This is a genomic window from Pseudomonas sp. UC 17F4, from assembly GCF_900101695.1.
Taxonomy (GTDB): domain Bacteria; phylum Pseudomonadota; class Gammaproteobacteria; order Pseudomonadales; family Pseudomonadaceae; genus Aquipseudomonas.
In genome coordinates this window covers 3,093,806-3,150,504 of record NZ_FNKV01000001.1, presented here as the reverse complement: position 1 = coordinate 3,150,504, position 56,699 = coordinate 3,093,806, and the positions used below count along the sequence as shown (strand labels likewise).

General features: G+C 64.5%; 53 protein-coding genes (2 of these 53 running past the window's edge). 26 read left to right on the top strand and 27 right to left on the bottom strand.

Annotation, left to right across the window (positions count from 1 at the left end):
* Positions 1–386, bottom strand: the 5' end (the start) of a protein-coding gene (locus BLR26_RS14580) for a sigma-54 interaction domain-containing protein (protein ID WP_093381715.1). 688 nt of this gene lie to the left of the window's left edge; the window shows 386 of its 1,074 coding nt (coding positions 1–386); its start codon is at positions 384–386; its stop codon lies off the left edge, out of view.
* A 274-nt stretch (positions 387–660) separates the two neighbouring features.
* On the opposite strand from BLR26_RS14580, the gene BLR26_RS14575 reads away from it, so the two are divergent.
* The 3 genes from BLR26_RS14575 to BLR26_RS14565 are packed head-to-tail and all read left to right on the top strand — an operon-like array spanning position 661 to position 4,656.
* A complete protein-coding gene (locus BLR26_RS14575) occupies positions 661–1,884 on the top strand; it encodes a lipase family protein (protein WP_093381712.1) in 1,224 nt (407 codons plus the stop codon).
* 11 nt (positions 1,885–1,895) lie between these two features.
* Positions 1,896–3,092 carry an LLM class flavin-dependent oxidoreductase gene (locus BLR26_RS14570; RefSeq protein WP_093381709.1) on the top strand — a complete coding sequence of 399 codons (1,197 nt, stop codon included), beginning with the start codon at positions 1,896–1,898 and terminating at the stop codon, positions 3,090–3,092.
* A 4-nt stretch (positions 3,093–3,096) separates the two neighbouring features.
* Positions 3,097–4,656, top strand: coding sequence for an ABC transporter substrate-binding protein (locus tag BLR26_RS14565; protein WP_093381706.1), 1,560 nt, complete (start codon positions 3,097–3,099; stop codon positions 4,654–4,656).
* On the opposite strand, the gene hpaA is transcribed toward BLR26_RS14565, so the two are convergent.
* The gene (gene hpaA, locus BLR26_RS14560) at positions 4,653–5,555 is read right to left on the bottom strand and encodes a 4-hydroxyphenylacetate catabolism regulatory protein HpaA (protein WP_045194037.1); all 903 of its coding nucleotides are present in this window, start codon (positions 5,553–5,555) and stop codon (positions 4,653–4,655) included. The two genes, BLR26_RS14565 and hpaA, sit on opposite strands and share 4 nt — an antisense overlap.
* 143 nt (positions 5,556–5,698) lie before the next feature.
* Between hpaA and BLR26_RS14555 the strand changes: the two genes are divergently transcribed.
* The 8 genes from BLR26_RS14555 (at position 5,699) to hpaI (ending at position 13,070) form a co-directional block, all read left to right on the top strand.
* A complete protein-coding gene (locus BLR26_RS14555; RefSeq protein WP_093381703.1) occupies positions 5,699–6,370 on the top strand; it encodes a fumarylacetoacetate hydrolase family protein in 672 nt (223 codons plus the stop codon).
* Complete coding sequence (locus BLR26_RS14550; RefSeq protein WP_045194039.1) at positions 6,370–7,143, top strand: fumarylacetoacetate hydrolase family protein; 774 nt, start codon at positions 6,370–6,372, stop codon at positions 7,141–7,143. The genes BLR26_RS14555 and BLR26_RS14550 overlap by 1 nt, the downstream gene beginning before the upstream one ends.
* Before the next feature lie 5 nt (positions 7,144–7,148).
* Complete coding sequence (gene hpaE, locus BLR26_RS14545; RefSeq protein WP_093387496.1) at positions 7,149–8,609, top strand: 5-carboxymethyl-2-hydroxymuconate semialdehyde dehydrogenase; 1,461 nt, start codon at positions 7,149–7,151, stop codon at positions 8,607–8,609.
* Between the two features lie 120 nt (positions 8,610–8,729).
* Complete coding sequence (hpaD, locus tag BLR26_RS14540; RefSeq protein WP_045194040.1) at positions 8,730–9,587, top strand: 3,4-dihydroxyphenylacetate 2,3-dioxygenase; 858 nt, start codon at positions 8,730–8,732, stop codon at positions 9,585–9,587.
* A gap of 105 nt (positions 9,588–9,692) precedes the next feature.
* On the top strand, positions 9,693–10,085 hold the full coding sequence (locus BLR26_RS14535) for a tautomerase family protein (RefSeq protein ID WP_045194041.1): 393 nt from the start codon (positions 9,693–9,695) through the stop codon (positions 10,083–10,085).
* 51 nt (positions 10,086–10,136) lie between these two features.
* On the top strand, positions 10,137–11,441 hold the full coding sequence (locus tag BLR26_RS14530) for an MFS transporter (RefSeq protein ID WP_093381700.1): 1,305 nt from the start codon (positions 10,137–10,139) through the stop codon (positions 11,439–11,441).
* 11 nt (positions 11,442–11,452) lie between these two features.
* Complete coding sequence (gene hpaH / locus BLR26_RS14525) at positions 11,453–12,256, top strand: 2-oxo-hept-4-ene-1,7-dioate hydratase (protein ID WP_093381696.1); 804 nt, start codon at positions 11,453–11,455, stop codon at positions 12,254–12,256.
* A 10-nt stretch (positions 12,257–12,266) separates the two neighbouring features.
* Positions 12,267–13,070: a 4-hydroxy-2-oxoheptanedioate aldolase gene (gene hpaI, locus BLR26_RS14520; RefSeq protein ID WP_093381693.1), complete on the top strand. Its 804-nt coding sequence runs from the start codon at positions 12,267–12,269 to the stop codon at positions 13,068–13,070.
* 72 nt (positions 13,071–13,142) lie between these two features.
* Here hpaI and hpaR read toward each other — a convergent pair whose 3' ends face one another.
* A complete protein-coding gene (hpaR, locus tag BLR26_RS14515; RefSeq protein ID WP_093381688.1) occupies positions 13,143–13,565 on the bottom strand; it encodes a homoprotocatechuate degradation operon regulator HpaR in 423 nt (140 codons plus the stop codon).
* Positions 13,566–13,729: 164 nt separating this feature from the next.
* Here hpaR and BLR26_RS14510 point away from each other — a divergent pair, with 164 nt between their 5' ends.
* Positions 13,730–15,028, top strand: coding sequence for an NAD(P)/FAD-dependent oxidoreductase (locus BLR26_RS14510; RefSeq protein ID WP_093381685.1), 1,299 nt, complete (start codon positions 13,730–13,732; stop codon positions 15,026–15,028).
* A gap of 34 nt (positions 15,029–15,062) precedes the next feature.
* Complete coding sequence (locus BLR26_RS14505) at positions 15,063–15,428, top strand: cupin domain-containing protein (protein ID WP_093381683.1); 366 nt, start codon at positions 15,063–15,065, stop codon at positions 15,426–15,428.
* A gap of 57 nt (positions 15,429–15,485) precedes the next feature.
* Here BLR26_RS14505 and BLR26_RS14500 read toward each other — a convergent pair whose 3' ends face one another.
* From BLR26_RS14500 to BLR26_RS14475, 6 genes are all read right to left on the bottom strand, one after another.
* Positions 15,486–16,070, bottom strand: coding sequence for a TetR/AcrR family transcriptional regulator (locus BLR26_RS14500; RefSeq protein ID WP_093381681.1), 585 nt, complete (start codon positions 16,068–16,070; stop codon positions 15,486–15,488).
* 27 nt (positions 16,071–16,097) lie between these two features.
* Positions 16,098–17,321, bottom strand: coding sequence for a multidrug effflux MFS transporter (locus BLR26_RS14495; RefSeq protein ID WP_093381678.1), 1,224 nt, complete (start codon positions 17,319–17,321; stop codon positions 16,098–16,100).
* A 131-nt stretch (positions 17,322–17,452) separates the two neighbouring features.
* Positions 17,453–18,397: a transcriptional regulator FeaR gene (feaR, locus tag BLR26_RS14490; protein ID WP_093381675.1), complete on the bottom strand. Its 945-nt coding sequence runs from the start codon at positions 18,395–18,397 to the stop codon at positions 17,453–17,455.
* Positions 18,398–18,514: 117 nt separating this feature from the next.
* Positions 18,515–19,099 (bottom strand): DUF3156 family protein, encoded by a 585-nt coding sequence (locus tag BLR26_RS14485; RefSeq protein ID WP_093381672.1) that lies wholly within the window; start codon positions 19,097–19,099, stop codon positions 18,515–18,517.
* Positions 19,059–20,561, bottom strand: a complete 1,503-nt coding sequence (locus tag BLR26_RS14480; protein ID WP_045194052.1) for an APC family permease — start codon at positions 20,559–20,561, stop codon at positions 19,059–19,061. The genes BLR26_RS14485 and BLR26_RS14480 overlap by 41 nt, the downstream gene beginning before the upstream one ends.
* Positions 20,562–20,666: 105 nt before the next feature.
* The gene (locus tag BLR26_RS14475; protein WP_045194053.1) at positions 20,667–21,116 is read right to left on the bottom strand and encodes a winged helix-turn-helix transcriptional regulator; all 450 of its coding nucleotides are present in this window, start codon (positions 21,114–21,116) and stop codon (positions 20,667–20,669) included.
* Positions 21,117–21,207: 91 nt separating this feature from the next.
* Here BLR26_RS14475 and BLR26_RS14470 point away from each other — a divergent pair, with 91 nt between their 5' ends.
* Positions 21,208–22,416, top strand: coding sequence for an MFS transporter (locus tag BLR26_RS14470; RefSeq protein WP_093381669.1), 1,209 nt, complete (start codon positions 21,208–21,210; stop codon positions 22,414–22,416).
* Here the strand turns inward: BLR26_RS14470 and BLR26_RS14465 are convergent.
* The 7 genes from BLR26_RS14465 to BLR26_RS14435 form a co-directional block, all read right to left on the bottom strand.
* The gene (locus tag BLR26_RS14465; protein WP_093381666.1) at positions 22,380–23,345 is read right to left on the bottom strand and encodes a Csu type fimbrial protein; all 966 of its coding nucleotides are present in this window, start codon (positions 23,343–23,345) and stop codon (positions 22,380–22,382) included. The genes BLR26_RS14470 and BLR26_RS14465 overlap by 37 nt on opposite strands.
* Positions 23,342–25,669, bottom strand: a complete 2,328-nt coding sequence (locus BLR26_RS14460; RefSeq protein WP_256326772.1) for a fimbria/pilus outer membrane usher protein — start codon at positions 25,667–25,669, stop codon at positions 23,342–23,344. The genes BLR26_RS14465 and BLR26_RS14460 overlap by 4 nt, the downstream gene beginning before the upstream one ends.
* Before the next feature lie 65 nt (positions 25,670–25,734).
* Positions 25,735–26,526 (bottom strand): fimbrial biogenesis chaperone, encoded by a 792-nt coding sequence (locus BLR26_RS14455; RefSeq protein ID WP_093381660.1) that lies wholly within the window; start codon positions 26,524–26,526, stop codon positions 25,735–25,737.
* A 40-nt stretch (positions 26,527–26,566) separates the two neighbouring features.
* A complete protein-coding gene (locus BLR26_RS14450; RefSeq protein WP_093381657.1) occupies positions 26,567–27,070 on the bottom strand; it encodes a Csu type fimbrial protein in 504 nt (167 codons plus the stop codon).
* Positions 27,071–27,073: 3 nt separating this feature from the next.
* The gene (locus tag BLR26_RS14445) at positions 27,074–27,607 is read right to left on the bottom strand and encodes a Csu type fimbrial protein (protein WP_045194058.1); all 534 of its coding nucleotides are present in this window, start codon (positions 27,605–27,607) and stop codon (positions 27,074–27,076) included.
* A gap of 17 nt (positions 27,608–27,624) precedes the next feature.
* Entirely contained in the window at positions 27,625–28,152 is a 528-nt protein-coding gene (locus BLR26_RS14440; RefSeq protein WP_093381654.1) for a Csu type fimbrial protein, read from the bottom strand.
* Positions 28,153–28,184: 32 nt separating this feature from the next.
* Complete coding sequence (locus BLR26_RS14435) at positions 28,185–28,712, bottom strand: Csu type fimbrial protein (protein ID WP_093381651.1); 528 nt, start codon at positions 28,710–28,712, stop codon at positions 28,185–28,187.
* 242 nt (positions 28,713–28,954) lie between these two features.
* On the opposite strand from BLR26_RS14435, the gene zapE reads away from it, so the two are divergent.
* Positions 28,955–30,052: a cell division protein ZapE gene (zapE, locus tag BLR26_RS14430; protein WP_371128646.1), complete on the top strand. Its 1,098-nt coding sequence runs from the start codon at positions 28,955–28,957 to the stop codon at positions 30,050–30,052.
* A 36-nt stretch (positions 30,053–30,088) separates the two neighbouring features.
* Here zapE and BLR26_RS14425 read toward each other — a convergent pair whose 3' ends face one another.
* Positions 30,089–31,978, bottom strand: a complete 1,890-nt coding sequence (locus BLR26_RS14425) for a propionyl-CoA synthetase (RefSeq protein ID WP_093381645.1) — start codon at positions 31,976–31,978, stop codon at positions 30,089–30,091.
* 142 nt (positions 31,979–32,120) lie between these two features.
* Between BLR26_RS14425 and BLR26_RS14420 the strand changes: the two genes are divergently transcribed.
* Positions 32,121–33,413, top strand: a complete 1,293-nt coding sequence (locus tag BLR26_RS14420) for a leucine-rich repeat-containing protein kinase family protein (protein WP_093381642.1) — start codon at positions 32,121–32,123, stop codon at positions 33,411–33,413.
* A gap of 62 nt (positions 33,414–33,475) precedes the next feature.
* Here the strand turns inward: BLR26_RS14420 and BLR26_RS14415 are convergent, their stop codons facing one another.
* From BLR26_RS14415 to BLR26_RS14405, 3 genes are all read right to left on the bottom strand, one after another.
* Positions 33,476–34,183 carry a YebC/PmpR family DNA-binding transcriptional regulator gene (locus BLR26_RS14415; RefSeq protein ID WP_045194063.1) on the bottom strand — a complete coding sequence of 236 codons (708 nt, stop codon included), beginning with the start codon at positions 34,181–34,183 and terminating at the stop codon, positions 33,476–33,478.
* A gap of 94 nt (positions 34,184–34,277) precedes the next feature.
* Complete coding sequence (locus tag BLR26_RS14410; protein WP_093381639.1) at positions 34,278–35,669, bottom strand: FAD-dependent oxidoreductase; 1,392 nt, start codon at positions 35,667–35,669, stop codon at positions 34,278–34,280.
* Positions 35,670–35,687: 18 nt separating this feature from the next.
* Positions 35,688–37,004 carry an MFS transporter gene (locus BLR26_RS14405; protein ID WP_093381636.1) on the bottom strand — a complete coding sequence of 439 codons (1,317 nt, stop codon included), beginning with the start codon at positions 37,002–37,004 and terminating at the stop codon, positions 35,688–35,690.
* Positions 37,005–37,196: 192 nt separating this feature from the next.
* Between BLR26_RS14405 and BLR26_RS14400 the strand changes: the two genes are divergently transcribed.
* A complete protein-coding gene (locus BLR26_RS14400; protein WP_093381633.1) occupies positions 37,197–38,066 on the top strand; it encodes a LysR family transcriptional regulator in 870 nt (289 codons plus the stop codon).
* A 325-nt stretch (positions 38,067–38,391) separates the two neighbouring features.
* On the opposite strand, the gene BLR26_RS14395 is transcribed toward BLR26_RS14400, so the two are convergent.
* The 3 genes from BLR26_RS14395 to BLR26_RS14385 all read right to left on the bottom strand — a co-directional run bounded on the left by BLR26_RS14395 (position 38,392) and on the right by BLR26_RS14385 (position 41,846).
* Positions 38,392–38,613 carry a cold-shock protein gene (locus BLR26_RS14395; protein WP_093381630.1) on the bottom strand — a complete coding sequence of 74 codons (222 nt, stop codon included), beginning with the start codon at positions 38,611–38,613 and terminating at the stop codon, positions 38,392–38,394.
* 417 nt (positions 38,614–39,030) lie between these two features.
* Positions 39,031–40,314 (bottom strand): Zn-dependent hydrolase, encoded by a 1,284-nt coding sequence (locus tag BLR26_RS14390; protein WP_093381628.1) that lies wholly within the window; start codon positions 40,312–40,314, stop codon positions 39,031–39,033.
* A gap of 44 nt (positions 40,315–40,358) precedes the next feature.
* Entirely contained in the window at positions 40,359–41,846 is a 1,488-nt protein-coding gene (locus BLR26_RS14385; protein ID WP_093381625.1) for an NCS1 family nucleobase:cation symporter-1, read from the bottom strand.
* 331 nt (positions 41,847–42,177) lie between these two features.
* Between BLR26_RS14385 and hydA the strand changes: the two genes are divergently transcribed.
* From hydA to preA, 3 genes are all read left to right on the top strand, one after another.
* Positions 42,178–43,623: a dihydropyrimidinase gene (hydA, locus tag BLR26_RS14380; protein ID WP_093381622.1), complete on the top strand. Its 1,446-nt coding sequence runs from the start codon at positions 42,178–42,180 to the stop codon at positions 43,621–43,623.
* A gap of 96 nt (positions 43,624–43,719) precedes the next feature.
* A complete protein-coding gene (locus BLR26_RS14375) occupies positions 43,720–45,087 on the top strand; it encodes an NAD(P)-dependent oxidoreductase (RefSeq protein ID WP_093381620.1) in 1,368 nt (455 codons plus the stop codon).
* Entirely contained in the window at positions 45,084–46,361 is a 1,278-nt protein-coding gene (gene preA, locus BLR26_RS14370) for an NAD-dependent dihydropyrimidine dehydrogenase subunit PreA (protein ID WP_093387493.1), read from the top strand. The genes BLR26_RS14375 and preA overlap by 4 nt, the downstream gene beginning before the upstream one ends.
* A gap of 56 nt (positions 46,362–46,417) precedes the next feature.
* On the opposite strand, the gene BLR26_RS14365 is transcribed toward preA, so the two are convergent.
* Positions 46,418–48,325: a hypothetical protein gene (locus BLR26_RS14365; RefSeq protein ID WP_093381617.1), complete on the bottom strand. Its 1,908-nt coding sequence runs from the start codon at positions 48,323–48,325 to the stop codon at positions 46,418–46,420.
* A 41-nt stretch (positions 48,326–48,366) separates the two neighbouring features.
* Positions 48,367–48,996 (bottom strand): LysE family translocator, encoded by a 630-nt coding sequence (locus BLR26_RS14360; protein WP_093381613.1) that lies wholly within the window; start codon positions 48,994–48,996, stop codon positions 48,367–48,369.
* A 124-nt stretch (positions 48,997–49,120) separates the two neighbouring features.
* On the opposite strand from BLR26_RS14360, the gene BLR26_RS14355 reads away from it, so the two are divergent.
* On the top strand, positions 49,121–49,504 hold the full coding sequence (locus BLR26_RS14355; protein WP_093381611.1) for a DUF2784 domain-containing protein: 384 nt from the start codon (positions 49,121–49,123) through the stop codon (positions 49,502–49,504).
* On the opposite strand, the gene tam is transcribed toward BLR26_RS14355, so the two are convergent.
* Positions 49,501–50,265 (bottom strand): trans-aconitate 2-methyltransferase, encoded by a 765-nt coding sequence (gene tam / locus BLR26_RS14350; protein ID WP_093381607.1) that lies wholly within the window; start codon positions 50,263–50,265, stop codon positions 49,501–49,503. The two genes, BLR26_RS14355 and tam, sit on opposite strands and share 4 nt — an antisense overlap.
* 62 nt (positions 50,266–50,327) lie before the next feature.
* Complete coding sequence (locus BLR26_RS14345) at positions 50,328–51,782, bottom strand: MocR-like pyridoxine biosynthesis transcription factor PdxR (RefSeq protein WP_093381602.1); 1,455 nt, start codon at positions 51,780–51,782, stop codon at positions 50,328–50,330.
* A gap of 90 nt (positions 51,783–51,872) precedes the next feature.
* Here BLR26_RS14345 and BLR26_RS14340 point away from each other — a divergent pair, with 90 nt between their 5' ends.
* The 5 genes from BLR26_RS14340 to BLR26_RS14320 all read left to right on the top strand — a co-directional run.
* Positions 51,873–53,084, top strand: coding sequence for a multidrug effflux MFS transporter (locus BLR26_RS14340; RefSeq protein WP_093381599.1), 1,212 nt, complete (start codon positions 51,873–51,875; stop codon positions 53,082–53,084).
* 34 nt (positions 53,085–53,118) lie between these two features.
* Entirely contained in the window at positions 53,119–53,598 is a 480-nt protein-coding gene (locus BLR26_RS14335; RefSeq protein ID WP_045195638.1) for a GNAT family N-acetyltransferase, read from the top strand.
* 77 nt (positions 53,599–53,675) lie between these two features.
* Positions 53,676–54,497 (top strand): WG repeat-containing protein, encoded by an 822-nt coding sequence (locus BLR26_RS14330; RefSeq protein ID WP_176794246.1) that lies wholly within the window; start codon positions 53,676–53,678, stop codon positions 54,495–54,497.
* Positions 54,498–54,541: 44 nt separating this feature from the next.
* Positions 54,542–56,275, top strand: coding sequence for a gluzincin family metallopeptidase (locus BLR26_RS14325; RefSeq protein ID WP_093381594.1), 1,734 nt, complete (start codon positions 54,542–54,544; stop codon positions 56,273–56,275).
* Positions 56,272–56,699: the 5' end (the start) of a ComEC/Rec2 family competence protein gene (locus BLR26_RS14320; protein WP_093381590.1), read on the top strand. The gene runs 859 nt beyond the window's last position; only the first 428 of its 1,287 coding nucleotides appear in the window; the start codon lies at positions 56,272–56,274; the stop codon falls past the right edge of the window. The genes BLR26_RS14325 and BLR26_RS14320 overlap by 4 nt, the downstream gene beginning before the upstream one ends.

Genomic DNA, 56,699 nt, shown 5'->3' with positions numbered 1-56,699 from the left:
ATGTTCAACGGCAGGTCGCCGATTTCATCGAGGAACAGCGTGCCGCCATTGGCCGCTTCGAACCAACCGGCCTTGCTGTTGGTGGCACCGGTAAAGGCGCCCTTCTCGTGGCCGAACAGTTCGCTCTCGACCAGGGTTTCGGCGAAGGCGCCGCAGTTGACCGCCACGAACGGCTCGCGCCCGCGGCGGCTGAGTTGATGGATATGGCGGGCGACCAGCTCCTTGCCGGTGCCGGTCTCGCCGATGATCAGGGTGTTGGCTTCACTCGGCGCCAGGCGTTCGATGCGGCTGAGCAGTTCCTGGGATCGCGGGTCCTTGAACACCAGAACGGTGGCGCGTACGGATTTGGTCAGTTCCCGGGCATGGGGATGGGTTATCAGCGACATGGTGCATTCCTGGCAGTGAAAGCGCAGGGCCATAGTGCCCGAAACAAATTAGAACAAATAATTATTAATTAGTATTTATATATTCCAATTAGAGATATGCACTTGACGCTGCTGCCACAGCAGCAGTCGCCCAGCAACCCGTGGCTGCCAGCCAGCATCGACGCGCCGCCAGGATTGCCCTTGAAGGCATTTCGGCCCCGCAAAACCGGGCCCTGCAGCGCCCTGGCACGCATTTCGCTCAAGCCTGGCAAACGCACCGTGCAAGGACCTCTCGATGAAACTGGAAAAAACTTTCGCCTTTGGCCTGAGCCTTTTGGCCCTGTCGCTCAGCGCCGTGGCCGCAGAAACCTTCGCGCCAAAGCCCGACGCGCTGCAAGGCGATGGCCGGGTCTCGGCGTTCTACAGCTGGAGCCAGGCGATCCCTGGCAAACCGGGCAAACTGCTGCGCAGCGAACCGCTGGAAAAGACCCTGAGCCTGCCTGGCACCGCCTCGCAACTGCGCATTCTCTACAGCTCTACCGACGGCATCGACGGCAAGACCCCGGTGGCGGTCTCCGGCGCGCTGTTCATCCCCAAAGGCCAGGCGCCGGCAGGCGGCTGGCCAGTAGTGACCTGGGGCCATGGCACTGTGGGCGTGGCGGATGTCTGCGCGCCGTCCTGGGCCGGGCGCTCTTACCGCGACGTGCAGTACCTGACGCGCTGGCTCAACGAGGGCTACGCCATCGTCGCCACCGACTACCAGGGCCTGGGCGTGCCCGGCGGCCATCCGCTGCTGAACAACCGCATGGCCGCCTACGGCATCCTCGATGCCGCCCGCGCGGTGATCGCCGGGGTGCCGGGGCTGGCCAACAAGGTGCTGGTGGTCGGCCAGTCCCAGGGCGGCGCCGGCGCCTTCGCCTCGGCCGCCTATGCGCCCACCTATGCCCCGGACCTGGGCCTGAAGGGCAGCGTCGGCACCGGGGTGATCTACACCGTCGGCGCCAAGAACGTCGGCGAACAGGACCAGGACAAGGTCGACGCCTCGCTGGCCTACGGTTTCTACACCCTGCTGGCGGCGCAGCAGTACGACCCGAGCATCGACCCACGCGACTTCTACACCGACAAGGCCCTGCCGCTGTTCGAACAAGCGCGCAGCACTTGTCTGTCGTCGCTGGTGGCCGATGTGCTCGGCACCGGCCTGACCCCGGCCAACACCCGCAAGGCCAACAACGGCGAGCAGCTCAAGCCGTGGCTGGCGCAAGTCTCCTACCCGACCCTGAAACTCGCCCAGCCGATCTTCATCGGCACCGGCGCCGAAGACAAGACCCCGGCGGCTGCCACCCAGGTGGCGCTGATGCAGGACGCCTGCAAGACCGGCTCGATCGTCGAAGGCCACCTGTACAAGGGTCTGGGCCACAGCGAGACGGTCAACGCCTCGCTCAAGGACTCGCTGCCGTTTGCCCGCAAGGTGTTCAACGACCAGCCCATCGCCCCCCTCTGCAACCCCACCGTGCAATAAGGACGCTGACCGTGAGCATTGAATTCTTCACCCGCCTGCCCTTGCACGGCGAAACCCAGTTCCTCCCCGGCGACCCGCGCAACCGCGGCGACTGGCATGCCGGCGGCGACAGCACCGGCGCCGTGTCGAACTTTGCCGTAGGTGATCACTTCACCTACATCGACTACCTCGGGCAGATCGCCCGCGCCGCCGAAATCAACGGCTTCGGTGGCGCGCTGATGGTCAACGCGCCGTCCGGCGAAGAGCCCTGGACAGTGTGCTCGCTGCTGGCCCGCGAAACCCGCACGTTGAGCTACGTCACCGCCTTCCAGCCCTACCACTACACGCCCTGGATCGCGGTGCAGCAAGCGGCGACCTACCAGCGCGCCAGCGGCAACCGCCTGGTGTGGAACATCATCAATGGCGGCTCGGATAGCGTGCAGCGCCAGGTTGGCGACTTCAGCGACCACGATGAACGTTACGAGCGCGCCACCGAGTTCATGGACGTGGTCAAGGGTTACTGGCACTCGGAGAACTTCCACTACCAGGGGCGCTTCTACAAGGCCGAAGGTGGCGGCCTGCGCGGCCCGCAGAAAAAGGCCGAGTTGCCGCTGATCTGCACCGCCGGCTCGTCGATCGCCGCGCGGGAATTCGCCGCCCGCCACGCCGACTTCTACCTGATGCGCGCCGAGCACCCGGACGAGATCCGCACGCTGATAGCCGACATTCGCAAGCGCGCGCTCAAGCATGGCCGCAGCAATATCCGCTTCGGCCTGTCGATCGATGTGATTACCCGCGAGACCGAAGCCCAGGCACTGGCCGAGGCCAGGCGCTTCTTCGACGAAGGCGTGGCCAAAGGTGCGGTCAAGGCTGTGGCCGCCCATGCCGGGCTGCGCACCGCGCGCAAGCTCAGCTACGAAAACGAGTACGCGGCCAAGGACGAAACCCGGCCGTTCGACGACTTTTTCATCTACCCCAACGTCTGGGCCGGTTTTGGTTACATCGGCATTCCGCCGGGCCTGGCGCTGGTCGGCAGCTACGCCAACGTGGTGGCGCGGATTCGCGAGTACAACGCGCTGGGCATCGACCTGTTCTTCCTCGCTGGCTACCCGCACCTGGAAGAAGCCTACCGCCTGGGCGAGCACATCCTCCCGCACTTTCGCGGCGAACGGGCGCCGCTCAAGCGCATCGACACCCAGGCGCCAGCCCTGGGTGCAGCAGGAGCCTGAGGCCATGGACCTTTTCGATCAGCAGCGCCGACGCTTTCTCGGCTACAGCCTGGCGCTGGGCGGCGGCCTGCTACTCAGCGGCTGCGGCCCTGACGCACCGGCCGCCAGCAGCCCGGCCAGCGACCAGCCGCGCCACGGCGGGCGCCTGCGCCTGGGCGTGTTGGCCGGCGGTCAGGTCGGCAACCTCGATGCCCACAAACCGATCGGCAGCGGCATCGTCCGCGGCTTTGCCCTGTACAGCAAGCTGTGGGAATGGGACGAGCAGATGCAGCCGCGCCTGGCCCTGGCTGAAGAAGCCGAAGCCAGCGCCGACGCCAGCAGCTGGACCGTGCGCCTGCTTCAGGGCCTTGAGTTTCACAACGGCAAGAGCATCGATGCCGACGACCTGATCTTTTCCATTCGCCGCCTGACCGACCCGCAACTGGCGTCGCCTTACGCCGCGCTGCTGCACTGGGTCGATCGCGACAACCTGGAGAAACTCGACGCACGCACCGTGCGCATCCGCTTCAAGGACGGGCGCAGCTACCTGCCGCTGGCCGAAACCTGGGTCAACTTCGGCGGCATCGTCCCGGTCGATTACCACCCGGTGACCAACCCGGTGGGTGCCGGGCCGTACAAGCTGAAAAGCTTTAGCCCCGGCCAGCGCTCGGTGTTCAGCCGCTTCGAGAACTACTACAAGGACGGCAAACCCTACGCCGACGAACTGGAGATCATCGACTTCAAAGACCAGGTCTCGCGCCTGGCGGCCTTGCGCGCCGGGCAGATCGACATGGCCAACGGCCTGCCCAGCGAGCAGCTGCAGATCATCGAACGCGACCCGCGCCTGCAACTGGTGACTTCGGTCAGCGGCAACTGGCTTTCGTTCGAAATGAACACCAGCAAACCGCCGTTCGACAACCCCAAGGTGCGCGAAGCCTTTCGCCTCCTCGCCGACCGCCCGGAGCTGGTGCGCCGTGCCTTGAACGGCCAGGGCCGGGTGGCCAACGACCTGTACGCACCTGATGACCCGACCTTCAACCACAGCCTCGGCCCGCGCCCCCATGACCCGCAACGGGCGGCGCAATTGCTGCGCGAAGCCGGCTACGAGCAGTTGCAAGTCGAGCTGGTGACCACCAGCGGCCCGGCCCTGGCCTCGGCGCTGGTGTTCGCCGAACAGGCCAAGGCCATCGGTGTGAACCTCAAGGTGCGCCAGGTCGACCAGGCCACCTTCGACGGCCCGCAGCACGACCAGTGGCAACTGAGCACTGGCGGCACCATCGGCGCACCGTTTCTGGCCAGCGCCATGCACATCGACGCGCCCTTCGCCGTGGCCAACAAGACCCACTTCAACGACCCGCAGTTCAGCGAACTGTTCCTCCAGGCCATGGCCCAGCCGGACCTGGCCAAGCGCAGCGCGCTGGTGCACCAGGCCCAGCAGATTCAGTATGAGCGCGGCGGCTTGCTGATCTGGGGCTATGTGAATCTGCTCGATGCGTTTTCGCGCCAGGTCGGCGGCGCCGCAGCCGAGCAGACACTGTTCAGCACCTGGCGTTTCGACAACCTCTGGCTGCGCGGCCAGGCCTAGCGCAATCCAGCCTGACGCTGACGGTACTCCCCCGGCGTCAGCTGCGCATAGCGCAAAAAGAACCGGCTGAAGTACGCCGGGTCTTTGAAGCCCAGGCGGTAGCAAATCTCGTTGGCCGAGCTGCCGGTGTACAGCAGCAGGCGCCGTGCTTCCTGCATCAGGCGTTCGAGAATCAGGCGCTTGGACGGCAGGTCGGCGATGCGCCGGCACACTTCGTTGAGCCGCGCTTCGGTGACGCCGATGCCCTGGGCATAGCGCGCCAGCGGCCAGTGCTCAAGGTAGTGGGCCTCGATCAGTTCATTGAAACGATGAAACACCTGCAAGTCTTCATGACGGGTTTGCCGCGCCGGCAGCGAGCGCGCGCACAGGCGCAGCAGGCTGGTCATGATCAGCCGCGTCAGGCTTTCCAGCGCCGCCCCGCGCCCGGCGGCGCTGGCGTTGATTTCACTGTGCAGCTCATCGAACAGCAGCGCCAGGCGCCGCGCCTCGGCGGCGTAGCTTGGTTCCAGGCCGCTCAAGGCCACGCAGGCCGGCGCCACTTGCGGCCCCGGCGCCAACCCGGGATCGGCTTCAAGTAGCTGCCAGACCAGTTGCTGGCGCACGGTCAGCACATGGCCGTCGGCATCGGGTTCGGTTACGAAGGAATGCGGGATGGTCGGTGGCGTAAGGAAAAACATCGGCCCCGATTCGACGTACTGCTGGTCGTCCAGGTACACCCGCACCGTGCCGCTTTTGACGTAATGCACCTGGAAAAACCGGTCATGGCGGTGCACCGGCATATTGCGGCCGAAAAACCCGGCGAGGTTGCCGAGCTTGTCGTAGTGCACCTCGGCATCGCTGTAGCGCTGATCGTAGACCTGGCCGATGTTGATGTTGGGGATTGGTTGTTGCTCGCGCATGGCCCTGCTCACGCTTGTTGTTATGCGGCCAGCTTACTCCTGCTGCAAGCCGCTTGCATTTCGTTAACATCTTAATTATAACGTTAACACATTAACAATTATTCGAGCAGGGACCCTGCCCCTGCCCCAGCCAGGAGAACCCCATGAGCCGTGCCTTGCACGATGCTGCCAGCGGTACCCTGTTCGGCGTTGCGCTGAACTACCAGGGCCTGCTTGACCAGCGTCTCGCCGAATTCGAAAAGCCGCCCTATCAAAAGCCACCGGTCAAGCCGGTGCTGTTCATCAAGACCCCCAACACCCGCAATGGCCATGGCCAGCCGGTGGTCTACCCGCAAGGCATCGAGCACCTGCAACCGGGCCCGGCCCTGGGCGTGGTGATCGGCAAGCGTGCCACCCGGGTCAGCGTCGACGAGGCCCTCAGCCATGTCGCCGGCTACACCATCGTCAACGAATTCAGCCTGCCCGAAGACAGCTACTACCGCCCGGCGGTCAAGGCCAAGTGCCGCGACGGTTTCTGCGCCCTGGGCCCTGAACTGGTGCCGGCCGCGCAGGTCGCCGACCCGCAGCAACTGAGCATCAAGCTGTTCGTCAACGGCGCCCTGCGCCAGCACAACAGCACCGCCAACATGGTTCGCAGCGTCGCCCAGCTGATCGCCGAGATCAGCGAATTCATGACCCTGCACGAAGGCGATGTGCTGATTACCGGCACCCCCGAAGGCCGCGTCGATGTGCTGCCCGGGGACCAGGTTGAAGTCGAGATCAGCGGCCTCGGGCGCCTGACCAACAGCATCGTTGCCGCGCAGGAGAAGCGCTGATGAAACACGCACGTATCCGTTACCAGGGCGAAGTCCACGCCGTCACCGTCGAGGCCGACAACGCCGTGCGCCTGGCCGATGGCCGCTTGCTCGCCGAGCAGCAGGTCGAGTGGCTGCCACCGGCCACCGGCAATATGTTCGCCCTGGGCCTGAACTACGCCGACCACGCCGCCGAGCTTGCCTTCACGCCGCCCACCGAACCGCTGGCGTTCGTCAAGTCGGTGGGCACCTACACCGGCCACAACCAGGTCAGCTGGCGCCCGGACAACGTCGCCTACATGCACTATGAGTGCGAACTGGTGGCAGTGATCGGCAAGCCTGCGCGCAACGTCAAGCGCGAGGATGCGCTGGAGTACCTGGCCGGCTACACGGTGTGCAACGACTACGCGATTCGCGATTACCTGGAGAACTACTACCGGCCCAACCTGCGGGTCAAGAACCGCGACGCCACCACCCCGGTCGGGCCGTGGATCGTCGATGTCGCCGATGTGCCGGATGCTTCCAACCTGACCTTGCGCACCTGGATCAACGGTGAGCTCAAGCAGCAAGGCAGCACCAAGGACATGATTTTCGACATCCCCTACCTGATCGAATACCTGTCCAGCTTCATGACCCTGCAGCCGGGCGACATGATCGCCACCGGCACCCCTGAAGGCCTGGCCGACGTGGTGCCGGGCGATGAAGTGGTGGTCGAAGTCGAAGGCGTCGGGCGCCTGGTCAACCGTATTGTCAGCGAAGCCGAGTTCTTCGCCCTCAACCGCCAAGAGGCATGAGCAGCATGATCAAACACTGGATCAACGGCCGTGAGGTCGAAAGCAAAGACGTGTTCGTCAACTACAACCCGGCCACCGGCGAGGCCATTGGCGAAGTCGCCAGCGGCGGCGCCGAAGAAGTGGCCCAGGCGGTAGCGGCAGCGAAAGAGGCGTTCCCGAAATGGGCCAACACCCCGGCCAAGGAGCGCGCGCGGCTGATGCGCAAGCTCGGCGAGCTGATCGAGCAGAACGTGCCGCACCTGGCTGAGCTTGAAACCCTCGACACCGGTTTGCCGATCCACCAGACCAAGAACGTACTGATCCCGCGGGCCTCGCATAACTTCGACTTTTTCGCCGAAGTCTGCACACGCATGGACGGCCATACCTACCCGGTCGACGACCAGATGCTCAACTACACCCTGTACCAGCCGGTGGGCGTGTGCGGGCTGGTGTCGCCGTGGAACGTGCCATTCATGACCGCCACCTGGAAGACCGCGCCGTGCCTGGCCCTGGGCAACACCGCAGTGCTGAAGATGAGCGAACTGTCACCGCTGACCGCCAACGAACTGGGGCGCCTGGCGGTGGAAGCCGGCATCCCCAACGGCGTGCTCAACGTCATCCAGGGCTACGGCGCCACCGCTGGCGACGCCCTGGTGCGCCACCCGGACGTGCGTGCCATCTCCTTCACCGGCGGCACCGCCACCGGCAAGAAGATCATGCAAACCGCGGGCCTGAAAAAGTACTCCATGGAGCTGGGCGGCAAGTCGCCGGTGCTGATTTTTGAAGAGGCCGACCTTGAGCGCGCCCTGGATGCGGCGCTGTTCACCATCTTCTCGCTCAATGGCGAGCGCTGCACCGCCGGCAGCCGTATCTTCATCCAGCAGAGCGTCTACCCGCAGTTCGTCGCCGAGTTTGCCGCGCGGGCCAAGCGCCTGATCGTCGGCGACCCGCAAGACCCGCAAACCCAGGTAGGCTCGATGATCACTCAGGCCCACTATGACAAGGTCACCGGTTACATCAAGATCGGCATCGAAGAAGGCGCGACCCTGCTCGCTGGCGGCCTTGAGCGCCCGGCCAACCTGCCGGCGCACCTGGCCCGCGGGCAGTTCATTCAGCCGACGGTGTTTGCCGACGTGAACAACAACATGCGCATCGCCCAGGAAGAAATCTTCGGCCCGGTGGTGTGTTTGATCCCCTTCAAGGACGAAGCCGAGGCGCTGCGACTGGCCAACGACACCGAGTATGGCCTGGCCTCGTACATCTGGACGCAGGACATCGGCAAGGCGCATCGTCTGGCCCGCGGCATCGAGGCCGGCATGGTGTTCATCAACAGCCAGAACGTGCGCGACCTGCGCCAGCCGTTCGGCGGGGTCAAGGGTTCAGGCACCGGCCGTGAGGGCGGGCAGTACAGCTTCGAGGTGTTTGCCGAGATCAAGAACGTGTGTATCTCGATGGGCAGTCACCATATTCCGCGCTGGGGCGTCTGACAGCATCGCGGGGCAAGCCCGCTCCCACAGGTTTTGAGGCTGCCTTGTGGGAGCGGGCTTGACCCGCGATGAAGGCGCAACCGATCGCACACAAGAACAACAATTTCCAGGAGTTCCATCATGGGCGAAGTCGTCCTGGCAGCCAAAGTCTGCCACGTACCCTCGATGTACCTGTCCGAACTGCCCGGCAAGCATCATGGCTGCCGCGAGGCGGCGATTGCCGGGCACAAGGAAATCGGCCGCCGCGCCCGCGAACTGGGCGCCGACACCGCCGTGGTGTTCGACGTCCACTGGCTGGTCAACAGCGGCTACCACATCAACTGTGGCGAACACTTCAAGGGCACCTACACCAGCAACGAGCTGCCGCACTTCATCAAGAACATGGACTTCGAGTACCCCGGCTGCCCGCAACTGGGCGAGCTGATCGGCCTTGAAGCCAACGCCGCCGACGTGCGCACCCTGGCCCACAACATCCCAAGCCTTGAGCTTGAATACGGCACCCTGGTGCCGATGCGCTACATGCACATGGACGTGCCCGACGCGCACAAGTTCAAGGTCGTGTCGATTGCCGCTTGGTGCGCTTGGCACCGCCTGGAAGACAGCTTCGCCTTCGGCGCCGCGGTGCGCCGGGCCATCGAAAAGAGCGACCGCAAAGTGCTGGTGCTGGCCTCCGGTTCGCTGTCGCACCGTTTTTCCGATGACCGCAACGCCGAAGCCAACATCCACAACTGGACCCGCGAATTCGACAAGCAGATGGACCTGCGCGTGGTCGAGCTGTGGAAGCAGGGCCGCTTCAAGGAGTTCTGCGCGATGCTCCCGGACTACGCCAACCACTGCTACGGCGAAGGCGGCATGCACGACACGGCGATGCTCCTGGGCCTGCTTGGCGGTGCCGACTACAACAAGCCGGTCGAGGTCCTGACCGAGCCGTTCGGCAGCTCCGGCACCGGGCAAATCAACGCCATCTTCCCGCTGTAGCGCGAAGGCAGCAGCCACAAGCTTCAAGCCACAAGCTGCAAGCGAAGAGCACGCGCTCTTGCCGCTTGTAGCTTGCCGCTTGCCGCCGTTCAAACGGAGATCTTCATGCCGCATTTCATCATTGAGTACACCGACAACATCGAGCAACAGGCCGACCTGCCCGGCCTGTTCGCCAAGGTCCACGCCAGCCTGGGCGCCAGCGGCGTGTTCCCCCTGGGCGGCATCCGCAGCCGTGGCGTGCGCCTGGACAGCTGGCGCATGGCCGATGGCAAGCACGACTACGCCTTCGTCCACATGACCCTCAAGGTCGGCCACGGCCGCGATCTGCAAACCCGCACCGAGGTCGCCGAGGCGCTGTTCGCGGTGATCACCGCGCACTTTGCCGAGCTGCAAAGCCAACGCCTGCTGGCGCTGTCGTTCGAGATGATCGAGCTGCACCCGCAGCTGAACTTCAAACAGAACAACGTTCACGCCTTTTTGCAAAACCAGGCGGGCTGAACCACAGCCACCCGCCCTCCCCAACGGCCCTCTGACAAAAAGTACAAGATCATGAGCACAGCCAATACTGCCCAACACGCTGCCCTTGCCCAACATGACTCGACCCACAGCAAGATCACCTGGCGGCTGATGCCGCTGCTGCTGATTTGCTACCTGTTCGCTCACCTGGACCGCATCAACATTGGTTTTGCCAAGATGCAGATGAGCAGCGACCTGCACTTCAGCGACACGGTCTACGGCTTTGGTGCCGGGCTGTTCTTCATTGCCTACGCGCTGTTCGGCGTACCCAGCAACATGGCCCTGGACCGCGTCGGCCCACGGCGCTGGATCGCCACCCTGATGGTGGTCTGGGGCACGCTGTCGACCAGCATGCTCTGGGTTGAATCGGCCTCGGGCTTCTATGTCCTGCGCTTTTTGCTCGGCGTCGCTGAAGCCGGCTTCTTCCCCGGCATCCTGGTTTACCTCAACCGCTGGTACCCGGCCCGCCGTCGTGGGCAGATCACCGCGCTGTTCGCCATCGCCGTGCCCATGGCCGGGGTGGTCGGCGGGCCGCTGTCGGGCGGCATCCTCGAGCTGTTCCACGACGCCGCCGGCCTGCGTGGCTGGCAGTGGATGTTCCTGATCGAAGGCGCGCCGGTGGTGTTGCTCGGCCTGGTGGTACTCAAGTGCCTGCCCGACAGCTTCGAGAGTGTCAGCTGGCTGAACGGCACTGAAAAGCAGCAACTGCGCGAGCAACTGAACCAGGAAGAGCAGCGCAAATCCATCACCTCGTTTGCCGGCATCCTGCGTGACAGCCAGGTCTGGCTGCTGGTGGCGGTGTACTTTGCGGTGATGCTGGCGGTCAACACCCTGGCATTCTGGATGCCGACCCTGATCCACGGCGCCGGCATCGGCAGCGATGGCCGCGTCGGGCTGTTGAGCGCCGTGCCGTACCTGGCCGGGTGCTTCTTCATGATCGCCTGTGGCCGTTCCTCCGACCGTCAGCGTGAACGCCGCTGGCACCTGTGCGTGCCGCTGCTGATGTCGGCCACCGGCATCGCCGTGGCCGGCCTGGCACCCGGCAACCCGGTGATGGTGCTGGGCGGCCTGATCATCGCCGGCATGGGCGCCAGCGCTGCCTTGCCGATGTTCTGGCAACTGCCGCCGGCATTCCTGTCGAACACCACCCAGGCCGCCGGTATCGCCCTGATCAGCTCGTTCGGCAGCATCGCCTCGTTCCTCGCCCCGTACCTGATCGGCTGGATGCGCGACACCACCCAGAGCGCCAGCCTGGCCCTGTACGTACTGGCGCTGTTCATCACCCTCGGCGGCTTGCTGGTGCTGCGCACCAAGGCTGCCATCGTCAACCCTCAGTAAGAGATTTCGCCATGCTTGACCACAGCCAGATCCTGCACGCCGCCGCCCAGCTCGAGCGCGCCGAACGCAGCCGCGAACAGGTGCGGCAGTTCTCCCTGGAGCACCCGGGCATCAGCATCGAAGACGCCTACGCCATCCAGCGCGCCTGGGTCGCACAAAAAATCGAGGGCGGGCGCAAGCTGGTCGGCCACAAGATCGGCCTGACCTCGCGGGCCATGCAGGTGTCGTCGAACATCACCGAACCGGACTACGGCGCGCTGCTCGATGACATGTTCTTCGACGAAGGCAGCGACATCCCCTTCGAGCGCTTTATCGTGCCGCGGGTCGAGGTGGAGCTGGCGTTCGTCCTCGGCAAGCCGCTCAAGGGCCCGAACGTGACCCTGTTCGACGTACTCGACGCCACTGAATGGGTAATCCCGGCGCTGGAGATCATCGATGCGCGCATCCAGCAGATCGACCCGCAGACCCAGGCCACCCGCAAGGTCTTCGACACCATCTCCGACAACGCCGCCAACGCCGGCGTGGTCATGGGCGGGCGCGCGGTGCGTCCGGGCGATATCGACCTGCGCAAGGTGCCGGCGGTGCTCTACCGCAACGGCGTGATCGAAGAGTCCGGGGTTTCGGCGGCGGTGCTCAACCACCCGGCCAAGGGCGTCGCCTGGCTGGCCAACAAACTGGCGCCGTACGACGTCACCCTTGAAGCCGGGCAAATCATTCTCGGCGGCTCCTTCACCCGCCCGGTGGCGGCCAACCCCGGCGATACCTTCCATGTCGACTACGACATGCTCGGTTCGATTGCCTGCCGTTTCGTTTGAGGAATTGCCCATGGACATGCCCGTCAACCGCTTCAAACAACGCCTGCAACGCGGCGAGGCGCAAATCGGCCTGTGGCTTGGCCTGGCCGAGCCGTACTGTGCCGAGCTTGCCGCCAACGCCGGTTTCGACTGGCTGCTGATCGACGGCGAACACGCGCCCAACGACCTGCGCGGCATGCTCGGCCAGTTGCAGGCCATCGCCCCCTACCCGGCCCAGGCGATCATCCGCCCGGTGATCGGCGACACCGCGCTGATCAAGCAGGTGCTGGATATCGGCGCACAAACCCTGCTGGTGCCGATGGTCGAAAGCGCCGGGCAGGCCCGCGAACTGGTGCGCGCCATGCACTACCCGCCCAAGGGCATGCGCGGTGTCGGCAGCGCCCTGGCGCGGGCCTCGCGCTGGAACAGCATCCCCGGCTACCTCGACCAGGCCGATGAGCAGATGTGCCTGCTGGTGCAGATCGAAAGCCTTGAAGGGCTGCGCAACCTTGAGGCGATTGCAGCGGTCGAGGGCGTTGACGGGGTGTTCATCGGCCCGGCGGACTTGAGTGCCTCCATGGGCTATCGCGGCAACCCCGGGCACCCCGAGGTGCAGGCGGCGATTGAACAGGCGATCGTGCAGATTCAGAAGGCCGGCAAGGCGGCGGGGATTCTCAGTGCCGATGAAGCCTTGGCACGGCGCTACCTGGAGCTGGGCGCAGGCTTCGTCGCGGTGGGGGTCGATACCACGGTGTTGATGAAGGGCTTGCAGGGGTTGGCGGGTAAGTTCAAGGGGGATGTGGTAGTGGGCTCGTCTGGGCCTTCTGTGTATTGACTGTACTGGCCTCATCGCGGGTCAAGCCCGCTCCTGCACATCCCGTAGGAGCGGGCTTGCCCCGCGATGCGGTCACCGCCCCACCTGCTTCAACTCCTCCAGCAACCCCAGCAACGCCTGCAGCTTCTGCTCGCCGAACTGCTCCTGAATGCGCCGGTAATTGCTCTCCATGCATTGGCTCATCGAGGCAAAAATCTCCTCGCCCTTTTGCGCCAGGTTGACCAGCACCCGGCGCTGGTCCTGTTCGGCCTTGCGCCGGCTGACCAGGCCGGCCGCCTCCATGCGCACCAGCACCCCGGTCATGCTCGGCTTGAGGATGCAGGCCAGTTCCGCCAGGCGGTAGATCTCCATTTCACCCTGTTGGCGCAGGATACGGATCACCCGCCACTGCTGCTCGGTGAGCCCGTGCTGGTTGAGCGAGGGGCGAAAAAAACGCATGGCCGCTTCGCGGGCTTGCAACAAGGTCAGGGTCAACGACGGGCGCGGCTGGGGCATGGGAAGGCTAATCATCAGGCTATTTTGTTAACACTTTAACAAAATCAACGCCTTGCCACAGCCCTGGCACCGGCAGTCAAGCCCGGCGGCACGCAGGGTCAAGACGCAGGCGCCGGGCAAGGCCTTAATAGAGCCCATCAGTACTTCACTTTTCAGGCTGCGCCATGATCAACATCGAAACGCCGACCTACTACACCGCCACCAAAAAATACAACCTGAGCTTCCCGACCCTGGAACAGGACGTGGACGCCGACGTGGTCATCATCGGCGGCGGCTTTTCCGGGATCAACACGGCCCTGGAGCTGGCGGAAAAAGGCATCACCAACATCGTCGTGCTCGAAGCCCGCTACCTGGGCTTTGGTGGCACCGGGCGCAATGGCGGGCAGATCATGGCCGGCATCGGCCATGACCTGGAGAAGATCAAGCAGCACGTCGGCGACGATGGCCTGCGGCAGATCTTCGAGATCAGCGACTTGGGCGCCGACATCATCAAGAACCGCATCGCCAAGTACGCCATCGACGCCGACTTCTGTCACGGCTATGGCTACATGGGCTTCAACGCCCGCCAGGAAAAAACCCTGCGCGCCTGGGAAAAGGACTTCAAGTCGGTCAACTCCCAGCATGAGATCCGATTTCTCGGTGGCAGCGAGGTCAAGCAGATCATCGGCTCCGACGCCTACAGCAGCGCCTTGCTGCACATGGGCGGTGGCCATGTGCACTCGCTGAACCTGTTGCTCGGTGAAGCCAAGGCGCTCAGCGAACACGGCGTGCGCATCTTCGAGAACAGCCCGGCGCTGCAGGTGCAGTACGGCGAGCGCATCCGCGTGCGCACCGGGCGCGGTTCGGTGACCGCCAGCAAGCTGCTGTGGGCTTGCGACAGTTTCCTCAACAAGCTGGAGCCGGAGCTGCACCGCTCGACCATCAACACCTACGCCTTCCAGATGATGACCGAGCCATTGCCGGACGAGCTGATCCAGCGCATCAGCCCGATTCGCGGGGCCTACAGCGACATCCGCCCGGTGATCGATTACTACCGGGTGACCAACGAGAACCGCCTGCTGTTTGGTGCCGCCACGCCGCTGGTCGAACACATCCCGGGCGATCTCAAGGCCTGGAACCGCAACCTGATGCTGAAGATTTTCCCCTACCTCAAGGACGTGAAAATCGACCTGGCCTGGGGCGGGCCGATGGCCTGCAGCCCCAACCTGTTCCCGCAGATCGGCACCCTGCCCGGTCGGCGCAACGCTTTCTACGTGCAAGGTTATTCCGGTTTTGGCGTCACCCCCAGCCACATCATCTGCAAGGTCCTGGCCGAAGGCATGAGCGAAGGCTCGGCGCGCTATGACCTGATCAGCTCGGTGCCACGCCCGACCATCCCGGCCAAGGATCAACTGCGCTCGGTGCTGCTGACCGCCGGCAAATCCTGGCACCAGCTGTCCGGCTACTGGAATGGCCGGCGCTAAGCCCCAACTCTTTCAACCCTCAAGGAACACTGACATGACCCTGACTGCCGTCACCCCGAACCTCCAGCTCAGCCAACTCGACGCCTGGGGCACCGTTGCCGACCTGGGCTCGCAGATACTCGAAGGCGAAGTACGCGCCTTCGGCAAAATGACCTTCGGCGCACCGACCGACCCGGTCAGCAGCGCCTACTTTGGCACCACCACCGGCAAGTTCCGCATGGTCTACCCGTTCAACGAACAGGCCGTGGTAGTCACCGGCCAGGTGCGCTTGACCGACGAAGCCACGGGTGTGAGCCGCACCTACAACGTGGGTGACAGCTGGTTCGTGACCAAGGGCACGCCGGTGCTCTGGGAGATTCTCAGCGAGAGCTTTGTGAAGCATTACTTTGCGGTGGTCTGACTGAAAGCATCGCGGGGCAAGTCGGGGCGCCGCACCGACTTGACCCGCGATGAGGCCCTAAAGCTTTGCCAACGACATCCCGAACATCCACCAAAGCGCCGCCAACCGCCGCTCGAACGCCTCCGCCCCCGCATAGATCAACTCGACATTCAAACTGTCGACGATCCCCAGGTAGGCATCGCCATACAAGCGCTGCTGCCCCTCCTCCAGCCCCGGCGCGAACGTGCGCAACGCCTGGGCAAACAACTCGCCCAACCTCGCCAGGTAGGCCTCGAAGCCGGCACAGATCACCGGCCGCAGTTCACTGGGCGGGAAGAACGCCGTGCGCAGCATGAAGCGCAAATGCGCCGAGGCCTGGTAGCGCGCGTTCAAGCGCTCGGCAAAACGTTGCCCCGGCAGCTCGCCGGTCGGCACCTGCTCGGCAAAGCACGCCTCCAGGTACTCGTGCTCGGCGTGCAGGGCCCGGGCATAGACCACCTGGAACAGGTCGTCCTTGCCGGCAAAATGCGCATACAACGACGGCTTGCGCATGCCCGCCGCCGCGGCGATATCGTTGAGCGACGAGGCGTCGTAACCCAGCTCGGCAAACTGCTCGACGGCAATCGCGCAGATCTTTTCCGCCGACGGCGTCAGGCTTCTCATAGCGGCGTCTCCCCCAACAAATACGGATCAATGCCCAGCCAGGCTGTGCACCTGCGGCTCGGCATGGCGGGTGCTGATGTGCACCAGCAGCGCCACGCACAGCGCCGAAAGGCCGAGCAACAACGCCCAGTGCGCCGCGCCCAAAGGCGCCATGATGCCCGACAATGGCGTGGCGAACGACGAAATGATCAACTGGAAGGCACCGAGCAACGCAGCAGTCGAGCCCAGCGCGGTGCTCTGCGAAGACATCACCAGCGACATCAGCGTGGCCTCGGCAATGCCCAGGCCGAACATGGCAACCGCCATGCCGGCAACGATACCCACCAGCCCCGCCGCACTCAGCGCACCGGCCAGCACCAGCACGGCGCCGACCAGCATGCACGCCGCGCCCCAGCGGGCCAGGCGCACCAGGCCCTTGCGCGCCACCAGGCGGCCCGCGGTGATGGCGCCGAGCAGAATGGCCACGCCGGTGGCGCCGAACAGGGTGCCGAACGCCTCGACCGACAGCCCGAAGTGATGCTGGTAAACGAAAGCGGCCCCGCCGATGTAGGCAAACAGAAAGAAGAACACCGCCGACAAGGCCAGGGCCGGGCGCAGGAACTGGCGGTCACGGGCGATCCGTACGTAAGTGCGCAAGAACTCCCGAGGCTGCCAGGCCATGCGCTTGTCCTCGGGCAAGGTTTCCTTGAGCATCAGCGCCGAGTTGATCAGCACCAGCACGCCCAATGCCGCCAGCACCAGCATGATCGCCCGCCAGCCAAAGTGCGCACCGACAAAGCCGCCCAATGCCGGGGCGATCACCGGCGCCAGGCCTTCGATGGTCATCAGCAAGGCGAAGATCTGCGCCGCCCGCGCGCCTTCGGCAACGTCGCGGACCATGCTCATGATCACCACCAGGGTCAGGGCGCTACCCAGGCCCTGGATGAAACGCGCCAGCAGCAGGCTGTTGAGGTCGGGCGCGGCAGCGGCGGCCAGCGAGCTCAAGACAAACACCAGCAAACCGGCAAGCAACGGCCGGCGCCGACCGAGGGTGTCGACCAACGGCCCGAACAACAACTGCCCGGCGCCCATGGCCAGGAGGAACACGGTCAGGGTCAGTTGCACCCCGGCATAGGAGGTGGCGAACTCGCTGGCGATGCTTGGCATGCTGGCCAGGTACATGTCGACCGCCGAGGGCCCGAGGGCGCCGATCAGGGCCAGGGAAATGGCGAAGCCGACCCGGGCGGGCGGCGTGGAGGCTGCACTGTGCATAGGCTTGATTCCAGATAAAAACGGGACCTGGCTGGCGCTTGGCGCTCTACCTACCTATCGGTAGGTAGCCAGGTCGGACGAGCCTATACAGACCGCATCCTGCGGTCAAGCCAGCAACGATCAAACGCTGATCAGGCCAGGCTGCTGGCGCGGTAGTCCTTGGGCGACTGCTCGAACTGCTTCTTGAACGAGCGGCTGAAGTGCGCCGAGTCGGTGAAGCCCCATTTGTAGGCAATGGTGGTGATCGACTCGCGCTTGAGCACCGGGTTGGCGAGGTCGGCGGCGCTGCGTTTGAGGCGCGCGCGCTGGATGTAGCGGCAGACGCTGTCGCCCTGCTCTTCGAACAGGCGGTAGAGGTGGCGCACGGAAATGTTCAGGCGGTTGGCGAGGTTGACCGGGGTCAGGTTGGCCTGGCCGAGGGAGTCATCGATGACTTTTTGCACATAACTGCGCAGGTTGGCGCCCTGTATTGAGGCCGGCAACGCGCAGAGGTCGTCGCTGCCTTCAAGGGCCGAACCGAGCAGCGACAGGAAGGCGCTGTGCAGCGCCTGACCTTCGCTCTGCTCGTCTTCGCCGGCGCTTTGCTCTTTGCACAGCTGGTCCATCAGCAGGTGCAGCATGCGCCCGCAGGCGCGGGTCTGGGAGATCTTGCCGAAGGTGCGGCTGTCGCTGCCCAACTGCTTGCACACCTCGGCCCGCGACAACGACAGCGAAGCGTGCTCGATCAGGCCGAAGGGCATGATTTCGCAGGCACCGGCGGCGTCCATCAGGAGCATCTCGCCGGGCGCCAGCTGGATGCTGACGCCGTTCTGGGTGATCTGCGAGAAGCCGGTGCGCTGGCTGACCAGAAAGCAATGCTGGTCGTTGTCGCGGTCGCTGTTCAGGCCCTTGCGGCGGATCAGCCCGGCGTTGGTACGCAGGTTGGCCAGGGCCAGGCCGCCGCGCGACCAGGTGGAAATCTCGCCGATGAACAGCGAGGGGTTGAACGCCAGTTCCGTCTCGTACACCCCGCAGATGTTCTGCATCGTTGCGTTCCAGCGTTCCAGCGCAGGGCTGCTGGCGTGATGGATACTCATGGGTACCTCCACAATGGCATCTTGTTTTTGGTGGGCAATAGTTAACATGTTATCTATGTGCGCGCAACTTGCGTGAAGCAGCCAGAGTGGAAGCAGGTTTGATGCCAGATGGCCGGCTCAGAGCCCGGCCAACAGCCCCGGCACGCCTTGCAGGGTGGCCAGCAGGTGCTGGCGTTGTTCGGGGCTCAGGCGAATGTAGCGACGAAAGGCCGGCAGGCGGTTGACCACCTCGCTGGCGCCGATGTGCTCGAGGGTCAGGGTCCATTGGCCGTCGCTTCTGTGCAGGCGCAGGCGCTTGAAGTCCAGGGGCATCAGTGCCTGCAGCAACGCACTATCGGCCAGCAGGCGCCGTTGCAGTTCGGCCTGCAACGCCGGCTCGCCCTGACGCAGCTGAACCCGCAGGCCGCTGCGGCGCAATGACCCGCTGTGGTGCAGTTCAAGGTGGGCGCTGCCCTGCCCTGTGGCAGGCAGGCTCAGGCTGAATTCGCTCAGCACCAGGTGCATGAGCAACTGCGCTTCGCAGCGCTCGCGCACCTGCACCGCCTGCCCGGCCCAGTTGAAGCGACCAAGGCCCGGGCCGAGCACCTCGAAGCTGTCCAGACCGAGGTTGCGTTGCAGCTTTTCAAGGGTCAGCCCCGGCCGATAGCCGGCCGGCGCCCGATCAGACAGCCTTTGCCACAGTTGGCGCAGGGCAATAGCCATGTGCAGTCCCCGGTTGATGAGCGAATTCGCGCGCCAGCACCTCTTCCACCGAAGCCGGCTTGAACGGGTTGACCTTCTGCACCAGTAGCGTCCAGAACAGCGCATACACCGCGGTGCCGGCCAGCATCAGGCCAAAGGGCACGTAGATGTCGGCCGGGTCCATGCCCGGCGGGGTGATGAACCACATGCCCAGAACAATACCGACGCTCGAGAGGATTTGCGGCAGCGGGAACCACGGCGAGCGATAGGCCCGTGGCAGGTCCGGGCGACGGATGCGCAGGATCACCACCGACAGGGTCACCAGCAGGTACGCGGTGCTCCAGGCGCACACCGCCGCCAGCACCAGGTGCATGATGCGGTCGGTGTTGCCGCCCAGCCACAGGGCATGCAGGCATGGAATCAGGGCGGCGACGAGGATGCACAGCAGCGGCGTTTTAAAGCGCGGGTGCAGGTAGGTGAACACCTTGGGCAAGGCGCCGTCCACGGCCATGCCGTAGAGAATCCGCGGCACCCCGGCCATCAGCGTGTTGATGGTCGCCGCACCGGCGAACAGAAAGCCGATGCCCAGCCACAGCGGGCCGATATCGCCCATCACCTGTTCGGCAAAGCGCGGGATGGCCATGGGCGTGTCGAGCAAGTGCACGCCGCTGGCGGCATCGAGCAGCACGTTGTCGACCTGGCGCTTCATCGCCGCACCATAGATGAACATGCACGTCGCCACCCCCAGCAGGCCCAGGGCCATGGCCCGCGGCATGCTTTTCGCCGACTGGCGCAAATCCGGCGCCAGCGGCGTAACGAACTCGCAGCCGACGAACATGAACATGGCCATGCCCACCAGCGAGAGGATGGTCACCAGGTCCGTGCCGACCAGCGACACGCCGAACCAGCCCTCCAGCTCCACCGCCGGCGCGGCCATCAGGCCGAGCACGCCGAAGACCATCAGCGTGGTCCACATGCCGAAGGTGAGGATGATCTCGGCCTTGCCGAAGGCGCTGACGCCAAAGGCATTGAGGATGGCGAAGATGATCACGAAGCCGACACCCAGCAGCCACGAACCACCGGCCGATTCGGCCAGGGTGTTGAGGTGCTCGAAGTTCACCAGGGCCATGACCCCGGCCAGCATGGTCTCGGCGGTGCCGGCAAAGACGTGGACGATCAGGTAGGCCGAGAGCGTGCCGGTGATGGCGAAAAAGCGCCCCATGCCACAGTTGATGTAGTCGTACACCGCGCCGGTGGTCGGCAGGATCGACGCCGCCTCGGCAAAGGTGGTCGCCTGCGCCAGCATCATCACCACCGCGATCAGCATGGCCACGGCGAAGGCACTGCCGCCGATACCGAAGCCCATGGTCGCGGTGAGGATCACCGGGCTTGCCATGATCAGGCCGATGGTACTGGCAAGGGCGGTGGGAAAGCCGACCGTGCCGCGATTCAGGTGCGCACTGAGCGTGTCGTTGAGCGACATGGCAAAAGACCTCGAGCAGAAGGATGACAGTGGTCCTACTCTGCGCGCGCTGGCAATGGCCGTCTTGCCCGTGGCTGCCGTGAAGGTTGTAGCTGGCTGCCAGGCTCAGCCCCGGGCCGGCAGGCGCACGCAGTCGTGCGGGCCGAGCAGGCGGCCGTCGGCGGCGCGCAACTGCAGGGCCTGGACCGGTTTGCCGTGCTCGCGGTCGACCAGTTGCGAATGGGCCTCGCCCTCGGCGAAGTAGAACGCCTCGCCCCATTGGCGCAAGCCGACGATCAACGGGAACAGTCCCAGGCCTTTCTCGGTGAGCACGTATTCCTGGTAGGCGCTGCCCTCGGACACCGGCACCAGCTCGAAGATCTGGTGCTCGACCAGTTGCCGCAGGCGGGTGCTGAGGATGTTCTTGGCCATGCCCAGGTTGCGCTGGAACTCACTGAAGCGCTTCAGGCCATCGAAGGCGTCACGCACGATCAGCAGCGACCACCAGTCACCAATGGCATCGAGGGAACGCGCCACCGGGCATTCGGCGTCTTGCAGGCGGGTACGTTGGACCATGGGAAATCTCGCCAGTGAAAGTGGTTGCAATATAAAACCAGTTTCTCTAGCGTACAACTGGTTTCATTATGCAACCAGAAGGATCGAGCCCATGCAGCCCCAACACCGAATGTCATCCGCCGTCATCTTGCTGTTCTCCGTGGCCTGCGCCCTGGCGGTGGGCAATGTCTACTACGCGCAACCCTTGCTCGAAGCCATGGCCCGGGAATTTGCCATCGACCCCGGCCTGGTCGGCCTGGTGGTGACCCTGACCCAGGTCGGCTATGGCCTGGGCCTGTTGTTGCTGGTGCCGTTGGGCGATCGCCTCAACCGCCGGCGACTGATCGTTGGCCAGTCGCTACTGTCGGCCCTGGCCCTGGTGCTGATTGCCTGGGCACCGAGCACGCCCTGGCTGCTGCTGGGCATGGGCCTGACCGGCCTGCTGGCGGTGGTCACCCAGGTACTGGTGGCCTATGCCGCGACGCTGTCGGCGGCTAGCGAACGCGGTCATGTCGTGGGGGTGATCACCAGCGGCATCGTCATTGGCATTTTGCTGGCGCGTACCTTGTCCGGGGCCATGGCTGACCTCGCCGGCTGGCGCTCGATCTACTGGCTGTCGGCGGCCTTGACCCTGGTAATTGCCGTCTTGCTCTGGCGCGTGCTGCCTCGGCAACAACCGGTGCAGGCGGCGGGCAGTTACCGCGAGCTGCTGCATTCACTGGCGTTGCTGCTGCGCGATGAACCGCTGCTGCGCCGACGCTCAGTGCTGGCCCTGCTCAGCTTCGCCTCGGCGATGGTGCTGTGGACGCCGCTGGTGTTGCCCCTGAGCGCCCCGCCGCTGTCGTTGTCGACCAGCGAAGTGGGCCTGTTCGGCCTGGCGGGCGCGGCGGGCGCACTGGCGGCGGCGCGGGCCGGGGCGCTGGTGGATCGCGGCCTGGGCCAGTGGGTCAGTGGCGGCTCGCTGGTGTTGATGCTGGCGTCCTGGGCGGCCATCGCCCTGACTGAATATTCGTTGTGGGCGCTGCTGCTCGGCGTGGTGGTCTTCGACCTGGGCCTGCAGGCCGTGCACGTCGCCAGCCAGAGCCTGATCTACCGCCTGCCTGAAGCCACCCACAGCCGGCTGACCGCTGCTTACATGCTGTTCTACTCGGTGGGCAGTGCCTTCGGCGCGCTGACTTCGACCCTGGCCTATGCCTGGGGCGGCTGGCTGCTGGTGTGTGCCTATGGCGCGCTGCTCAATGCCGTGGCCCTGGGTTACTGGTGGCTGAGCGAAGGCGCACGGGCTCAGAACTGCACGTCGAGTATTACGTTGTCCAGGTAAGTGCCGGCGGGCGGTGTGGCCTGGTCGGTGTAGACCTTGGCGTTGTAGTTGAAGATCTGGCTGCCGGTGCCGGTGCCCACACCGGGGTTGATATCGGCGTCGCTGCTGGCCCGCCGGGCCGTGGTGACGCTGCCCCAACGCACGCTGCCAGCGCTCTTGAAGATGTCATAGGCCATATAGTTGTTGGCCGCCGACTTCATCCGCCGGCGCCCGGCGGAGACATTCTGGCCATCGTCCAGGCCCACGGTGTAGTTGCTGCCCTTGGTGCAGGAGACATTGACGTTGCTGTTGACCGTGCTGAAGCCGCCGACCACCGGCGCGCTACCGAAGCTGATGTTGGGGCTGGTGATCTGGCAGTCATTGGTCACTGTCAGGCTCACGGTCAGGCTGGTGGTGCCGGTGAGGTTCTGCCGGCCCAGGCAGATACTGCCGACGCCAATGCCCCAGCAGTAGCTGATGTTCCAGTACACCGTCAGGACTTCCTGATAAAGGCCGGCGGCGACGTTGCTGCCGCTCAGGCTCTTGAGGTAGAGCGGCACCGACTTGGGCGTGGTGCCGTTGAGCAGGCCCAAGGCATCGAGGATGCCGTTGCGGGCAAAGTCGTAAGGCAGGCTGCGGGCGATCGGGTAGTTGGTGGTGTTGTTGGCGTACAGGGTGTAGCCGATCACATCGCCCGTGGGGCCGAGCAGGCCGGTACTGCCGGCCGGTGGGGTGAAAGTGGCGTAGAAGTGATCGTCGCTGGCCAGCAGGCTGACCAGCGAGCCGGTGCATTGCAGCCCGCTATTGAGGGTCGAGGCCGACTGCACGGTGGTGCGCACCAGGGTCGAGCTGACACTGCCAAAGCTTGCCGGCGCGGTATCGATCACCGAGCACAACGCGTGCACCTGGGGGCTGGCGAGCAAGGCCAGGAGCATCAGCAGGCGCTTCATTGGCACACCAGCGGGCCGATCAGCGGCACCTGGTCCTGCTCGGGCGCCAGCTTGAACTGCACCCGGCAACTGCCGCCGTTGGCGATCTGCACCTGCAGGCTGTTGTCCGCGGCCAGCCCTTCCAGGTACACCAGCCCGTCCCAGCCGACCACCGCCAGCGCCCCGCTCTGCTCATGGCGCACCTGGCTGCCCAGCGGCAGTTCCTTATGGTTGCCATCGACCAGGACGATGCTCGCCGCCACCACCCGTTGCAGCGGGAATTCCAGCAGGTAGCCGCTGCCCCGGCGCACCGCCACCCGCTGCTCGACCTGCGGGCTCTGGACGTTGGCCGGCAGTTCCATGGGGTCGATCTCGTACTTGGCGCGGTAGTAGGCGCTACTCCAGGGCACCAGCAGGTGGCCGTTCTTGTCGGTGCGCCCGACCAGCTGGTTTTCGTAGCGTACCGGCACTTGGGCAAAACCCTCGGTGCTGACCACCACGAAGGCATCGTCGATACGGTTGGCGGCGAACAGCCCGGCGTCCATCCACACCAGCGAACCGCTGGCATCGGCCCAGCGGGTCATGCTGTCGCTGCTGCCATAGGCACCGGCCTGCAGTTGCACCGACTGCAGGCGCCAGGTGACGTCGGCCTGACGGTAAGCCTCACGGTCGCCGTCGGCGTAACCGAGGTTGAAGCCCAAGCCACCTTCGCTGGGCACCGCGCGGCTGTAGTTGACCCGTTGCTGGTTCTGGCCCTCCTTGTTGCGCTCAACGCTAAAGCTCAGGGTGCCGCGCAGGTCGAACGGAATCACCAGTTGCGCCTGCACCGCCCACTGGCTGTCGCCGATTTCGCGGTTGGCCGACAGGTACAGGCTGCTGTTGCGCCACAACGGCTTGCTCCAGCTGAGGTTGAGCAAACGGGTGCGCGAGTTGTCACCGGCGCGCACATCGAAGTAACCGGCGCCGAGGCTGCCGTAGCGTTCGAGGTTGACGCTTATGGTCACCTGTTCGCTGCGCTGGCTCAGGCGCGTGTAGGGGCTGTCGACCAGCGACAGGTCGGCATAGTCGCCGCGCCGTTGCAGGCGCTGGTAATTGAAGCCCAGGCGCTGGCTGTTGTACTGGTAGCCGACGCTCAGTTGCTGGCCGCTGCGGCTGTCGAAGCTGCTCTGGCTCAGCGCCGCATTGACCACGCCCCAGTTGCCCACCTGCCAGTTGCCGCCCAGCCCGCCAAGGGCCAGGGACTCGGCCGCCTCGGCGTGGCTTTCGAGGGTGAAGCTGTCGCTCAGGCCGTAGCGCAAACTGGCGGCGGCCACCCCCGGGCCATAGGCAAAGTCGCGAAGCGCGTAGTCCCGGCGCAGGCTGCCGGCGGCCAGCGAGAAATCCGCCAGGCCTTTTTGCAACAAGCTGCTGGTGACATAGAACGGCAAGGTGGTCGACACCTGCCGGCCGAGGGCATCGGTGGTCACCACCACCGCCTCGCCGGCGCCGTTGATGAACGGCACGTTGGTCAGGGTGTAGGGGCCTGGCTGCAAATCGGCGCTGGAGCTTTTGTAGCCGTTGATGAACAGATCCACCGAGGACGGCACCGCCGCTTCCCCGGCAAAGGCCGGCAATGGGTAGGTGACCAGGTCCGGGCGCACGGCAAAGTCACGCGACAGTTGCAGGCCGCCCAGGCGCACCGAACTGGTCCAGGGCAAGGCGCCGCTGAGCACGTCGCCGACTTCCAGGGTCAGCAGGCGCGCCTCGTCGGTGTAGCGCCAGGTGGTGTCGTAGCGGCGAAAGCCTTCCTGGCTGTCGGCGTAGTCGTTGCCGCCCAAGGACTGACGCCACTGGCCGGTGGTCGACAGCGTGCCCCAGCTGTCGAACAGGCGCAGCTCGTTCCACGCCGCGAGATAGCGGCCACCGTCGTCGGTATCGTTGAAATACAGGTCATAGTTGAGCAAGGCGCCAAAGCTGCTGCGCGCTTCACTGGCCGGGTACAACTGGCGGCTGCCGATGCGCTGGGTCGGCAACCAGGCCGGTGGCACCTGCAGCACCAGGCGCTGGCCCTGGCTGTCGTAGTCGGTGTGCAGGCCGGGGATGCTGTCCAGCGCCACTTCGTCGCCGTACTCGCCGGGCAGCTCGATGCCAGCCGCCTGCAGGTCGGCGGTGGCCATGTACAGGCGCCCGGCGCGCTGCTGCACCGCCACCAGTTCAGGGCTGCTCATCTGGTTGACCAGCAGTTCCAGGAACAACGGCGCATCGGCGACCGCCTCGAGGCTGGCCGGGGGCGGCAGCAGCTCGCCAGCCAACAGCGAACCACAGCCCAGCACGGTCAGGCCACAGGCCCGCAGCGCCGAAGAGATGCTCACACACAGTATCCGACCATTACCGGGTCCTCCCTGGCCCCTGTAGTGCTGCTAGCTGTCGTTCATTGCCCCTGACTCAGGGTTTGCGCAGGCTCCTGGCCATTGACCCGGCCCTTGAGCACTGAAGCGGCGCCCAGCGGCTGCGGCGCCGGCCAGCGCATGCTGGCGCCGGGCAGCACATAGCCGAGCAAACCCTCCACCAGCGGCCGGCTCTGGCTGCCCTGCTGCAGCACCACGTCAGTCAGGCGCGCATGCACCGGGCCGCTGTTGCGGATTTCCACATAGGGCTTGCCTTGTACAGAGACCTGACGCCAGCTCAGCAACGGCTTGCCCACCGCACTGTCACCGCGCTGGCCACTGGGATCAGGCTTGCCCCACAAACCTTCACCGTAGACGAACAGCGGCACCGAATAACGCATCTGGAAGCGGATCGCCGCCTGGGCCTTGTCGGCGCTGGCCGCGGCCGGCAAGGCCGGGGGAATTTCATCGATGATGATCCGGTAGGCCTGCTCTTGGCCCACCGGCGAGCTGCCGGTGCGGGTCAGGCGAATCAGCTGCTTTTGCCCCGGGGCGATATTGGCCACTGGCGGGCTGCCGATAATCTCGCGCTGGGCCTGGTACTGGTCGTCGAACTCGCCCTGGCGCCAGGCGAACACCCGCACCTGCAGGTTGGCCGGCGCATCGCCACGGTTCTCCAGCCACAGCGCGCCGGCTTTCTGATTGGCCTCCAGCACCGGATCGATCGGCCAGATCAGTACCGAGGTGGCGGCCTGCAACGGCGCACTGCACAACAGCGCCAGGGCACAGCTCAACAGGGTGTAGCTCAAGCGCGAACTGCCGGCGCCTACTTCCATGCACACTCTCCTTATTGTCATATTCATCCGGCGGCGCCGTTCAAAAGGTCAGCACCACCTGCACCACATCGGTGTAACTGCCGGCCGGCAGGTTGCCGGTCAACTGGGCACGGGCGTAAACCGGCAACTTGATCGTGGTCGGATCGCTGTAGCTCACCGCCACGCTCTGGTTGATGCCCAGGCTCTGACTGAAGCCGGCGTCGCGAAACAACTGATAGGCCACCAGCGAGGTGCCGCTGCTGCGCTTGAGGTTGCGCGTGCCGCTGGCGCTGTTCAGCCCGGCATCGACGCTCATGCTCAAGCTCACCCCCGGCGTGCATTGCAGGGTCACCGTGGTGCCGCCCAGGGCGGTGGTGACGCTGCTGGTCGACAGCGCCGAATAGCTGCCGAAATTGAGGTTGCCGTAGTTGCTCACGCCGCCCACCACCAGGCATCCGGCCGCCACCGTGGCGCTGACCTGAAAGGTACTGGTCAGCACCGCCGCCAAGGGCAGCGGTACGCTGAAGGCGGCCAGGGCCAGCAGCGCAGGCAAGGCGCGGGGCACGGTTCAGAAGCTCAGCTCGACCGCCACCGTGTCGGTGTACACCCCGGCGGGCAGGCCCGCCTTGCCCTTGGCCTGGCCATACAGGTTAACCGTCTGGGCCACGCCGGTACTGGTCGGCAAGGTGATGGTGCCGTCGATGACCAGCAGTTGGGTATGCCCTGAATCGGTGTAGAAGTCATACGGCACGTAATTGGCCACACCATCGTAGAGCGCGCGGCTGCCGCCGGGCGACTGGCTGTCGTGGGCGCCGGCACGCACCTTGATCACCGGCACCGTGCCGCTGGAACAGAGGATGCTCATGGCGCCACCGCCGCCGCCCAGCACCTGCCCGCCGGCAGTGGTGAACAGCGCTTCCTGGGTACCGAAGTTCAGCGTACCGAAGTTCAGGCCGCTGGCACCGCCGCCCCCGTTGACCTGGCAACTGGCGATCAGCGTCAGGGTGGCGGTGATGTTGCCGGTTACCGTGGCCGCCTGGGCCTGGGTGGCGAGCGCCAGGCCTAGGCCTGCGAAAATCAAGCGTGAGAGGTTCGGGTGCATGAGTCACTCCTTGCGTATTACCAGTCCAGGGTCACCATCAGGGTGTCACGGTAAATGCCGGCCGGTAGCGCCTTGGGATGGGCGACTACTGCACCGTAGATTGGAATCGGAATCTGCGCGGCGCTGCTGACCGAAAAGTTGCGGGTCTGGCCGATGTTGTAACGGGCCCGGCCCGACGGGTCGGCAGACAGCTCATAGGGGATCAGCTCGCGGCCATTGCTCAGGCGCCGGGTGGCGCCATCACCGTTGGCACCGCCGTTGATGCTCACGGTAAAGGCGCGCACCGCCGGGTTGCAGCGCACCTGCAGGCGGCCGTCACCGGTGGCCTCTTCGATGCCGGAACGCAGTGGGTTGGTCCAGCTCGGGCCCTGGCTGCCAAAATCCAGTACACCGCCGCCTGGGGTTTCCAGGGTGCCCGGCCCGCCGCTGATCTGGCAGGCGCTGCTGATCACCAGGCGCGCCTGGATATGCCCGCTCATGGCCGCGAAAGCATCGGGGCTGAGCAACAGCAGCGGGCCAAGCGTCAACAGCATTATCCCTTTCATACTGCCAGTTCCTTTAGCAGGCGCCGCCCCGGTTACCAGGTGACGGTGACTTTGAGCAGGTCCGAATAACGCCCCACCGCCGGCACTTCGGCCAGGCGCTCGATACGCGCATACAACGGCAGCGCCACCGAGCCCGAATCGGGCACCCGCGCATGCTGGGCAACATTGACCGGCAGCGGCAGGCGCCAGGCCGGGTCCTGGTACAAACGGTAGGGTATGGGTTTCGCCGCAGGCTGGTTGCTGGCCAGGTAACGCACCTCGCCGATGCCGCCGTGCTGGCCACCATCGACCTGCACCTGGTAAGCGGTGTCGGGGTTGCATTCCAGGCGTGGCGGGCGTAGCGCGAGCAACTGGCTGCTGAGCGGGCCGGCCGGGTCGTCCAGCCGCGCCGTGCGGCCGAAATCGAGCACACCCAAGGCCTGGGCGCCGGCATCGCGGGGCTGGTGGATGAGCAGGCAGCCGCGCTCCACTTGCACTTTGACTTCAACCATGAAATCGGCGGCGCCTGCCGTGCTGGCCATGCTCAGCCCGAGCAGCGTCGCCAAAGAGCGTCCCTTCACCTTGTCATCCTTCAACGCAGGAGTGATCTGACCTTGAGGGTAGCAGTGAAGGAAAAACCTGCCAGTTTGCAGGGAAATGTATAAGCCCCGTACAAGATCTATCTGTAGGATCGGGCTTGCCCCGCGATAGAAGCCATCACTTATCACGTTCAGAGATCGCTGGCCGGCCTTATTCATATTGGTTAAATTAGCCGCCCTCGCTCAAGCTGGCCCTTGAGTGCCGTTGCCCCGAGGAGCCCGGTTTGCCTGCCCTGCCCCCTTCCTGGATACGTTCGCCGTTGCGCGCCTGGCGTCGCTTGCGCACGCCGGTGGCCGAAGACAACAGCGTGGCGGCGACCGTTCGTCAGCATTTTGCCGCCAAGGCCCAAGCCCGCGGCTACACCCTGAGCGCCGGCCAGTTACACGTCATCGAACATATGGCGGCCCAGGCAGCGCAAATTGAGAGCGGCCAGGCGCGCAGCCTGTACCTGTACGGCGCGGTCGGGCGCGGCAAAAGCTGGCTGCTCGACGGTTTCTTCCAGGCCCTGCCCCAGGCGCGCAAGCGCCGCCTGCACTTTCATGACTTTTTCGCCCGCCTGCACCAGGGCATGTTTGATCATCGCCAGCAGGACGACGCCCTGGCCTGCACCCTGGATGAGTTGCTCGACGACTGCCAGGTGCTGTGTTTCGACGAGTTCCACGTGCATGACATCGGCGATGCCATGCTCATCACCCGGTTATTTCAGGCCTTGTTCGAGCGGCGGATTTTTCTCCTGGTAACCTCCAACTACGCGCCGCAAGGCTTGCTACCCAACCCGTTGTATCACCAGCGTTTCGAGCCGGTGATCCGCCTGATCAACAGCCGGATGCAGGTGCTGGAAGTCGGCGGTGAGCAAGACTTTCGCAGCCTGCCCGGCGCGGCTGGCCAGCAGCGCTTTACCCAGGGCCATTACCTGTGGCCGGGCAGCCGCGAACAGCGCCAGGCCCTGCAGTTGCCCGAGCCGGGTGACGCGCCGGTTTTACTGGAGGTAGGCAAGCGCACACTGCGCGCCCGCCTGAGCGAGCAGCGCACCGTGGGGTTTGATTTTGTCGAGCTGTGCGAGCAACCCACCGCGGTGATCGACTACCTGGAGCTGGCGCGGCGTTTTGACCACTGGATCATCGACTGCCTGCCGAACCTTGAAGACTGCTCGATTGCCGCCCAGCAGCGCTTCGTCAACCTGGTGGACGTGCTCTACGACCAGGACAAGCACCTGGTGCTGATCGGCAGCCTGCCGCTGGCCGCAAGCCTGGGCGGCAGCGCCAGCGACCTGGCTCGCACCCGTAGCCGGTTGGGGCAGTTGCGCCAGGCTGGCTGCTGAGTTCTGTGGGCGCTGGCTTGACCCGCGATGAAAGCCCTACCCAACCCGCGCCAGGCTCGCCAACACCGCTTCAATCTCCACCAACACCGCCGGATCATCCAGGGTCGAAGGCGGTGTATACGGCTGCTGATCGGCAATCTTGCGCAGCACCGCGCGCAGGATCTTGCCCGAGCGGGTCTTGGGCAGGCGCTTGACCACCCGCACCTGGTTGAAACAGGCCAGCGCACCAATCTGCTCGCGCACGCTGGCCACCAGCTCGCTCTGCAACTGCGCCTGGGCAATGTCCTGGCCGTCCTTGAGCACCACCAGCGCCAGCGGCACCTGGCCCTTGATCTCGTCGTGCACGCCGATCACCGCGCATTCGGCCACCGCCGGATGGCGGGCCACCAGGTCTTCCATCTCGCCGGTAGACAGGCGATGGCCGGAGACGTTGATGACGTCGTCGGTGCGGCCCATGATGTAGACGAAACCGTCTTCATCCAGATAGCCGCCGTCGCCGGTGTGGTAATAGCCGGGGTAGGTCTTCAGGTAGGCATCCAGGTAGCGCTGGTGGTCGCCCCACAAGGTCTGGCTGCAGCCAGGCGGCAGCGGCAAGGCAATGACGATCGAGCCTTGCTGGTTGGCGCCGAGCAGATGCCCGTCATCATCCAGTACCTGTACGTTGTAGCCCGGCACCGCCCGGTTGCTCGAGCCCGGCCGCGCTGCACTGCCCTCCATGCCCACGCACGGTGCGGTCACCGGCCAGCCGGTTTCGGTCTGCCACCAGTGGTCGTGGACGGTCTTGCCGCTGGTGGCCTCCAGCCATTGATGGGTGCTGGAATCAAGCTTCTCGCCGGCCAGAAACAGCTGGCGCAGGGAGCTCAGGTCATAGCGGCGCAGCAATTCGCCGTCGGGGTCTTCCTTGCGGATCGCGCGCATGGCGGTGGGCGCGCAGAACAGGCCGTTGACCCGGTACTGCTCGACCACCCGCCAGTAGGCGCCGGCATCCGGGGTGCGGATCGGCTTGCCTTCGTAGAACACCGTGGTGCAGCCATTCATCAGCGGCCCGTAGACGATCAGCGAATGGCCAACCACCCAGCCAACGTCGGAAATCCCCCACCACACGTCGCCCGCCTGCATGCCATAGATATGGCGCATGGCAAAGCTCAGGGCCACGGCGTTGCCGCCGTTTTCGCGCACGATCCCCTTGGGTTTGCCGGTGGTGCCCGAGGTATACATGATGTACAGCGGGTCGGCGGCGGCCAGTTCCACCGGCGCCACTGCTCTGGCCGTGGCCACCGCTTCGAGCCAGTCGAGGTCGCGGCCTTCGACCAGGGTTGCGGTGGCTTGCGGGCGTTGCAGCACCAGCACCTGGCGCGGCTGGTGCCTGGCCAGTTGCAAGGCGCGATCCACCAGCGGTTTGTAGTCGACGACCCGGTCGAATTCCAGCCCGCACGAAGCAGTCAGCAGCAGGGTGGGCCGGGCATCGTCGATGCGCAGCGCCAGCTCGTTGGCGGCAAAGCCGCCAAACACCACCGAATGCACCGCGCCGATACGCGCGCAGGCGAGCATGGCCATGGCCGCCTGGGGCACCATGGGCATGTAGATGATCACCCCGTCGCCCTTCTCGACCCCAAGCTCGCGCAGCAAGCCGGCCAGGCGCGCCACTTCATCGCGCAGCTGGTTGTAGCTGAACTGCTGCTGGCTGCCGGTTACCGGCGAGTCGTAGATCAGCGCGGTCTGCTCACCACGGCCCTGTTCGATCTGATGGTCGAGGGCCAGGTAGCAGCTGTTGAGGCGACCGTCGGCGAACCACTGGTGGCTGCCATCGGCATTTTCAACAAGGGTTTGCAGGGGCTTGCGGTACCAGGCCAGCTGGTCGGCCTGTTCGGCCCAGAAGGCGGCAGGATCGGCGATGGAGCGGGCGTAGCTGTGCTGGTATGTCATCGAATGTAAAACCCTGAACTTGTTGTTATTAATAAAGGGCGAGCTTCGAGTATGGACCGCAGTTGTCAGTCTGCCATGAGACTTAAGTCGCATCTTGCCGGTATGATGACCGGCGTTTATTTACGAGCCTGCCGCCAACCCCATGCATACCCTTGAAGACCTCAAAGCCGGCCGTCTGGCGGGCATTACCCGCCTCGACCTGGCCTGCGGGCTGGAACACTTCCCCCGAGAAATTTTCGACCTGGCCGACAGCCTGCAGGTACTCAACCTGACCGGTAACAACCTAAGCGACCTGCCTGGGGACCTGGGCCGGCTGCACCAGCTCAAGGTGCTGTTCTGCTCGCAAAACCGCTTTCGCCACCTGCCCGAAGGCATCGGCCAGTGCCCGATGCTGGAAATGGTCGGTTTCAAGAGCAACCAGATCGAGCAGGTCAGCGGCGCGGCGCTGCCACCACGGCTGCGGGCCCTGGTGCTGACCGACAACCGCATCGAAACCCTGCCCGAAGCCCTGGGCGATTGCCCGCACCTGCAAAAGCTGATGCTTGCCGGCAACCGCCTGCGCGAACTGCCGGCAAGCCTTGCGCGCTGCACCAGGCTTGAACTGCTGCGCCTGTCGGCCAACCGGCTGCCGGCCCTGCCCGACTGGTTGCTGCAGATGCCGCGCCTGGCCTGGCTGGCCTACGCCGGTAACCCCATGACGGCGGGCTACTGCACACCGCAAGATCCTGGCCATTGCCAGGTGATTGACTGGCAGCAGATCCACCTTGAACAGGTATTGGGCCAGGGCGCGTCCGGGGTCATTCACCAGGCCCGCTGGCAGCAGCAGAGCGCACCGGTGGCGGTCAAGCTGTACAAGGGCGAGATCACCAGCGACGGCTTGCCGCTCAACGAAATGAGTGCCTGCATTGCCGCCGGCGATCACCCGCAACTGGTGCGCCTGGCCGGGCGCATCGACAACCACCCGCAGCAACTGCCGGCGCTGGTGATGCAGTTGATCGAGCCGAGCTGGTTCAACCTGGCCGGGCCGCCGAGCCTGGATTCATGCACCCGCGACTGTTATCCGCCCGAGCGGCGTTTGCACCTGGCCAGCGTGCGGCGCCTGGCCGCTGCCATTGCAGCGGTAGGCGCGCATTTGCACGGGCACGGCATCACCCATGGCGACCTGTATGCGCACAACGTGCTGTGTGACGAGCATGGCGACTGCTTGCTGGGGGACTTTGGCGCGGCGTCGTTCCATCCGCTGGATGGCAGCGTGGCGACTGAAGCGCTGCAGCGGATCGAGGTGCTGGCGTTTGGGGTGTTGCTGGGGGAATTGCTGGCGTGTTGCGAGGGCGATTGCGAGGTGTTGCGGGGGGTGCAGCGCGAGTGTGTACGGGATGAGGTGATGCTGCGGCCGGGGTTTGCCGAGGTTTGTCAGCGGCTTCGCGGCGTCTGAATCGCGGGTCAAGTCGAGTCGTCGCACCGACTTGACCCGCGATGAGGCCCTTACGGTTTACATCAACCCGCCAGACCTACATAGACGTTCTGCACGTCATCGTTATCGTCGATGGCTTCCAGGAAGGCTTCAACCTCTGCCATCTGCTCATCGCTCAGGGTGCTGACCGGGTTTTTCGGGGTGTAGCCGATTTTTGCCGAGACCACGGTGAAGCCTTGACCCGGCAGGGCTTTCTGCACGGCGTCGAGGTCGGTGGTGTCGGTGATGAACAGGGTCGCGCCCTCTTCTTCGCCTTCGGCAAAATCCTGGGCGCCGGCTTCGATGGCGGCCATTTCCGGGTCAGCGTCAGGGCTGGCCGGCGTGGCTTCGATCAGGCCGACGTGGTTGAAGTCCCAGGCCACCGAACCGGAAGCGCCCAGCTGGCCCTTGCGGAACAGTACGCGGATTTGCGCCACGGTGCGGTTGACGTTGTCGGTCAGGCACTCGACGATCAGCGGCACCTGGTGCGGGGCAAAGCCTTCGTAGGTGACGGCGGTGTACTGCACCGCGTCGCCGTCCAGGCCGGCACCCTTGCGGATGGCACGTTCAAGGGTCTCGCGGGTCATCGAAGCCTTTTTGGCTTGCTCGATGGCTAGGCGCAGGCGCGGGTTCATGTCCGGGTCGGCGCCGGACTTGGCAGCGATCTGGATCTCTTTGGACAGCTTGCCCATGATCTTGCCTTTGGCGTTGGCTGCGACTTCTCTATGCTTGGCTTTCCACTGTGCGCCCATCTCGACTCTCTTGTTTCAGGTGCCGGTTCAGGTAGCGACCGGCCAAAGTGGCAAGCAGTTTATACGCTCCGCAGGCCATCGACAAAAAAACCCTTCAGCCCTTGTCGGCCTTGCCCGCAGCAGCGGCAAAACGCGCCAGGCGCACGTCAAGGTGGCGCGGGCGGCGGCCGTTGTCTTCGGCCTGCTCCTTGCGACGGATGGCATTGCGCACCATCAGCGAGCCCAGGTAGCGGATCGGCTCCGGCGGGAAGTAGCCCAGCGGGCCGTTGACCAGCGGCGAGCGGGTCCAATGGTTGTCCAGGCCCAGGGCCAGCGACGAAAGGATCTGCCCGCCCATGTGGCAGGGGCCGACGCCGCTGCCCGAGTAGCCAAAGCCGTAAAACACATTGCCCTGGCCATTGAGCCGGCCAAAAAACGGCAAGCCGGTCACCGAACGGTCCGACGGCCCGTTCCAGGTCGCGGCAACCGGCACCTGGGCCAGGGCCGGGAAGAACTCGCCAAGGCTGCGGCGCAGCAACGGCTCATAGGGCGAAGGCTGGTCGAACACCGGCAGCATCCGCCCGCCATAGGCGAAGGTATTGCCGCCCTTGCCGAGCATCAGCCGGCCATCGCTGGTGTTGTGGTAGTAATGCACGAAGATCCGCGAATCGAGCACGCTGATGCCGCTGGTCAGGCCGATCTGTTCGAGCAACTGCGGTTGCGGCTCGGTGATGATCATGTCGCTGGAGACGATCGCCACGCTGCGCTCGAACTGCGGGAAGGCCCGCGCCATCCAGGCGTTGAGGGCCAGCACCACGCGACCGGCGCGGATGTTGCCACGGGCGGTTTCGACCAGCGCCTGCGGCCCTTGCTGCAAACCGCTCATGGCCGTGCCCTCATAAATGCGCACGCCCTTTTGCAAAGCGATCCGGCGCAGCCCGCGCACCAGCTTGCCCGGTTGTACCGTGGCAGCGGCCGGCGAGAACCAGCCTTCCAGGTGCCTGGTCGAGCCTGCCAGACGCTGCACCTGCGCAACCGCCAGGCGCCGGAACGAGTTGATGCCCTGGCGCTCAAGCGCTGCAATCACGCCATCGGTGGCGCCGACCTGGGCGCGATTGGTGGCCGTGTACAAGGTGCCGTCCAGGCGGTAGTCGGCGTTGATGCCATGGGCCTGGCAGAACTCGCCGATGGCGTAGATGCTCTGCTCCGAAGCCTTGACCAGGCGCACCGCCTCCTGCGCCCCGAACAGGCGTTCGAGGGTGAAGTACTTGGCCGACCACGACAGCGCGCAGCCGCCGTTGCGCCCACTGGCGCCGGCGCCGCAGATGTCGGCCTCGATCAGCACCACATCCAGCGCCGGGTTGTGCTCCTTGAGCATGAGCGCCGTCCACAGGCCGGTGTAGCCGCCCCCGACGATGCACACCTGGCAGTCGGTATCAGCCGCCAGCGGCGGGCACGCGGGTGCAACTTCCTGGTCCAGCGCCTGTTGCAGCCAGAACGGTCTCATGTCGGTTTCCTTATAGGTTCAAGTACGCAGCGGTTTGATCGCCATGGCCGTGTTGGGGGCAACGGCCGGGGTGTGCTCGGGGCTGGCCGGGCGGCTGTTCCAGTGCGGCAGCAGCACCAGGGCGGAAAACAGCGCACAACCGGCAAAGACGATGAACACCGTGACGCTGTCGAAGTAACCCGGCAGCAGGCCGCCGAGAATCGCCCCGACCGAACCGCAGCCGTTGACGAAGCCTGCGGCAGTGGCGCCGGCCTTGGCGGTGCCGAAGTCGATGGCGGCAGCGCCGCTGATCATCGAGTCTGGCCCGTACAGGGTCAGGCCCATGACAAACAGCAAAGCCACCACCAGCAACACGCTGCCAGTATGCAGGGCGGCCATGAACAGCCCGAGCACCACGGTCAGCACCACCAGGCTGATCACGCAGGCCGGCATGCGCCGGGCGCCGAAAAGTTTGTCCGAAGCCAGGCCAATCATGATCGGGCCGAGCAAGCCGGCCAGCTCGAAGGCGGTGGGGATGATTGCCGCACCAACCTTGCCCACCGACGGCATCTGTTCGAAGACGATCACCGGGCCCCAGAGCAGAATCGCGTAGCGCGCAGGTTTTAACAGAAAGTACGCCAGCCCCAGGGTCAGCACCGTGCGGTTGCGCAGGATCTCGCGCAACGGCGCCCAGATGCTGCAAATCGTCGAGCCCGGCACCATGCTTTCGGGCTCGGGCTCCACCGCCGGCAAACCGACGTCTTCAGGCTTGTTGCGCTGGAAGATGAAGAACAGCACCGCTACCAGCGCCACCACCGCCGCGCTGGAGATGAACGCCGCATGCCAGCTGCCGATCAGGGTGTAGGCCCACCAGCCAGCAAACGGCGAGGCCACCAGGCCGCCGAAGGCATAGCACGAGCTCCACAACCCCAGCACCCGCCCACGCTGGGACGAGGGAAAGAAGCTGCCGATGTTCTTGCACAGCCCGGCCCAGCCGGTCGATTGCGCCAGGCCCTGGACCAGCATGCAGGTAGCAAAGATCGGGAAGGTCGCGTAACTGCCCATCACCACGGCAGCGGCGGCAGAAATCACCAGGCCGCCGAGCACCACCACCCGCGGGCCGAAGCGGTCGGCGAGCATGCCCCAGGTAAATTGCCCGAATGCGTAGGCGGTCAGGTAGATGGCGTCGAGGTTGGCCATGGCCATTTTGTCGAGAGTAAAGCTTGGGTCTTCGGCGATGCCGAGCTTGGCCACCGAAAAGGCTTTGCGGGTGAAGTAGAACGCGGCGTAGGCCAGCCAGGTGATGGCAAAAATCTGCACGCGCCAACGTTTGATATCTGCAACGTGTTTGTTCATGGTGGGATCTGACCTCGAGAGCTGAGTGTGCCGGCAGAATTTGAAAAAAAACGCCTGTCTTGTTGTTGTGTTGCGCACTGCGTGACGGCCGGTCGAACCCGTCACCTGCTCAGATAGAAACAATTACTGACTGATAAATAAAATCGATTTATCGTATTTCACAAATAAGCTCAGCTTGTAACAGGTGCTGCGATGTCGGTGTCCCACGCTCAGTTAAAGGCTTTTCACGCAGTTGCCCTGCACGGCAGCTTCACCCGCGCCGCCGAGCGGTTGTTCCTGACCCAGCCGGCGATCTCCGACCAGGTGCGTAAACTCGAAGAACGTTTCGGGGTTTTGCTGTTTCACCGCAACAAGCGTTCGGTGCAACTGACCGATCTGGGCGAGCGTTTACTGGCGATCACCCAGCGCTTGTTCGTCTGCGAGGCCGAAGCCCATGAGCTGCTGCAGGATTCGCGCGCCTTGCAGACCGGCACCCTGGTGCTGGCGGTGGATGCGCCGGTGCACGTGCTGCCGCAGATTGCGCGCTTCTGCCAGCAGTACCCGGGGATCAGCGTCAAGGTCGAGACCGGCAATACCGACGAGTCGCTGCTGCGGCTGTTCAACTACCAGGCCGACCTGGCCCTGCTCGGCCGCGACGTTGATGATGACCGGCTGCTGTGCGTGCCGCTGCGCAGCGACCCGATGGTGGCCTTCGTCTCGCACAACCACCCCTGGGCCAGCCGTGATTCGATCAGCCTGGCCGACCTTGACGACACGCCAATCGTGCTGCGTGAACCGGGTTCGGTCACCCGCCAGACCTTGGAAGAAGAAATGGCCCGCGCCGGCCTGCGCATCCGCGCGGCGATCCAGGTCGAAGGCCGCGAAGCTGCGCGCGAGGCGGTGGTGGTGGGGATTGGTGTGGGCGTGGTGTCGGCCGCCGAGTTCGGCGCCGATGCGCGGGTGTGTGCGTTGCCGATTGTCGATTGCCAGCGGCGTTTGACCGAGACCCTGGTGTGCTTGCGCGAGCAGAGCTCACGGCGGCTGGTGGCGACGTTTTTGCAGATGGTGCAGGACAGCCTCTGAAACCACGGCGCGGCTATCGCCGGCAAGGCGAGCTCCCACAGGTCCTGGTGTGCACCGATTCATTTGACTGCCCCCAAAGATTGGCTTGGTGATCCACTTCTTGGATAAAGTCCACCATTCGATCGCTGGCTTAACCAGCGATCGAATGGTGAGAAGCGCCCAACACATGAAAATCGTGAAGTCATTTGGCTTCGCGATCAGCGGCACCAAAATTAAAAATGCTTATCAACTTACCACGCCACTGCGGCAAGTTGATCGGAGATTATTCAGAGCGGTAAAATAAGTCGCCCCTCTTCCTTTTCATCTTGAAGGTGGCCTGGGGCGCTTACAGTGGCGTGACATTTTTTGCTACCCGCCCTTTAGGTCCAGCCTCGATGGTGTAAGTAACTATCTGGCCTTCGCGCAGGTCCTCATTTCTAACAGAGACTACGTCCGCGCTTGAGAAATAAATATCGCCATCAACGTCTTGAATAAATCCAAAGCCTTTATCTGTTAAGCGTCGGATACGTCCGTTATGCCTTTCAGTATCAGCAGAATCCTCGTTCATTTTGAAACCTCCTGATTACCTCAGGTAGTACCCGCCCAGAACGGATACCTTCACTGGCAACACTAGTGCCTCATGGCGCGCAGGCGCAACTAACAAAAATGTCAGCTCTCAAGAACAAGAGGAAATATTGCTTATTTGAAAACAGCTAAACTTTATATATCTCGACTACTTAATCGGCACTGAAGCGGTGTAAAGGTATTGCCGCCTGCCAACCAAATCCAAAGGCCTTTTATTCGATACTCGCAAACTCGCTTAGGGCACCTACAAATGCGAGCGGGGGCCGTTCAACCCGGCACCCGTTCGCATATTCATGCACAAAACCACCGGCGAGGCTCCCACAATGGATCGGTGTACACCAAACCCTGTGGGAGCCGGTGTTGCCGGCGATGAGGCCAGCAAAAGCGCCTGCAGTTCAGCTCAAGCCGCCTCCCTGCCCCGCGCCACCGCCTGGGCCGCCGCCAACATCGAGCGCAACAGCACCGCGCAGCCATCGGCCAGGTCTTGCGGCGCGGCATTCTCGATTTCGTTGTGGCTGATGCCGCCCTCGCAGGGGACGAAGATCATCCCCGCCGGGCCCAGTTCGGCGACGAAGATCGCATCATGCCCGGCGCCACTGACGATATCCATGTGCGACAACCCCAGGCCCTGGGCTGCGCTGCGCACCGCCTGCACGCAACCCTCATCGAAGTACAGCGGTGGAAAGTCTGCGGTCGGCGTCAGGCTGTAGGTCAGCCCATGCTGCTGGCAGGTGCTGCTGATCACATCCTTGACCTGGGCAATCATCGAGTCGAGCCGCGCCGGCTCCAGATGCCGGAAATCCAGGGTCATGCGCACCTCGCCAGGAATGACGTTGCGCGAGCCGGGATAAGCCTGCAGGCAACCGACCGTGCCGCAGGCATGGGGCTGGTGCTCCAGGGCCACGCGGTTGACCGCCGCCACCACCGCGCTGGCGCCGACCAGGGCGTCCTTGCGCAGGTGCATCGGCGTTGGCCCGGCGTGGGCCTCGACGCCGCGCAGGGTCAGGTCGAACCACTTCTGCCCGAGCGCGCCAAGCACCACGCCGATGGTCTTGTGCTGGTCTTCAAGAATCGGCCCCTGCTCGATATGCGCTTCGAAATAGGCGCCCACCGGATGACCACTGACCGCCCGCGGCCCGGCATAACCAATGGCGTTAAGCGCCTCGCCGACGCTGATGCCTTCGGCGTCGGTCTTGGCCAGGGTCTGGGCCAGGGTGAATTTTTCGGCAAACACCCCCGAACCCATCATGCACGGAGCAAAGCGCGAGCCCTCTTCGTTGGTCCACACCACCACTTCCAGCGGCGCTTCGGTTTCGACCTTGAGGTCGTTGAGGGTGCGCAGCACTTCCAGCCCGGCCAGCACGCCATAGCAGCCATCGAACTTGCCACCGGTGGGCTGGGTATCGATATGGCTGCCGGTCATCACCGGCGGCAATTGCGGGTTGCGCCCCGGGCGGCGGGCGAAGATGTTGCCGACGCCATCAATGCTGACGGTGCAGCCGGCCTCTTCGGTCCATTTGACGAACAGGTCGCGGGCCTGGCGATCGAGGTCGGTCAAAGCCAGCCGGCAAACGCCACCCTTGACCGTGGCGCCAAGCCGGGCCAACTCCATCAGCGACTGCCACAGGCGTTCGCCGTTGATATGCCGTTGGGTCGATTGCAGAACATCCTGAGCGGTTTGCATGTGCGTCTCCTGCATCACGTGCCTGGCCTCTGCGGGCCATGGGCTTACACGGTGGGTTTGAGGTTGGCCGTGCGGGCGGCCCTGAGGCTGCCGAGGGCGTAGTAGATCAGCCCGCCCAGGGCAGAGCCGGTGAACCAGCCAAAGTCGTAGAACCAGCTGAAGGCGCTGCTGTGCAGCGACAGCAGGGTCAGCGCCACCGGCACGCCGAAGGCAATGAAGCCAGCGGCGTTCCAGGCCGGGTAGACGTCGTCGCGGTACAGGCCGGCGAGGTCCAGGGTCTGTTTGCGGGTGATGAAGTAGTCGACCACCATAATCCCGGCTATCGGCCCGAGCAGGCTCGAATAGCCCAGCAGCCAATTGGAATAGACGCTCTCCAGGCTGACGTCGCTGACGATCCAGCCGAGCTTTTTCAGCAGCTCATGGCCCATCAGCAGCAAGCCCACCAGGCCGGTGAGCAGCACCGCCGTGGTGCGGCCGATCCATTTGGGCGCCAGGTTCTGGAAGTCATTGGTCGGCGAGACGATATTGGCTGCGGTGTTGGTCGACAGCGTGGCGATGACGATCAGGGCCATGGCCAGCGCCACCCACATCGGGCTCTGGATATGGCCAATGAGGCTGACCGGGTCGGACACGGTTTCGCCCACCAGCGAGGCAGAGGCTGCGGTCAGCACCACGCCGAGGGCGGCGAACAGGAACATGGTCAGTGGCAGGCCGAAGATCTGCCCGAGGATCTGGTCCTTCTGGCTTTTCGCGTAGCGGCTGAAATCGGGGATGTTCAGCGACAGGGTGGCCCAGAACCCGACCATCGCAGTGAGCCCGGCAAAGAAGTAGCCATAGACGCTGGCACCCTCGGGGCGCTTGGGCGGCTGGGCCATCAACTCGCTGATCGAGACGTTGGGCAAGGCCCACACCAGCAGCCCGGCTCCCACCAGCACCAGCAGCGGCGCCGACAGGGTTTCCAGCCATTTGATCGACTCGGCGCCGCGCAGCACCACCCACAGATTCAGGCACCAGAACAGCATGAAGCCGATCACCTCGCCGGTGCCGCCGAGGGCTTTCCAGTCCGCCGACAGCGAGCCGAGAAACAGGTGAATGGCCAGGCCGCCGAACATCGTCTGGATGCCGAACCAGCCGCAAGCCACCAGGGCGCGGATCAGGCACGGTACGTTGGAGCCGATGATGCCGAAGGACGAACGCAGCAGCACCGGAAAGGGAATGCCGTACTTGGTACCGGGAAAAGCGTTCAAGGTCAGCGGGATCAATACCACGGTGTTGGCCAGCAAAATCGCCAGCAGCGCCTCGCCCACGGTCAGGCCAAAATAGGCGGTGAGCACGCCGCCCAGGGTATAGGTCGGCACGCAGATCGACATGCCGACCCACAGCGCGGTGATGTGCCATTTGTTCCAGGTGCGCTCGTGCACCTTGGTCGGGGCGATGTCGTGGTTATACCTGGGGCTGTCGAGGACGTCGCTGCCGGCGTCGAGTTCGAACAAGCCGTCGCGTTCGCTCACCTGCGATCTGGTCTGCTGCATGGCCGCTCCACTGTTGTTGTGTTTTTGGGAGTTGGTTGCATTGCACGGGCATGTGGGCAATCACGGTTGCCCATGAGAAATCTTGACCATTTCTACAACCTGTCAAGAACGACAGGACCACTGGTCGTTTTCTCTCAGCACCGCTAAAATCGTATAACTCTTATAAATCAGTAACTTAACCTTGTTATATGCATATAAATTAAATATTTGCCCTATCTGAAATCGCCGACTAGATTCATTTCCTGACAGCGATGACAGGTTTTCGCCTACGCTGAAAAAAGTACAAAACCTAGAACCGGTAACAACCGGTCAAGCCTGCGAGGAGCATCTGATGACGCTTATGATTCGTGGCGCCACCCTGATTACCCATGAAGAAAGCTACCGCGCCGATGTCTTGTGTGCCGACGGCGTGATCAATGCCATCGGCCCTGACCTTGAGGTGCCAGCCGGCTGTGAAGTGCTCGACGGCAGCGGCCAGTACCTGATGCCCGGCGGCATCGACCCGCACACCCACATGCAATTGCCCTTCATGGGCACCGTGGCCAGCGAAGACTTCTACAGCGGTACTGCCGCGGGCCTGGCCGGCGGCACCACCTCGATCATCGACTTCGTGATTCCCAACCCGCAGCAGTCCTTGCTCGAAGCCTTCCACCAGTGGCGCGGCTGGGCCGAGAAGTCGGCCAGCGACTACGGCTTTCACGTCGCCGTGACCTGGTGGAGCGAGCAGGTGCGCGAGGAGATGGGCGAACTGGTGCGCCTGCACGGGGTCAACAGCTTCAAGCACTTCATGGCCTACAAGAACGCGATCATGGCCGCCGACGACACCCTGGTCGCCAGCTTCGAGCGCTGCCTGGAGCTCGGCGCGGTGCCTACCGTGCATGCCGAGAACGGCGAACTGGTCTATCACCTGCAACGCAAGCTGATGGCCCAGGGCATTACCGGGCCGGAAGCGCACCCGCTATCAAGGCCCTCGCAGGTCGAAGGCGAAGCCGCCAGCCGCGCCATTCGCATCGCCGAAACCCTCGGCACGCCGCTGTACCTGGTGCATGTTTCGACCCGCGAAGCCCTGGATGAAATCACCTACGCGCGCAACAAGGGCCTGCAGGTCTACGGCGAAGTGCTGGCCGGGCACCTGCTGCTGGATGACAGCGTCTACCGCCACCCCGACTGGCAAACCGCCGCCGGTTACGTCATGAGCCCGCCGTTCCGCCCGCGCCAGGACGGCCACCAGGAGGCGCTGTGGCACGGCCTGCAATCGGGCAACCTGCACACCACCGCCACCGACCATTGCTGCTTCTGCGCCGAACAGAAAGCCGCCGGGCGCGACGACTTCAGCCGCATCCCCAACGGTACTGCCGGCATTGAGGACCGCATGGCAGTGCTGTGGGACGAAGGGGTCAACAGCGGCAAGTTGTCGATGCAGGACTTTGTCGCCCTGACTTCGACCAACACCGCGAAGATCTTCAACCTGTTCCCGCGCAAGGGCGCCCTGCGCGTCGGTGCCGACGCCGACCTGGTGCTCTGGGACCCGCAAGGCACACGGACCATCTCGGCGGCCACGCACCATCAGCAGGTGGACTTCAACATCTTCGAAGGCAAGACCGTGCGCGGCATCCCCAGCCACACCATCAGCCAGGGCAAGCTGGTCTGGGCCAACGGCGACCTGCGCGCCGAGCGCGGCGCCGGGCGCTACATCGAACGGCCGGCGTACCCGGCGGTGTTCGACCTGCTCAGCAAGCGGGCCGAGCATTCCCGGCCGGTCGCCGTTAAGCGCTGAAGAGCATCGCGGGTCAAGTCGGGTCGCCGCACCGACTTGACCCGCGATGGAAGGCAAAGCCTTCCCCAAAAAAAATAAAAAAATGAGGAACCCACCGTGATCGATTCCCTCAACCACCTCCCCCGACCGTCCGAGAACAACGCCACCCTCGCCGAACACTTCAGCGACCTGGCGCCAGCGTTGAACGCCCGCCAGGCCGCGCTTGAAGCCTCACGCTGCCTGTATTGCTACGACGCGCCTTGCGTCAACGCCTGCCCCAGCGAGATCGACATCCCCTCGTTCATCCGCAACATCCACCAGGAGAACGTCCAGGGCGCGGCGCAGAAAATTCTCTCGGCCAACATCCTCGGCGGCAGTTGCGCGCGGGTGTGCCCCACCGAGATCCTCTGCCAGCAGGCCTGCGTGCGCAACAACCACCAGGAGTGCGCGCCGGTGCTGATCGGCCTGTTGCAGCGCTATGCCGTGGACCATGCCGAGTTTGCCCAACACCCGTTCCAGCGCGCCGCCAGCACCGGCAAACGCATTGCCGTGGTCGGCGCCGGCCCGGCGGGGCTGTCGTGCGCCCACCGCCTGGCCTGGCACGGCCATGACGTGGTGATCTTCGAAGCCCGGGACAAAGCCGGCGGCCTCAATGAATACGGGATCGCCAAGTACAAGCTGGTCGACGATTTCGCCCAGCGCGAGCTGGACTTTGTCCTGCAGATCGGCGGCATCGAGATTCGTCACGGCCAGGTGCTGGGCGACAACCTCAGCCTGGCCGAGCTGCAACAGCAGTTCGACGCGGTGTTCCTCGGCCTGGGCCTGAATGCCGTGCGCCAGCTGGGCCTGGCCAACGAGGTAGCGCCGGGCATGCTCGCCGCCACCGAGTTCATCCGCGAACTGCGCCAGGCCGATGACCTCAGCGCCTTGCCGGTGGCCGACCGTTGCATCGTCCTCGGCGCCGGCAATACCGCCATCGACATGGCCGTGCAAATGGCCCGCCTCGGTGCCCGCGACGTCAACCTGGTGTATCGCCGTGGCGTCGAGGACATGGGCGCCACCGCGCACGAGCAACACATCGCCAAGGACAACCAGGTACGCCTGCTGACCTGGGCCCAGCCCGAACAAGTGCTGCTCGACGATCAGGGCCGGGTGCGCGGCATGCGCTTTGCCCGCACGCAGTTAAGCGATGGCCGCCTGCAGCCAACCGGCGAGACCTTCGAACTCGCTGCCGACGCGATCTTCAAAGCCATCGGCCAGGCCTTCGATGCCAGCGCCTTGAGCGACAGCAGCGGCCAGCAGCTGGCCCGCGAGGGCGAGCGCATTCGCGTCGACGAGCAGCTGCGCACCAGCCTGCCCGGCGTGTATGCCGGCGGCGACTGCACCCAGCTCGGCCAGGACCTTACCGTCCAGGCCGTGCAGCACGGCAAGCTGGCCGCCGAGGCCATGCATGCGCACCTGATGCTCAATGTGGAGGCTGCATAATGGCTGACCTGTCGATCGAATTCGCTGGCATCAAGGCGCCCAACCCGTTCTGGCTGGCCTCCGCACCGCCCACCGACAAGGCTTACAACGTGGTCCGTGCCTACCAGGCCGGCTGGGGTGGCGTGGTCTGGAAAACCCTGGGCGAAGACCCCGCCGCAGTCAACGTCTCGTCGCGTTACTCGGCGCATTACGGGGCCAACCGCGAGGTCATGGGCATCAACAACATCGAGCTGATCACCGACCGTTCGCTGGAAATCAACCTGCGCGAAATCACCCAGGTGAAGAAGGACTGGCCAGACCGCGCACTGATCGTCTCGCTGATGGTGCCCTGCGTCGAAGAATCCTGGAAAGCCATTTTGCCGCTGGTCGAAGCCACTGGCGCCGACGGCATCGAGCTCAACTTCGGCTGCCCCCACGGCATGCCCGAACGCGGCATGGGCGCGGCGGTCGGCCAGGTGCCGGAGTACGTCGAACAGGTCACCCGCTGGTGCAAGACGTACTGCTCGCTGCCGGTGATCGTCAAGCTGACACCGAACATCACCGACATCCGCCAGTCGGCCCGCGCCGCCCATCGTGGTGGCGCCGACGCGGTGTCGCTGATCAATACCATCAACTCGATCACCAGCGTCGACCTCGAACGCATGGTTGCCCACCCCATTGTCGGCGACATGAGCACCCATGGCGGCTATTGCGGCTCGGCGGTCAAGCCGATCGCCCTGAACATGGTTGCCGAAATCGCCCGCGACCCGGCCACCCACGGCCTGCCGATCTGCGGTATTGGCGGCATCGGCAGCTGGCGTGACGCCGCCGAGTTCGTCGCCCTCGGCTGCGGCGCGGTGCAGGTGTGCACGGCGGCGATGCTGCATGGCTTTCGCATCGTCGACGAGATGAAGGATGGCCTCTCGCGCTGGATGGACAGCCAGGGCTACCGCAGCCTCAAGGAGTTCCAGGGCCGCGCCGTGGGCCACACCACCGACTGGAAGTACCTAGACATCAACTACCAGGTGGTGGCCAGGATCGACCAGGCGGCGTGCATCGGTTGCGGGCGCTGCCACATCGCCTGCGAAGACACCTCGCACCAGGCCATCGCCAACCTCAAGCAGACCGACGGCAGCCACCGCTACGAGGTGATCGACGCCGAATGCGTGGGCTGCAACCTGTGCCAGATCACCTGCCCGGTACAGGACTGCATCGAGATGGTCCCGCAGGACACTGGCAAGCCGTTCCTCGACTGGCTGCATGACCCGCGCAACCCCTATCGCGAAGCGTCCTGAGGCATAAGGTTACGACCTTGGCGCTGCAAAGCGCCAAGGTCGCCTTGCTCACAAGGCTACTCGGGCTCGAACTCAAACAACGTAGGCTTGCCGTTGATCAGCTCAATTCGGCCAACCTGCCACCGGTTGGCTTCGAGCTGAACAGGCTTGGGATAAAACGTGTGTACATTCGTGCCCAGTGTGACTGTGCAGCAGACATGTTCGGCGGTGAGCTCGCCAACCTTGGAATAGTTGGTTACCACGATATCGTAGCGCCTGTAGTACCAATAAGAGATATCGATGACCTCCATTCCCGGGCCCGTCATTACATCCTGGACAAGACGGGCGTAAGGCGACCTTTCCAGATCGCCCCTGTTTGCGTAACTCACGCTTGGCTGTTCATTAAGCGACGCCTGCGGCATGTTCAGGGCGACATCCAGATCTCCGAGTGCGGCGCTCCAGCTCAGGCATACTTTTCCTGCCCGGCCGCTTGTAAGTTGAGGGCCAGTGTCTTTTGTTAGTGTTTGTGCAGCAACGTCAAGCGTTTCAACGAATAGTGCGTTTTCGATCTGGGTGGCCAGCTTCGGCTGTAGACGCTCCATTTCTGCAGTCGCTTCGCCGATGTAACGAATGCGGCTGACTGCCAGGACTTCATTGGCCGCCACAAGAGCGGCGTGATCTGCCGGACCGTGATTGACCACGAACACATCCGCCTGCGGACAACTGCGCGCATAGTCATCGGCGGCAACGGTAAAGTTGCCGCGGCTGGCGTTCAGGTAATGTTTGCACTCAAGGACAAAACGGGTGTTGCTGTTACGGTCGCCGGCAGAATCGACGCGCAGGATGCGAAAGTCCGGTTGAATACCGACTTTGCGTTTTTTACTGGTCCCTATCAGGTCGGAGCGCAACTCTGCCCAGACATCATACTGCTCACCCTGCCACTGGTAAGACGCCAGCCGGCTACCCCCAAACGCGAAAGACAAGACCCCATTTGCATCGGGATGGAATTGCAGGCTTTCGGTACGCCGCGCTGCAGTTTGCAGCAGAACGCTGCCAACCCATACGGAATAGAGCTCGTGGCGCTTGCGCCATAACGGCAGGTTGAGCAGGTCAAGCAACTCCTTGCGGGTGCGATCGACCCATTGCTCGCGTGTTGTCAGTGCGTCGAGTGTTGGTGTGACGCTCGCCACAATATCCTGGGGGGCGAGCCTGCCCTGGCGGACTCCCTCGACAATCGACCTGAGGTAGAACTCGATTCCGGCATCTACCTGATCGTGGGTTGCCGAGATCCGTGCACGATCCACTTCTGACAAGCTGGGCAACCGAGAGGCCATTAGACCATCCCTGCTTGAAGCCATGCTCCCACACCAGCTTCTAAGATCATTCAGCAATTGCGCAAGACGCAGCACTACATGATCAAATTCGGCATGCTGAGTAGCCGGCATAGGCAGCACCTGGGGAAACCCCTCGCATTTCGTGCTGCCGACCCCCGGCACAAACGATTTCAAGCTATTCCTTAATTCCCAGAGCTGAACGGCCGAAGCTAACTCATACCGCGAAACCAATACCCTTTCCAGCCGCTCAACACTCTGACGAAATGCCTCCAGCGTCGACTTGATAGGATTGCTCACATTCTTGAAGCGAAAAGACACGCTCAGCGGCTGCTGCCCCTGCGCCTCAGCCAGGGCCAAGGTCTGCAGGATATCCTTCATCATCACACCGAAATCGCGCTGGGAGGTCAGTACGGCCACCAGCAAGGTCTCGACGCTGACCTGAGCCAAACCACTGCGCGCATCTGCCTTCAACAGGGCCTCCACCGATGGGTGAGCAACCAGTGAAGGTACCGACGCCAGCAGCGCCTGCTGTACCTGATGGTCAAACTGTACATCACGCCCCGGACGCCGCTTCAGCTTCAGTTCAATACCTGCGCCACTGAGCAGCTCGCGCCACAACGCCTGAGCGCTCACTACCGTGAGTCCATTCATGGTGGTTCCTGTAGATTCGGTTCAAGTGGGGTACCGCGGTTTCAGCGTAGATCACTGCGCCGGTACAGGCTCAAGCCCACTGCCAGCGCCGCCAGCATGCCGGCGCAACTGCGGTTGATCCACTGCATGGTGCGCGCCGAAAAGCGCCGCATGGCGTGCCGCCCGCCATAGGCGTAGACGGCCATCATCAGCCCGTCGATCGCCGCGCTGGTGATCGCCAGCACTAGGTACTGCTCGGCCACCGGTTGCTCGGGGCGAATGAACTGCGGCAGGAACGCCGAGAAGAACAGCAAGCCCTTGGGGTTGGACAAGCCGACGAACAAGGCCCGCAAGAAGGCCGAACGCCCCGTGGCGCCAGCGCTCACCGTACTACGTTGCAAGGCCCCGCTCGGCGCCCGCCAGAGCACCCAGGCCAGGTACAGCAGGTACACCGCGCCCACCCACTTGACCACGCTGAACAGCTGCTCCGAAGCCTGCAGCAACGCCCCCAGGCCACAGCCCACCGCCGCAATCAACACCAGGTCGGAGAGCATCGCCCCGGCCATGCCGAAACCGGCCACGCGCATGCCGTGGGAAGCGCCATTGTTAAGGGCCAGCAGCATCGCCGGGCCGGGGGTGATCATCACCGCGCTGGCGGCGATAACGTAGAGCAGCAGGGTCGAGGCTTCCATGGCGGGCTCCGCGGGCAGAAAGGCCCAAGCATGCCTCGGCCAGACTGATCATGGCAATCGTGCCATCCCGCGAATGCCTATATCATGACGGTTACAGGAATATCCCCGCGAGGAAGGAATCGTCATGCTTTACCGCCTGGGCGCCGATGGTCTGGTGCTGTTTCACTTGTTGTTCATTGTCTTCGTGCTGTTTGGCGGTTTGCTGGTGCTCAAATGGCGCGGTGCGATGTGGTGGCATCTGCCGGCGATGAGCTGGGGCATGGCCGTGGAGTTCTTGCACCTCACCTGCCCGCTCACCGAGTGGGAAAACCGCCTGCGCCAAGCCTCGGGCCTGGCCGGTTATGAAGGCGGTTTCATCGAGCACTACATTTGGCCGATCATCTACCCGGCGGGGCTGACGCCTGGCATCCAGCTGGTGCTCGGCTCGGTGGTGGTGCTGGTCAACGGCCTGGTCTACCTGCGCGTAATGCGCCAGTGGCAGGCGCGGCGTCAGCAGCGCATTGCCTAGCGTGTAGCAACGATAAACAGGCGCGGGAACGGCAGCAACACCGTGCCATCGGCGGCAGGCGGATACGCCTGCTCCATCGCCTGCAGGTAATACTGCAGAAAATCTGCCTGCTCCTGGGCATCCAGCGCCGCCAGATACGGCCGCAATGCCGAGCCCTTGAACCACTCCACTACCGCCGGCGCGCCGCCTGCCAGCGGGTGGTAATAAGTGGTGCGCCAGACGTCCACGCGCCGGCAATGGGGGCTGAGCACATCGTAGTAATAGGCCGCAGTGTGCCGTGGCGGCAGTTTCAGGTCACCGACCTTGCTGGCCCAGCTGCCCAGTTTGGCGATCTCGCGAAGCTGGCGGTGGGCCGGTTCGTCGAGGTTGTCCGGGGTCTGGATCGCCAGGCTGCCACCGGCCCTCAGTTGACGTACCAGCTGCGGGTACAGCAGCGCGTGGTCGGGCAGCCATTGCAGCGAGGCGTTGGCGAGGATCACATCGACACCCTCATCGACGCTCCAGCTAGCGATATCAGCCACTTCGAAGGCCAGCTGCGGCAAACGCTGGCGGGCGGCGGCGATCATGTCTTCGCTGCTGTCCAGGCCGGTCACCTGCGCCTCGGGATAGCGGCTGGCGAGCACTTGCGTGGAGTTGCCCGGGCCGCAGCCCAGGTCCACGGCGCTGGCGACTGTGTGGTTGGGCAGCGCCGCCACCAGGTCGCGCACCGGGCGCGTGCGTTCGTTCTCGAAGGTGCTGTATTGCGCAGCTGACCAGGTCATCGCAGGTTCCTTTAGTGGCCTTGGGAAATCGAGCGTGTCCTAGCATGCCGGTTACCCGCCGATTAAGAAACCTCGTACAGCAGCGCCGCCAGTTTGCGCCCGGCAAAACGCAGCTGCGCATCGCTCAGGGCGGTGAAGCCGATCATCACCGCAGGCCGCAGTTGCACCTGCTGGCAGAAGCTGCCGATCGGTTGCAGTTGCAGGCCCTGGTCGGCGGCGCGCTGGCAAAAATCCTGCTCATCCGCCCCTACCGGCAACCACAGGACAAAGTGCAAACCGGCTTGCTGGCCGCTGACCTCATAACAGCCCGGCGCATGCTCGGCCAGGCAGGCGAGCAGCAGGTCGCGGCGCTGCTGATAGGCCTGGCGCGCCTGCCTCAGGTAGCGTACGAAGCTGCCATTGGCCAGGTACTCGGCCAGGCCCAGTTGCTCGGTAACCCCGACCGCGCCGCCGGTGCCCTGCAGGGTCGCCAGCAACGGTGCGCGCAGGCTCGCCGGCACCAGCATGAAACCCACGCGCAGGCCGGCGAACAGGGTCTTGTTGAAACTGCCGCAGTAGATCACCCGGTCGCCGTGATCCAGCGCCTTGAGCGCCGGCAGCGGTGCGTTGTTGTAGTTGAATTCACTGTCGTAGTCGTCTTCGACGATCCACGCCTCGGCACGCTTGGCCCAGTCCAGCAGCATCAGCCGCCGCGACACCGACAGGGTCACGCCCAACGGCGACTGGTGCGCCGGGGTCACGCAGGCCAGGCGGGCATCCAGGTGACGCTCAAGCGCTTGCGCGTCGATGCCCTCGGCGGTTACCGGCACCGCCACCACCTGCGCCCCGGCCCGCGCAAACAGCGACCTGGCGGTGCGGTAGCCGGGGTCTTCGACACAGGCCTTGTCGCCCGGGCGAATCACACTGCGCGCCAACAGGTCGATGCACTGGCGGATGCCGCTGGTGACGATCAAGTCCTGGGCAGTGCAGCGGATGCCGCGATAGCGGCGCAGGTAGTCGGCGATCTGCTCGCGCAGGGCCGGCAGCCCGGCCGCATCCGGCGAGCTGAGCAAGGCTGCCGGCGCTGTCGCCAGGGCCTTGGCCAGCGCCTGGGACCAGGCCTTGAGCGGGAACAGCGCCGGGTCGGCCAGGCGCGCGACAAACGGCACACCCACCTGCACACCGGCGCCGCTGGCCGTGCTCGGTGCGCTGAGCGGCTGGCACGCCGGCGCCGCTGCCGGCTCACTGCCAGCAGCGATAAAGGCGTCAGGCACCACTGCACACACCCGGGTACCGGAGCCGGCCACCCGGTTGACATAGCCCTCATCGCGCAGACGCTCGAACACCAGCTCCAGGGTGCCCCGCGACAGCTGCCAACGCTCGGCCAGGGTGCGCGTCGAGGGCAAGCGGCTGCCGGCCGCCAGGCGCTTGTCGAGGATCGCATCGCGCAGGGCGGCATAGGCGCCTTGCTGCTTGCCCTGGGCCAATGCCGTGGGCAGCGGGAGATCGAGGGCGATGGCGGCTTTGCCTGTGCGCATAGTGGTCCAATCAGGTTTGTTCTTAATGGCGCTGCCGATTAAACCACATTGGCCGCTAAGGTCTGCGCATCGATCACAAGGAACCGTTCAATGCCCACCCCCTCCTCGCCCGGCCCGCGAACCTGGCTTCTATTGCTGCTGATGATTGTCTGCCTGCCGCGGGTGGCCCTGGACATCTACCTGCCCGCCCTGCCCGACATCGCCATCGCCCTGCACGCCAGCGACGCTCAGTTGCACCTGACCCTGACCCTGTACATGCTCGGCTACGCCCTGAGCATGCTGATCAGCGGCCCGCTGTGCGACCGTTTTGGCCGCCGCCCGCTGTTGCTGCTCGGCGGCACGATCTACCTGCTGGCAAGCCTTGCCTGCAGCCTGGCCAGCAGTGTCGAGGGGCTGATTGCCGCGCGCCTGTTCCAGGCCCTGGGCGGTTGCTGCGGGGCGGTGATTGGCCGGGTGATGGTGCGTGATCACTTCGACCGCCAGCAGCAGGGCCAGTTGCTCGGCTACCTGTCGATGGGTATGGCGCTGTCGCCGATGATCGCGCCCGTGCTGGGCAGCCTGATCGAAACCGGCCTGGGCTGGCGCTGGATCTTCCTGCTGCTGACCTTGAGCGCTGCCCTGAACCTGCTGCTGATCGCCCAGCGCCTGCCGGAAACCCGCCCGCCGCAAGTGGACGGGCAGCGTCAGCAACCGGTGCTGAAGGTCTACCTGCGCCTGCTCGGTGACGGCTACTTCATGCGCTATTCACTGGCGATTGCCTGCGTTTACTGCACCTACTTCCCGTTCATCGCCGAGTCCTCGACCCTGCTGCAACGCCGCCTGGGCCTGAGTTCGGCGCAGTACGCCGCGGTGTTCGCCGTCACCGTCGGTGGCTACCTGGTAGGCTCGCAGCTGTTTCGCCGGCGCAGTGGCCGCTACAGCGCCGATGCCTTGCTCGGCCAGGCCCTGGTGCTCAACCTGGCTGGCGCGCTGCTGCTGATGCTCGCCACCCGGCTGTGGCCCGACGCGCTGCTGGCGATCGTCCTGCCGATGCTGCTGATCATGCTCTCGGTGGGCCTGGCCATTCCGGCCTGCCAGTGGGCGGTGCTGCAGCCTTATGCGGCCATCGCCGGCAGCGCCTCGGGGTTGTTCTTTTTCATCCAGATGGCCTTCACTGCACTGTGCAGCCTGGTCATCGGCCAGCTCTCCGATGGCAGCGCCGGGCCCCTGGCCGGCATGACTGCGCTGGCCAGCCTGGCCTTTGCCCTGGTGCTCAAATGGCTGCGCAGCGAAGCGATGACGCTCAAGGCCGGTTCCGGCTAACATGGGCGATTACCTCACCCGCCGGAAGCCTGCCATGAGCCTGACCATCCGCCCCGCGCGGCGCGAAGACGCCGCCCAGATCCTCGCCTTCATCACCGAGCTTGCCGACTACGAGCGCGCCGTCCACGAAGTAATCGCCTCCCGGGCCGACATCGAACGCACCTTGTTCGACGACGGCGCCAAGGCCCTGAGCCTGATTTGCGAGCGCGACGGCCAGGCCATTGGCTATGCGGTGTACTTCTACAGCTACTCGACCTGGCTGGGGCGCAACGGCATTTACCTCGAAGACCTGTACATCACCCCCGAGCAACGCGGTGGCGGTGCCGGCAAGCAGTTGCTGCGTCATATCGCCGTCGAAGCCCTGGCCAACGGCTGCGGGCGCCTGGAGTGGAGCGTGCTCGACTGGAACGAGCCGGCCATCCAGTTCTATAAATCCCTGGGCGCCCTGCCCCAGGATGAATGGGTGCGCTACCGCCTCGAAGGCGCCGGCCTTGAGGCTTTCGCCCGCGGTTGAATGGCTGGGCAAGTGCGGCGCGATCGGCTAAGGTGCGCGCCTTGCCCTTACCTCGCCTTGCCAAGGAATGCACTGAATTGAAGGCCCTCTTTCGCTCCCTCCCGTTACTGTGCCTGGGCGCTGCCCTGGCGGCCTGCAGCGCCACCCCCGCCGACCCGGTCAGTTTCAAGGAAAATGACCTGTATGGCCTTAAAGACCCCAGCGGCAAGGTCATCGTTGCGCCGTCCATCGAGCTGCAACCGGTTTACCACGAAGGCATGGCAGCCGTTCGCATCAACAACAAATGGGGCTACATGGACCGCAAGGGGCAGTTGCTCATCCCGACCCTCTACAAGCGCCCCGGGCCGTTCAGCGATGGCCTGGCAGGCGTCTGCCTGACGTATTCCGAGTGTGGCTACATCGATACCCGGGGCCGCACCGTGGTGCCGTTCGAGTATGACTGGGTAGAGGGTTTCGACGACGCCAAGGATGGCCTGGCGGTAGTCGCCAAAGGCAACCTGTTCGGCATGATCAACCGCAAGGGCGAGCAGGTGATCCCCCTGCGCTTCAGCTCGCGGCCCATTACCGAGAAGGGCTATGTGCTGCTGAACGACAGCGCCAGCAAAAAAAGCGGCCTGATGAACACATCCGGCAAAGTGGTGCTGCCTTTCGAATACGACGGCTTCGCCTACAATACCTGGGGCGGACGGCTGATCAACGACAATCTGCTGAGCGCGGCAAAAGAAGGTAAATGGGGCTTTATCGACCTTAAGGGCAAGGTGGTCCTGCCCTATATCTATGACAGACCCGGTTTTTTTCGCGACGGCCAGGCCATCGTACAACGCGACGGCAAGCACTACCGGATCGACCGCAAGGGCAACGAAACGCCCTTGGAATACGAGCCATTGAAGCTACCCTGAGAGTATTTCCAATGATGTAAGCCTGGTGCACAGGAGTGCTGCCCATGGTCGTCAAAGCCAATAGCCAGACCTTCACCATCCTCGCCCAGGACCCGGCGGTGCGTGATGCCCGCGGCCAGTTGCTGTTCGCCCGGGTCAGCGTGCCGCTGGAAACCCTCGGCCTGGGCCCCACCGGCTACCGCCTGAAGGTGGTCGACTTCGACGCCTCGCGCAACCAGCTGTACCACGCCCACTCCTACCAGCAGGACGCCACCAGCGGCGCGATGATCGACCCCTTCGATCAGCCCGGCGAGGCGCTGCTGGGCAACCCGGCGTTCCACTGTCAGCACGTCTACGCGGTGGTCATGCGCACCCTGGCGCGCTTCGAGATGGCCCTGGGGCGCCGGGTCGGCTGGGGCTTCGAGGGCCACCAGTTGCATGTGGTGCCGCATGCTTTCGTCGAGGCCAATGCCTTTTACTCGCGGGCCGACCGCGCCTTGATGTTCGGTTATTTCAAGGGCCTCGACGGCCAGCACGTGTTCACCTGCCTGTCCCACGACATCGTCGCCCACGAGGCCACCCACGCGATTCTCGACGGCCTGCGCGGCGGCTTCATGAATGCCTCGGGGCCCGATCAGGCAGCCTTCCACGAAGGCTTTGCCGACGTGGTGGCGCTGCTGTCGGTGTTTTCCCTGCGCGAAATCATCGAGTACGCCCTGACCAATGGCGGGCGTATCGAGCTCACCGTACAGGGCGATCGCCGGCTGCTCAACGGCGACCAGCTGAGCCCGCAGAACCTTGCCGAGTCGCTGCTGTTCGGTATCGGCGAAGAGTTCGGCCAGCAACTCGAAGGCCTGCGCGCCAATGCCCTGCGCCGCTCGGTGATGCTGCCGCCGTCGGCGGATTACCTGAGCGACGAGCAGTTCGCCGAAGCCCACAACCGTGGCGAAGTTTTCGCCGCCGCCATGCTTCGGAGCATGCTCGCCCTGTGGGTGGCGCGCCTGGGCGAGCTGGGCAATTTTGGCGACAACCTGTACAACCTGCGCGAAGTGGTTGAAGAAGGCGCCAAGGCCGCCGACCAGTTGCTGACCATCGCCATCCGCGCCCTGGACTACTGCCCGCCGCTGGACCTGGAGTTCGGCGACTACCTGGCCGCCCTGCTCACCGTCGATGCCCAGGTGGCCCCGGACGATTCGCGCTACGACTACCGGCTGATCATCCGCACCACCTTCGAAGCCTTCGGCATCAATCCGCCGCCAGCGCGCACCGACAGCGACGGCTGCTGGCACGGCTTTGCCGACAACGGCCAGGTGCAATACCGCAACAGCCACTTCGACTCGATGCTGCGCGACGACGAAGAGGTGTTCCGTTTTCTCTGGGAGAACCGTGCGGTGCTGGGCATCGACGAGCGCGCCTACACCGAGGTGGTGTCGGTGCGCCCGAGCATCCGCCTGGGCACCGACGGCCTGCTGCTGCGCGAGAGCGTGTGCGAATACATCATGAAGGCCAACATCTTTGGCGCCGAGCTCAAGAGCGTGTGCAACATCAGCCCGCGCCCGGCCTGGATCAAGACCACCGACGCGCTCACCGTCTACGGCGCCGGCACGCTGATTTTCGACCAGTATGGGCGCATCAAGTATCACGTCCAGCGCCCGCTCAACGACGGCCAGTGGCAATTGCGGCGCTTGAGCTACCTGGCAGGTCTCGATACCAGCGAGCTGGACCTGCGCAACCCGTTGGCGCAACTGCACCGCCAGCGCGCCTGGCAGGTCGGCCCATTGCGCGAGGAGCAAGCATGAAACCGACCAGCCTGACCCTCTATGCCTACCAGGTCGGTTTTGGCGACTGCTTTTTGCTGCGTTTCAACTACCCCGGTGACGTACGCCGCCATGTGCTGATCGACTTCGGCTCCATGGGCATGCCCAAGGGCGTTGCCCAGGGCCAGCGCCTGCTGGCAATCGCCGAAGACATCAAGGCCAAGTGCGCGGGCAAGCTCGATGCGGTGGTCGCCACCCACCGGCACGCCGACCATATCAGCGGCTTTGCCAGCAATCGCGCCGGCACCGCCAGTGGCGATGTGATTCGCAGCCTGGCGCCGGAGCTGGTGCTGCAACCCTGGACCGAACAGCTGGAGCTGGCCGAAGACGCCATTGCCCCCGAGCAACCGGGCCTGCGCGGCGCGCGCAGCATGGCCCAGACCCTCAAGAGCATGAATGCCCTGGC

Excerpts from the sequence above, each read along its gene's own strand:
- BLR26_RS14325 (WP_093381594.1), top strand. The coding sequence starts at position 54,542 with ATGGTCGTCAAAGCCAATAGCCAGACCTTCACCATCCTCGCCCAGGAC.
- BLR26_RS14355 (WP_093381611.1), top strand. The coding sequence starts at position 49,121 with ATGCTTTACCGCCTGGGCGCCGATGGTCTGGTGCTGTTTCACTTGTTG.
- BLR26_RS14445 (WP_045194058.1), bottom strand. The coding sequence starts at position 27,607 with ATGCACCCGAACCTCTCACGCTTGATTTTCGCAGGCCTAGGCCTGGCG.
- BLR26_RS14530 (WP_093381700.1), top strand. The coding sequence starts at position 10,137 with ATGAGCACAGCCAATACTGCCCAACACGCTGCCCTTGCCCAACATGAC.
- BLR26_RS14475 (WP_045194053.1), bottom strand. The coding sequence starts at position 21,116 with ATGGTCCAACGTACCCGCCTGCAAGACGCCGAATGCCCGGTGGCGCGT.
- hpaR (WP_093381688.1), bottom strand. The coding sequence starts at position 13,565 with ATGCCCCAGCCGCGCCCGTCGTTGACCCTGACCTTGTTGCAAGCCCGC.
- BLR26_RS14385 (WP_093381625.1), bottom strand. The coding sequence starts at position 41,846 with ATGCAGCAGACCAGATCGCAGGTGAGCGAACGCGACGGCTTGTTCGAA.
- BLR26_RS14335 (WP_045195638.1), top strand. The coding sequence starts at position 53,119 with ATGAGCCTGACCATCCGCCCCGCGCGGCGCGAAGACGCCGCCCAGATC.
- BLR26_RS14485 (WP_093381672.1), bottom strand. The coding sequence starts at position 19,099 with ATGGCTATTGCCCTGCGCCAACTGTGGCAAAGGCTGTCTGATCGGGCG.
- BLR26_RS14470 (WP_093381669.1), top strand. The coding sequence starts at position 21,208 with ATGCAGCCCCAACACCGAATGTCATCCGCCGTCATCTTGCTGTTCTCC.
- BLR26_RS14420 (WP_093381642.1), top strand. The coding sequence starts at position 32,121 with ATGCATACCCTTGAAGACCTCAAAGCCGGCCGTCTGGCGGGCATTACC.
- feaR (WP_093381675.1), bottom strand. The coding sequence starts at position 18,397 with ATGAGTATCCATCACGCCAGCAGCCCTGCGCTGGAACGCTGGAACGCA.
- BLR26_RS14465 (WP_093381666.1), bottom strand. The coding sequence starts at position 23,345 with ATGAAGCGCCTGCTGATGCTCCTGGCCTTGCTCGCCAGCCCCCAGGTG.
- BLR26_RS14500 (WP_093381681.1), bottom strand. The coding sequence starts at position 16,070 with ATGAGAAGCCTGACGCCGTCGGCGGAAAAGATCTGCGCGATTGCCGTC.
- BLR26_RS14365 (WP_093381617.1), bottom strand. The coding sequence starts at position 48,325 with ATGAATGGACTCACGGTAGTGAGCGCTCAGGCGTTGTGGCGCGAGCTG.
- BLR26_RS14495 (WP_093381678.1), bottom strand. The coding sequence starts at position 17,321 with ATGCACAGTGCAGCCTCCACGCCGCCCGCCCGGGTCGGCTTCGCCATT.
- BLR26_RS14340 (WP_093381599.1), top strand. The coding sequence starts at position 51,873 with ATGCCCACCCCCTCCTCGCCCGGCCCGCGAACCTGGCTTCTATTGCTG.
- BLR26_RS14555 (WP_093381703.1), top strand. The coding sequence starts at position 5,699 with ATGAGCCGTGCCTTGCACGATGCTGCCAGCGGTACCCTGTTCGGCGTT.
- BLR26_RS14550 (WP_045194039.1), top strand. The coding sequence starts at position 6,370 with ATGAAACACGCACGTATCCGTTACCAGGGCGAAGTCCACGCCGTCACC.
- tam (WP_093381607.1), bottom strand. The coding sequence starts at position 50,265 with ATGACCTGGTCAGCTGCGCAATACAGCACCTTCGAGAACGAACGCACG.
- BLR26_RS14345 (WP_093381602.1), bottom strand. The coding sequence starts at position 51,782 with ATGCGCACAGGCAAAGCCGCCATCGCCCTCGATCTCCCGCTGCCCACG.
- BLR26_RS14415 (WP_045194063.1), bottom strand. The coding sequence starts at position 34,183 with ATGGGCGCACAGTGGAAAGCCAAGCATAGAGAAGTCGCAGCCAACGCC.
- BLR26_RS14425 (WP_093381645.1), bottom strand. The coding sequence starts at position 31,978 with ATGACATACCAGCACAGCTACGCCCGCTCCATCGCCGATCCTGCCGCC.
- BLR26_RS14505 (WP_093381683.1), top strand. The coding sequence starts at position 15,063 with ATGACCCTGACTGCCGTCACCCCGAACCTCCAGCTCAGCCAACTCGAC.
- BLR26_RS14405 (WP_093381636.1), bottom strand. The coding sequence starts at position 37,004 with ATGAACAAACACGTTGCAGATATCAAACGTTGGCGCGTGCAGATTTTT.
- hpaI (WP_093381693.1), top strand. The coding sequence starts at position 12,267 with ATGGACATGCCCGTCAACCGCTTCAAACAACGCCTGCAACGCGGCGAG.
- BLR26_RS14535 (WP_045194041.1), top strand. The coding sequence starts at position 9,693 with ATGCCGCATTTCATCATTGAGTACACCGACAACATCGAGCAACAGGCC.
- BLR26_RS14360 (WP_093381613.1), bottom strand. The coding sequence starts at position 48,996 with ATGGAAGCCTCGACCCTGCTGCTCTACGTTATCGCCGCCAGCGCGGTG.
- BLR26_RS14400 (WP_093381633.1), top strand. The coding sequence starts at position 37,197 with ATGTCGGTGTCCCACGCTCAGTTAAAGGCTTTTCACGCAGTTGCCCTG.
- BLR26_RS14410 (WP_093381639.1), bottom strand. The coding sequence starts at position 35,669 with ATGAGACCGTTCTGGCTGCAACAGGCGCTGGACCAGGAAGTTGCACCC.
- hydA (WP_093381622.1), top strand. The coding sequence starts at position 42,178 with ATGACGCTTATGATTCGTGGCGCCACCCTGATTACCCATGAAGAAAGC.
- BLR26_RS14565 (WP_093381706.1), top strand. The coding sequence starts at position 3,097 with ATGGACCTTTTCGATCAGCAGCGCCGACGCTTTCTCGGCTACAGCCTG.
- hpaH (WP_093381696.1), top strand. The coding sequence starts at position 11,453 with ATGCTTGACCACAGCCAGATCCTGCACGCCGCCGCCCAGCTCGAGCGC.
- BLR26_RS14510 (WP_093381685.1), top strand. The coding sequence starts at position 13,730 with ATGATCAACATCGAAACGCCGACCTACTACACCGCCACCAAAAAATAC.
- BLR26_RS14575 (WP_093381712.1), top strand. The coding sequence starts at position 661 with ATGAAACTGGAAAAAACTTTCGCCTTTGGCCTGAGCCTTTTGGCCCTG.
- hpaA (WP_045194037.1), bottom strand. The coding sequence starts at position 5,555 with ATGCGCGAGCAACAACCAATCCCCAACATCAACATCGGCCAGGTCTAC.
- BLR26_RS14395 (WP_093381630.1), bottom strand. The coding sequence starts at position 38,613 with ATGAACGAGGATTCTGCTGATACTGAAAGGCATAACGGACGTATCCGA.
- BLR26_RS14390 (WP_093381628.1), bottom strand. The coding sequence starts at position 40,314 with ATGCAAACCGCTCAGGATGTTCTGCAATCGACCCAACGGCATATCAAC.
- BLR26_RS14440 (WP_093381654.1), bottom strand. The coding sequence starts at position 28,152 with ATGAAAGGGATAATGCTGTTGACGCTTGGCCCGCTGCTGTTGCTCAGC.
- BLR26_RS14455 (WP_093381660.1), bottom strand. The coding sequence starts at position 26,526 with ATGGAAGTAGGCGCCGGCAGTTCGCGCTTGAGCTACACCCTGTTGAGC.
- BLR26_RS14480 (WP_045194052.1), bottom strand. The coding sequence starts at position 20,561 with ATGTCGCTCAACGACACGCTCAGTGCGCACCTGAATCGCGGCACGGTC.
- hpaE (WP_093387496.1), top strand. The coding sequence starts at position 7,149 with ATGATCAAACACTGGATCAACGGCCGTGAGGTCGAAAGCAAAGACGTG.
- hpaD (WP_045194040.1), top strand. The coding sequence starts at position 8,730 with ATGGGCGAAGTCGTCCTGGCAGCCAAAGTCTGCCACGTACCCTCGATG.